This is a genomic window from Myroides sp. LJL119, assembly GCF_054871605.1.
In genome coordinates, this window is sequence record NZ_JBTXLO010000004.1 from 1 (window position 1) to 57671 (window position 57671).

The 57671-nt window shown below is 34.0% G+C and carries 42 protein-coding genes and 4 tRNA genes (1 of these 46 running past the window's edge); 21 read left to right on the forward strand and 25 right to left on the reverse strand.

The features are described from left to right. Positions 1 to 141: 141 nt before the first annotated feature. On the reverse strand, positions 142 to 1284 hold the full coding sequence (locus ACYSNV_RS06400) for an acyl-CoA dehydrogenase family protein (protein ID WP_461761742.1): 1143 nt from the start codon (positions 1282 to 1284) through the stop codon (positions 142 to 144). Positions 1285 to 1458: 174 nt separating this feature from the next. Further along, complete coding sequence (locus ACYSNV_RS06405) at positions 1459 to 1680, reverse strand: PspC domain-containing protein (RefSeq protein ID WP_461761743.1); 222 nt, start codon at positions 1678 to 1680, stop codon at positions 1459 to 1461. A 73-nt stretch (positions 1681 to 1753) separates the two neighbouring features. Between ACYSNV_RS06405 and ACYSNV_RS06410 the strand changes: the two genes are divergently transcribed. Further along, the gene (locus ACYSNV_RS06410) at positions 1754 to 3436 is read left to right on the forward strand and encodes a GLPGLI family protein (protein ID WP_461761744.1); all 1683 of its coding nucleotides are present in this window, start codon (positions 1754 to 1756) and stop codon (positions 3434 to 3436) included. 36 nt (positions 3437 to 3472) lie between these two features. Here the strand turns inward: ACYSNV_RS06410 and ACYSNV_RS06415 are convergent, their stop codons facing one another. The 5 genes from ACYSNV_RS06415 to ACYSNV_RS06435 form a co-directional block, all read right to left on the reverse strand. Beyond that, on the reverse strand, positions 3473 to 5449 hold the full coding sequence (locus ACYSNV_RS06415) for a putative porin (protein WP_461761745.1): 1977 nt from the start codon (positions 5447 to 5449) through the stop codon (positions 3473 to 3475). A 206-nt stretch (positions 5450 to 5655) separates the two neighbouring features. Next, positions 5656 to 7128: a SusD/RagB family nutrient-binding outer membrane lipoprotein gene (locus ACYSNV_RS06420; protein WP_461761746.1), complete on the reverse strand. Its 1473-nt coding sequence runs from the start codon at positions 7126 to 7128 to the stop codon at positions 5656 to 5658. A gap of 14 nt (positions 7129 to 7142) precedes the next feature. Beyond that, entirely contained in the window at positions 7143 to 10337 is a 3195-nt protein-coding gene (locus ACYSNV_RS06425; protein ID WP_461761747.1) for a SusC/RagA family TonB-linked outer membrane protein, read from the reverse strand. Positions 10338 to 10789: 452 nt separating this feature from the next. Then, positions 10790 to 12514, reverse strand: coding sequence for a SusD/RagB family nutrient-binding outer membrane lipoprotein (locus tag ACYSNV_RS06430; RefSeq protein WP_461761748.1), 1725 nt, complete (start codon positions 12512 to 12514; stop codon positions 10790 to 10792). A 5-nt stretch (positions 12515 to 12519) separates the two neighbouring features. Further along, the gene (locus tag ACYSNV_RS06435) at positions 12520 to 15645 is read right to left on the reverse strand and encodes a SusC/RagA family TonB-linked outer membrane protein (RefSeq protein ID WP_461761749.1); all 3126 of its coding nucleotides are present in this window, start codon (positions 15643 to 15645) and stop codon (positions 12520 to 12522) included. Between the two features lie 453 nt (positions 15646 to 16098). Between ACYSNV_RS06435 and ACYSNV_RS06440 the strand changes: the two genes are divergently transcribed. Continuing rightward, a complete protein-coding gene (locus ACYSNV_RS06440) occupies positions 16099 to 16698 on the forward strand; it encodes a ribonuclease HII (RefSeq protein WP_461761750.1) in 600 nt (199 codons plus the stop codon). Positions 16699 to 16780: 82 nt separating this feature from the next. On the opposite strand, the gene hemL is transcribed toward ACYSNV_RS06440, so the two are convergent. From hemL to ACYSNV_RS06455, 3 genes are read right to left on the reverse strand one after another with little or no spacing between them, the layout of a single operon-like run. Continuing rightward, positions 16781 to 18076 carry a glutamate-1-semialdehyde 2,1-aminomutase gene (hemL, locus tag ACYSNV_RS06445; protein WP_461761751.1) on the reverse strand — a complete coding sequence of 432 codons (1296 nt, stop codon included), beginning with the start codon at positions 18074 to 18076 and terminating at the stop codon, positions 16781 to 16783. Between the two features lie 2 nt (positions 18077 to 18078). Continuing rightward, positions 18079 to 19029: a glucosaminidase domain-containing protein gene (locus tag ACYSNV_RS06450; protein WP_461761752.1), complete on the reverse strand. Its 951-nt coding sequence runs from the start codon at positions 19027 to 19029 to the stop codon at positions 18079 to 18081. 3 nt (positions 19030 to 19032) lie between these two features. Continuing rightward, positions 19033 to 19917, reverse strand: coding sequence for a 1-aminocyclopropane-1-carboxylate deaminase/D-cysteine desulfhydrase (locus tag ACYSNV_RS06455; RefSeq protein ID WP_461761958.1), 885 nt, complete (start codon positions 19915 to 19917; stop codon positions 19033 to 19035). 228 nt (positions 19918 to 20145) lie between these two features. Between ACYSNV_RS06455 and ACYSNV_RS06460 the strand changes: the two genes are divergently transcribed. The 3 genes from ACYSNV_RS06460 (at position 20146) to ACYSNV_RS06470 (ending at position 24585) form a co-directional block, all read left to right on the forward strand. After that, positions 20146 to 22134, forward strand: a complete 1989-nt coding sequence (locus ACYSNV_RS06460) for a urocanate hydratase (RefSeq protein ID WP_461761753.1) — start codon at positions 20146 to 20148, stop codon at positions 22132 to 22134. Positions 22135 to 22149: 15 nt separating this feature from the next. Continuing rightward, on the forward strand, positions 22150 to 22710 hold the full coding sequence (locus ACYSNV_RS06465; RefSeq protein ID WP_461761754.1) for a DUF4136 domain-containing protein: 561 nt from the start codon (positions 22150 to 22152) through the stop codon (positions 22708 to 22710). A 123-nt stretch (positions 22711 to 22833) separates the two neighbouring features. Next, positions 22834 to 24585, forward strand: coding sequence for an aromatic amino acid hydroxylase (locus tag ACYSNV_RS06470; protein ID WP_461761755.1), 1752 nt, complete (start codon positions 22834 to 22836; stop codon positions 24583 to 24585). On the opposite strand, the gene ACYSNV_RS06475 is transcribed toward ACYSNV_RS06470, so the two are convergent. The 3 genes from ACYSNV_RS06475 to alaS are packed head-to-tail and all read right to left on the reverse strand — an operon-like array spanning position 24582 to position 28848. Then, positions 24582 to 25214, reverse strand: a complete 633-nt coding sequence (locus ACYSNV_RS06475; RefSeq protein ID WP_461761756.1) for a DUF4230 domain-containing protein — start codon at positions 25212 to 25214, stop codon at positions 24582 to 24584. The genes ACYSNV_RS06470 and ACYSNV_RS06475 overlap by 4 nt on opposite strands. Positions 25215 to 25217: 3 nt before the next feature. Further along, positions 25218 to 26174, reverse strand: coding sequence for a GSCFA domain-containing protein (locus ACYSNV_RS06480; protein ID WP_461761757.1), 957 nt, complete (start codon positions 26172 to 26174; stop codon positions 25218 to 25220). Between the two features lie 46 nt (positions 26175 to 26220). Continuing rightward, on the reverse strand, positions 26221 to 28848 hold the full coding sequence (alaS, locus tag ACYSNV_RS06485; protein ID WP_461761758.1) for an alanine--tRNA ligase: 2628 nt from the start codon (positions 28846 to 28848) through the stop codon (positions 26221 to 26223). 221 nt (positions 28849 to 29069) lie between these two features. On the opposite strand from alaS, the gene ACYSNV_RS06490 reads away from it, so the two are divergent. From ACYSNV_RS06490 to ACYSNV_RS06510, 5 genes are read left to right on the forward strand one after another with little or no spacing between them, the layout of a single operon-like run. Then, positions 29070 to 30047 (forward strand): M23 family metallopeptidase, encoded by a 978-nt coding sequence (locus tag ACYSNV_RS06490; protein WP_461761759.1) that lies wholly within the window; start codon positions 29070 to 29072, stop codon positions 30045 to 30047. Continuing rightward, the gene (locus ACYSNV_RS06495; RefSeq protein WP_461761760.1) at positions 30047 to 30376 is read left to right on the forward strand and encodes a MerR family transcriptional regulator; all 330 of its coding nucleotides are present in this window, start codon (positions 30047 to 30049) and stop codon (positions 30374 to 30376) included. Before ACYSNV_RS06490 ends, ACYSNV_RS06495 begins: the two co-directional genes overlap by 1 nt. Positions 30377 to 30410: 34 nt before the next feature. Beyond that, positions 30411 to 31007 (forward strand): LemA family protein, encoded by a 597-nt coding sequence (locus ACYSNV_RS06500; RefSeq protein WP_461761761.1) that lies wholly within the window; start codon positions 30411 to 30413, stop codon positions 31005 to 31007. Between the two features lie 2 nt (positions 31008 to 31009). Then, positions 31010 to 31450, forward strand: coding sequence for a TPM domain-containing protein (locus ACYSNV_RS06505; protein ID WP_461761762.1), 441 nt, complete (start codon positions 31010 to 31012; stop codon positions 31448 to 31450). A 5-nt stretch (positions 31451 to 31455) separates the two neighbouring features. Beyond that, the gene (locus tag ACYSNV_RS06510; RefSeq protein WP_461761763.1) at positions 31456 to 32301 is read left to right on the forward strand and encodes a TPM domain-containing protein; all 846 of its coding nucleotides are present in this window, start codon (positions 31456 to 31458) and stop codon (positions 32299 to 32301) included. Between the two features lie 94 nt (positions 32302 to 32395). On the opposite strand, the gene ACYSNV_RS06515 is transcribed toward ACYSNV_RS06510, so the two are convergent. From ACYSNV_RS06515 to era, 3 genes are all read right to left on the reverse strand, one after another. Next, complete coding sequence (locus tag ACYSNV_RS06515) at positions 32396 to 35131, reverse strand: TonB-dependent receptor domain-containing protein (protein ID WP_461761764.1); 2736 nt, start codon at positions 35129 to 35131, stop codon at positions 32396 to 32398. A gap of 55 nt (positions 35132 to 35186) precedes the next feature. Next, entirely contained in the window at positions 35187 to 36497 is a 1311-nt protein-coding gene (gene der / locus ACYSNV_RS06520; protein WP_461761765.1) for a ribosome biogenesis GTPase Der, read from the reverse strand. A gap of 65 nt (positions 36498 to 36562) precedes the next feature. Then, complete coding sequence (gene era, locus ACYSNV_RS06525; RefSeq protein WP_461761766.1) at positions 36563 to 37453, reverse strand: GTPase Era; 891 nt, start codon at positions 37451 to 37453, stop codon at positions 36563 to 36565. 417 nt (positions 37454 to 37870) lie between these two features. Here era and ACYSNV_RS06530 point away from each other — a divergent pair. The 4 genes from ACYSNV_RS06530 (at position 37871) to ACYSNV_RS06545 (ending at position 38644) form a co-directional block, all read left to right on the forward strand. Beyond that, positions 37871 to 37943 (forward strand) — tRNA-Met (locus ACYSNV_RS06530). 160 nt (positions 37944 to 38103) lie between these two features. After that, positions 38104 to 38176: transfer RNA gene (locus ACYSNV_RS06535), tRNA-Met, on the forward strand. Positions 38177 to 38335: 159 nt separating this feature from the next. Then, positions 38336 to 38408, forward strand: a tRNA-Met gene (locus ACYSNV_RS06540). Positions 38409 to 38571: 163 nt separating this feature from the next. Beyond that, a tRNA-Met gene (locus tag ACYSNV_RS06545) sits at positions 38572 to 38644 on the forward strand. Positions 38645 to 39037: 393 nt separating this feature from the next. Here the strand turns inward: ACYSNV_RS06545 and ACYSNV_RS06550 are convergent. The 9 genes from ACYSNV_RS06550 to topA all read right to left on the reverse strand — a co-directional run bounded on the left by ACYSNV_RS06550 (position 39038) and on the right by topA (position 52244). Next, complete coding sequence (locus tag ACYSNV_RS06550) at positions 39038 to 40351, reverse strand: erythromycin esterase family protein (RefSeq protein ID WP_461761767.1); 1314 nt, start codon at positions 40349 to 40351, stop codon at positions 39038 to 39040. 390 nt (positions 40352 to 40741) lie between these two features. Further along, entirely contained in the window at positions 40742 to 42667 is a 1926-nt protein-coding gene (locus ACYSNV_RS06555; RefSeq protein WP_461761768.1) for an ABC-F family ATP-binding cassette domain-containing protein, read from the reverse strand. Between the two features lie 20 nt (positions 42668 to 42687). Beyond that, positions 42688 to 43743, reverse strand: coding sequence for an NAD(P)/FAD-dependent oxidoreductase (locus ACYSNV_RS06560; protein ID WP_461761769.1), 1056 nt, complete (start codon positions 43741 to 43743; stop codon positions 42688 to 42690). Positions 43744 to 43812: 69 nt separating this feature from the next. Then, on the reverse strand, positions 43813 to 44703 hold the full coding sequence (gene porN / locus ACYSNV_RS06565) for a type IX secretion system ring subunit PorN/GldN (protein WP_461761770.1): 891 nt from the start codon (positions 44701 to 44703) through the stop codon (positions 43813 to 43815). A gap of 25 nt (positions 44704 to 44728) precedes the next feature. Continuing rightward, positions 44729 to 46288 carry a type IX secretion system motor protein PorM/GldM gene (gene porM / locus ACYSNV_RS06570; RefSeq protein WP_461761771.1) on the reverse strand — a complete coding sequence of 520 codons (1560 nt, stop codon included), beginning with the start codon at positions 46286 to 46288 and terminating at the stop codon, positions 44729 to 44731. A 27-nt stretch (positions 46289 to 46315) separates the two neighbouring features. Continuing rightward, on the reverse strand, positions 46316 to 46990 hold the full coding sequence (porL, locus tag ACYSNV_RS06575) for a type IX secretion system motor protein PorL/GldL (RefSeq protein WP_461761772.1): 675 nt from the start codon (positions 46988 to 46990) through the stop codon (positions 46316 to 46318). Between the two features lie 49 nt (positions 46991 to 47039). After that, a complete protein-coding gene (gene porK / locus ACYSNV_RS06580) occupies positions 47040 to 48446 on the reverse strand; it encodes a T9SS ring complex lipoprotein PorK/GldK (protein ID WP_461761773.1) in 1407 nt (468 codons plus the stop codon). Positions 48447 to 48573: 127 nt separating this feature from the next. Continuing rightward, positions 48574 to 49719, reverse strand: a complete 1146-nt coding sequence (locus tag ACYSNV_RS06585; RefSeq protein ID WP_461761774.1) for a formimidoylglutamase — start codon at positions 49717 to 49719, stop codon at positions 48574 to 48576. 2 nt (positions 49720 to 49721) lie between these two features. Beyond that, the gene (topA, locus tag ACYSNV_RS06590) at positions 49722 to 52244 is read right to left on the reverse strand and encodes a type I DNA topoisomerase (protein WP_461761775.1); all 2523 of its coding nucleotides are present in this window, start codon (positions 52242 to 52244) and stop codon (positions 49722 to 49724) included. A gap of 330 nt (positions 52245 to 52574) precedes the next feature. Between topA and miaB the strand changes: the two genes are divergently transcribed. From miaB to groL, 7 genes are all read left to right on the forward strand, one after another. Next, positions 52575 to 54020, forward strand: coding sequence for a tRNA (N6-isopentenyl adenosine(37)-C2)-methylthiotransferase MiaB (miaB, locus tag ACYSNV_RS06595; protein ID WP_461761776.1), 1446 nt, complete (start codon positions 52575 to 52577; stop codon positions 54018 to 54020). Between the two features lie 41 nt (positions 54021 to 54061). Then, the gene (locus tag ACYSNV_RS06600) at positions 54062 to 55381 is read left to right on the forward strand and encodes a sigma-54 interaction domain-containing protein (RefSeq protein WP_461761777.1); all 1320 of its coding nucleotides are present in this window, start codon (positions 54062 to 54064) and stop codon (positions 55379 to 55381) included. Next, on the forward strand, positions 55381 to 55887 hold the full coding sequence (locus ACYSNV_RS06605) for an LptE family protein (RefSeq protein WP_461761778.1): 507 nt from the start codon (positions 55381 to 55383) through the stop codon (positions 55885 to 55887). The genes ACYSNV_RS06600 and ACYSNV_RS06605 overlap by 1 nt, the downstream gene beginning before the upstream one ends. A gap of 147 nt (positions 55888 to 56034) precedes the next feature. Continuing rightward, on the forward strand, positions 56035 to 56721 hold the full coding sequence (locus tag ACYSNV_RS06610; protein WP_461761779.1) for a tetratricopeptide repeat protein: 687 nt from the start codon (positions 56035 to 56037) through the stop codon (positions 56719 to 56721). A gap of 5 nt (positions 56722 to 56726) precedes the next feature. Further along, positions 56727 to 57089 carry a preprotein translocase subunit SecG gene (gene secG / locus ACYSNV_RS06615; protein WP_461761780.1) on the forward strand — a complete coding sequence of 121 codons (363 nt, stop codon included), beginning with the start codon at positions 56727 to 56729 and terminating at the stop codon, positions 57087 to 57089. A 137-nt stretch (positions 57090 to 57226) separates the two neighbouring features. Next, positions 57227 to 57502, forward strand: a complete 276-nt coding sequence (locus ACYSNV_RS06620; RefSeq protein ID WP_461761781.1) for a co-chaperone GroES — start codon at positions 57227 to 57229, stop codon at positions 57500 to 57502. Between the two features lie 28 nt (positions 57503 to 57530). Then, on the forward strand, positions 57531 to 57671 hold the 5' end (the start) of the coding sequence (gene groL / locus ACYSNV_RS06625; protein ID WP_461761782.1) for a chaperonin GroEL. The gene runs 1488 nt beyond the window's last position; only the first 141 of its 1629 coding nucleotides appear in the window; it begins with the start codon at positions 57531 to 57533; its stop codon lies beyond the right edge, outside the window.

Below are 57671 nucleotides of genomic sequence, written 5' to 3' on the forward strand. Positions count from 1 at the left end.
TCAAATGTTTGTTACGAAAAATCGGGTATTTAAAGGGTATAAAAAAATAGTAGCAAACTAAAGTCTACTACTATTTTTTATGTAATTTTATAATATTAATCCTGTATCGTTATTTCAGGACTAGACAAACCTTAGGAAAATCTATTCCTTCAAAATATTTCTAGAAATAACAAGTTTTTGAATTTCTGTAGTTCCCTCACCAATGGTACATAATTTAGAATCTCTGTAAAATTTCTCTACAGGAAAATCTTTAGTATACCCGTAACCGCCATGGATTTGAATAGCCTCTGTCGAAACCTTCACACAAACCTCCGAGGCGTACATTTTAGCCATAGCTCCTAGTTTTGTAACAGGCTTATTATTATTTTTCAAATAAGCGGCCTTATGTAGTAGTAATTCTGAAGCTTCTATTTCTGTTGCCATGTCAGCTAGTTTAAAGCCTATAGCTTGGAAATCACATATAGGCTTTCCAAATTGAACACGTTCTTTTGAGTATTTTAAAGCCGCTTGATAGGCTCCTTTAGATATACCTAAAGATAATGCGCCAATAGAAATACGCCCTCCATCTAAAACTTTCATAGCCTGAATAAAACCTTCTCCTACTTTTCCTAAACGATTCTCATCAGATACACGACAGTTATCGAAAATTAATTCAGCAGTTTCCGAAGCTCGCATTCCTAACTTATTCTCTTTTTTACCACTTGTAAATCCAGGGGTTCCTTTTTCAACTACAAATGCCGTCATCCCATGGGAATCGCCCTTTTCTCCGGTACGCACAATTACTACTGCTACATCTCCTGAAATAGCATGAGTGATAAAATTCTTAGCTCCATTTAAAATCCAAGAATCCCCATCCTTAACAGCTGTAGTATTCATACCCCCAGCATCAGATCCTGTATTGTGTTCTGTTAAACCCCAAGCTCCAATCCATTGTCCTGTTGCCAACTTAGGTAACCAACGCTTTTTTTGTTGGTCATTTGCAAATTCTAATATATGATTTGTACATAAAGAGTTGTGAGCTGCAACGGAGAGACCTATTGAGGAATCAACCTTAGAAATCTCTTCTATTATAGTAATATATTCATGATAACCTAATTCACTCCCTCCATACTCTTGTGGCACCAAAACACCCATATATCCCATTTCTCCAAGTCTTTTAAATAACTCAACTGGAAAAATCTGAGCTTCATCCCATTCCATAATATAAGGACGGATATGTTGCTCTGCAAAAGTGCGAATAGATTGGGCAATCATCGATTGGGTTTCATTGTATTCAAAATTCATAAGTACAAGTTTTAAATTCGTTTAATTCAAATATAAACTAATTAAATTAAATATATTCCACAATTAAAGTAACGTGAAGCAAATTAGCAGAGAAATTAAACACCTTGTTTACTCTATACATACTAAAATCCTATCCTATTTAAGCTGGAATTATAAGTAATATTTCTATAGATTCTATAAATCAAAAACGGAGGATCTCTTTGTATAAATCAAGTCTTTTATTTTTGCTAAAAAAGCTAAAGTAAGATACAAAGCAAAAGCTAATCCTAAAGTAAAAAAGGACAGATAAATAAAAAACAAGCGAATACGTGTAGCTTTAATACCTAAACGCTCGCCTACACGTGAAGAAACTTTAAAGCCATATTTCTCAAAAAAATAGCGAAGATTATTAATCATTTCATACTGTATATTCCTTACGAAAATACAAATAATAATTAATATATTACTGTCCTAAGTAATCAAACTAAATATGAAATTTAAACAACCTTTACTTTGTCTGCTCTTATTTGTAACCATGTGTTATAGCTCAAGCAAACAACAAAATTCTACACTACTGGTAGAGTATCTAACCTATAATAACAATCAACTTAATTTAGAACAAAATCCTATTGTATTACTCTCGGATCCCAGCTCCTTTTACATATTAACAAAAGGCCAATTGCAAAAACAAGATAGTAGCTATCCGTTTTTACAGACTTTAGTAAACTGGAAAGAAAATGAAATATTAAGCCTAGCATTTCTAAATAAACAACAAACCATTTCTACCAGTTTAGATAATCCTTACAGCGATTACCAATTACACCCACAAACAAAACAAATCCAAGGTTATACCTGTAAAAAAGCAACAATCTCTGTGAATTCAAATACATATACCATTTGGTATACTACTCAAACACAATTTAAAGGTGGACCAAATCTTATAGGTGCCAATTTAGGTCTTGTTTTAGAGTTAGATCGAAATGGAACACAAACCATTATAGCTAACACAATCTCTCAATCCCCAAAAAATGACATCCCATCCTTAATAGATTTCAACCAAATAACCAATGTTTCCAAAAATGAATTTGACAGAAAACTACACAATAGTAGATTTACACGAATTGAATTATTTGAAAATCAAATAATCAACTTTGATCCTGACTTGCAACAAGATCAAAAAGTTATTCGATTAGCACATGGAACAGTTGTGGTTAAAAAAGTAAGTTTCCCTGAAATCAAACCAGGTAGCCAAATATTTCTGAACGTTGAACAAACATCTAATGGAGATGCTTATGATCGCACAGGAAGTGTTTTTATAATCCCAACCAAAAAAGAGATCAATATTCTGGATGTTCTTCAAAATCAAGAACTTTCTAATTTACCACTTTATAAAGACAAAAATAATAAAAACTACCAAGGAATGATCCTTACCTCAAGGTATGAACCGATAGTTGAACTAATGCGCTTTTTTACACCTTTTGGAATAAAACATTACAATAAAATAGAATTCTTGGAAAACCAATGGCAAGAAAAGGCCACTTACAAACAAGACATCACTGAATACGCAACCTTACTTTCAAACCAAGAGCAGTACATAGCCATTTTTATAGGTAATTATGATAAAGGAGGACATAAGGTTTCAGCCAATATTGATATTCACCCCTCGATGGTTAATACAACAATATTCAATACCATAATACCACTTTTCAACACTACAAATGTACTAGAAATGGCAGGACAAGCATATCCTACAATGTTTGCAGACCCCGAAGGTCTACAAGTAGAGTTTGAATTAGATAAAGACTTAGAAAATGCGCAATTACGATTCACAACAACCGGACATGGTGGTTGGGCAAATGGCGATGAATTCAATCCTAAAATCAACAGTATCTACTTAAACAATGTTAATCTAATCAATTACTTTCCTTGGAGGGCAGATTGCGCCAGTTATCGTTCTTATAATCCTGTTTCGGGAAATTTCGCTAATGGTCTTTCTTCCTCAGATTTAAGTAGATCTAATTGGTGTCCGGGCACAATAACTACGCCTATTTGGATACCTATTGGCGATCTAAAAAAAGGAAAACACAAGATTACTTTAAAAATACCTATGGGATTACCGGAGGGAAATAGTCAGAGCTTCTGGTGTACATCAGCTGTGCTATTTGGCTCATAAGTATGATAACAAAAACAGGCCTTATGGCCTGTTTTACTATGTGAAAAAATTCCAAGATATTCCAAAACGCAATGTAAAATCCCTATATGGGTAATTCGGCGCGCTATAATAATTATAACCTGTAAAGCTAGAATTGAAATGCTCTAAAATCAAAAATATTTTAGCAGTACGTATTTTCATATCTATAAAAAAGTCAAAAACCGGGTAATCCCCAATCTCTACTCTATCTTGAACAAAGAAAGATCCTAATAAAGGATTGTAATCATTGGCCTTGTACTTAGAAAAATACTTAAAGCTAATTCCTGTTTGAAACTTTAAGGCTTTATCAAAAAAGGCATCGGTATAATATAAAGTATTTCGCGTGGTAAATGCAGGGACATTTACAATGTAATCCGCTTGCTTAACATTTTGATATAAAATAGTATTATCTAAGCCAAATTTACCAAATTTCAAATCTTTAGCTATCTGAAAGGATAAGTAATCTATGGACTTGTCATACTGCTTTGGTGTAGTGATTAACTGCTGGGCAATACCAAACTCGTTATAAATTGGATTATCGTTTGAAAAATATAACTTATCGTCTAAACGTTGATACATACCCGTTAAAATAAAATAAGGGGTTTTAAGAGTCGCTTCTAAGCCGGTTAATTTTTCATTTTTAAAATCATTATTCCAATTATAACTTACGTAATCACTTTGAAATAAATAAAAGCTCAAATCCCCCAAACGATTAACTCTATTAAAAGAGGCATCTACAGACCAATTCTCCATAAAATTATAAGTTACTCCTACTTGCAGACTACTAGTTTTATCGTTTGTCAAAGATCCACTTATCATTGCATAAGCCTTCAGGTTATTTTTCTTATAAGCGTATTTTCCTCCAAATAAAGTAATATCTCTTTGTAAATTATCTGGAATAATACTCTGGCCTATATGAGTAATACTTTTGTAGTGATACTTGTGGTGGTGAAAATCAGCAAAAACTTCAACTCTACCAAACTCTGCTGAGTTAAAAGCGGCTCCAATTTTATTAAAAAACTTATTATACCTTGTTTTGTTATTTATAGTGCTTTGAAAAGCATTACCAAAACGATAGGTATCATCATATGCACTATTAATATCGGCTTGATTAAACTCGAAAAATTTAGACTCATAAACAAACTCATGGGTTAATAGCAATCCATTAGCAAACGAGTTATTTAACTGGTATTGATGATTTAAAAAAACTCTATTACCTTTCAGGACTGTTTCCACATCGCGAAAATATACATTTAAACGTTCTCTCTTATTATATGGTTTTTCGCTGGTCTTAAATAAATCCAGATCAACAATACCACCGTTTTGACCATTTGTAAAGTCCTGTGCTGTAAAATGAGCACGCAGTAAATACTTTTTATTTGGACTCTGATAACTTGAGCCAAATCGAAAGTTACCTGTGGAACTGAGTTCATTAATATAGCGTCCCACGGAACGAAGTCCCTTATAACCTATCGAGAAGTTGAAATTTTCGCTAGTGTTCATCGTAATAAATGCATCAAGATTCTGACCTTGCTTCATTACTGATTTGTAATACAAATCTGTATAGGGTGTTGGAACATGATAATACTTTATATCCTCTATTTGCATATAACCAAACTGCTTACCTCTAAAACCAAAGTCGGGAAATAATTCTTTTATATGAGGATTAAACTTTAATGTATTGTAGGTCTGTCCTACGTTATTAAAAGCTAGCAATCCAAAATTGTCTTTACGAAGATAATTATAAGTATAAAACTTATTAATACTTAAGGCTGTATCAACAACAATTGTGTCATTATTGATCGATATAATTTTGTAATCTTTAATCGGTGCAATCGAATCCCTTTTTCTAACATTACGAAGACTCTTATGCTCTCTCTCTTTCTTGGGCTCTTGTTCTCCATTTTCAAATAATTGTCCGTTTACACTCTGACTTATTTGTCCTTGAACACCAAAACAAAACAACATAGCTATTATTGCCAGATACTTATGCATATAAAAATAAATTTCCACAAAGTTAAATCTATTTTTTAATAAAAGTAATATATCCGACACTCTATATTAGAAAACCTAGAAAAACCTTATATCACCGCTACACGTAACGGCGTGTTTTTGTAAGGGTCTCAAAGTTACGCCCATAAAAAAAGGCCATACAAATTGTATGACCTTTTTTATTAAATTATATAATGATACAAATAGAACTATCTAGTTCCACCTGCCCACCAAACATTTTCAGAATAAACATAAGTTCCATCTCCGAAAGCTGCTTTTACAAATGAGTTACTCACCACGTCATCTTGACCATAAGTCAAACGCAATGGGAACTTATTTACATCTGGATAGCGTAATGGAATAAACTCATCTCCCATAGCTTTCCAACGACGAATGTCGTTATAAGCCTCTATTGCTTCAACTTCGTTAAATGCAATATATTTAGCTTGAGCAATTTTCTTCAACAAGTCCTTTCCTGTCAGGGACTCGTCTACTGGATATGTATAACTTGGATAAGTTAATGTTTGTCTTTTGTTAAGCGCAAGTTGTATACCTTCTTTTAATGAATTAATAGCCTCAACTTGGTTTGACATACGTGCATAAGCTTCAGCCTCTAAGAATTTTAATTCATGTAGGCTTAGCATATAGATCGCATTACTAGCATTATTTACATTAGCTGTATTAGAAACTCCAAATGGAGAATATGCTCCTGTACTTTGAGTAATATCTTTAGATGCATCTAATAATACTACTTCTGAGCTAATTATATTACCATCTTTATCTTTCTCCACTAGTGGAACAAAATAATCTTTGATACGTGGATCGTCAGGATTATTCTCAACCATTACGTTATAATATGTTTGAGATGAATACAATCCTTTACGTTGTACTGCAAAAGTATAAAATGGATAAGGTACTTTAGGATCTTGCATCATAAACTCATCTGAAGTACTATTAAAAGACTTCTGTACATTCTCTAACACTCCCGCATAATCAGGTTGTACGTGAGACAAACGCATCATATAACGAGCTTTTAAACCATAAGCAACCTTAGTCCATTTGGAAACATTTCCAGCATAAATTACATCCTGTCCTCCTAAAGAAGGATATACAGTACTTTTTCCTAAGTTCTCAATTGCTTGATCTAATAAGCTAAATATTTCAGCATAAATTGCTTCTTGCTTATCTAAAGGAGCTTCTGAATTATTAACATCCAAAGCCTCTGAATAAGGAACATCACCAAATAAGTCAGTTAAAACAGCTAAATTGTAAGCCTTTAAAACTTGCCCCATACCAAGTGTATGATAATTTCCTTCTTCAGCTCCACCTGTGCTACATTTTTCAATAACCTGGTTAAGGTTTCTTAAATTAGCATAAATAGTTCGCCATGAGTTATTGTAAGTTGAAGCCAAAACAGGCTCTCCTTCTCTAACTTGTGCATTATACATTTGAGCCCACGCTCCACCTAACAATTCAGTATAAATTGAAGTGTAGAAAGCCAAATCAGAACCAGTTACAGAAAAGGCTGATTTTACCATCATGTCTGTGATGATATATTTTGCTTCTACATATTGCGGATTGTTATGATCTTTATTAATGTCATCCATTTTGTCCTCTGAACAAGATTGGAAAACAAAAGCGGATGCAACAAGTCCTAATAATAAATATTTTACTCTTTTCATCTTTCCTTTCTTAATTAAAATGTTACGTTAACAGAGAAACCTATACTCTTAGCTTGAGGAATTGAATAGTGCTCAAAACCACCACTCATATTGTTGTTTCCTTGTGTAGCCTCTGGGTCTAAATTAGGTAATTTTGACCATAACAGTATATTACGAGCAAAAGCAGATAATCTTAAATTTATTTTATCATTCCAAATCTCTTCAAAAGTATACCCTAAACTTAAATCTCTTAACTTCACAAAACTCGCATCGTAAACTACATTTTCCGTAATATTACTTAATCTGTTTTCTAAAGCTTGTCTATTACTTCCATCAATAACAACTGTATTTTTTTCAAAACTACCGTCTGCTAATTGTTGAACTCCGTCAAACACAAACGCTGTCTCTCTATCAGCTGTACTTGAATCTGTACCATAAAGCATCATACCCATGTTAGATCCACTGTACATTTTTCCTCCATTTTTCCACTCAACTGTAGCACTTAAGTTCCAGTTTTTATAAGAAACACTTGTAGAACCACCTAAGATAAACTTAGGAGAAACTTCCCCTAAAGCCTTAGTTTCACCAATCACTGGTAAACCATTCTCGTCTACTATAATGTTTCCATTTGGATCTCTTTTAAAACTTTCTCCGTAGATAACAGGGAAACGATCACCAATACTAGCTCTAATTTGAGGAGTAACAAATCCTCCTAACATAATATTACTAACACCCTCTTTTAACTCGTCCACATAAGAATCTGTTTTAGCAAAATTCACGTTAACAGTCCAGTTCCAATCTGCTGTGCTAACAGGGTTAGCAAATGCAGTAATTTCATGCGAATTTGTATGGATCTTACCACCATTTGTAATCATTTGAGAAGCACCAGTTGAAGCAGCTAATGGCACTGCAAAAATCTGATCTTTAACATCTTGTCTAGCAAAAGTATAATCAATTCCGTAACGATTATTAAAGAAACGGAAATCTCCACCAAACTCAAATGATTTAGTATTCTGAGGTTTTAAATTAGGGTCATAAATAGTGCTACTAGCAATATATGACATTGATCCACCTACAGGATATAACACTGGAGAGTTACTCCAGAATCCACCACCGTAAGAAGGCTTAACATAGTAATCTAAGTAATAATCTCCTGCTTGTCCAACTTCAGCATAAGAAGCACGAAGTTTACCAAAGCTTAAAATTGAATTATTTTTTAACCCTTCTAATTCCGTAAATACGAAACCTAAAGATACAGATGGATAAGTAAAGGTTCTATTATTTCGTGGCATAGATGACACTACATCACGACGAACAGTTGCATTTAAAAACAACATGTCTTTGTATGTTAATCCCATATTAGAGAAAAAACCTACAGTTCTCTTACGACGACGCGATTCCTCAGAAGTTACATCAACAGCATTTGCTATTGTTGGCCAACCACCAAAGTTAAGGTTTCCACCGTAATCATTATATCCCTTTGAATCATTCTCATTAAACTCATTACCAACCATGATATCAAATCTAAGATCATCTCCTAGATACATATCGTAGTTAACCGTTAATAAAGTATTCCAAACTGAATGTGTTATTCCGTAAAGGTTAACATTAGAAGTTGATCCATCTAAAACACCTGCATTAGCTAATCCAGAACCATACTCATAAATATCGCGGTAATGTGTAGTGTAATTATCTAAACCACCTTGAAAACGAACAGTCAAATTCTTAGAACCATCAGCACTAATCTCTGGCGCGTAAGCCACGTTAGCACTACCAAAGAAACGATTTGTATTTTCGCTAAATTCATTATTTTCTGCAGCCCAATATGGGTTATTGAACGATCCAGCTCTAAAATGTGTTTGTTGGTAAGGACTTATAGTTGTATGAAATGGAATCCCAGCTTGATCGTAACTTACTGGTGCTCCATACACCCCTGGAAGTACTGAATTATTCGCTGAAGACGCTTTATTAATATCACTAGATACGAAATTTCCACTAAAACCAGTTGTCCACTGATCACTTAATTTAGTCTCTGCCGCTAACTTAACATTGGTACGTTTCATATCAGTACCTGGCATGATCCCCTCTTGTGTAGAGTTACCAATACCAAAAGAATATGTAGTTTTACCAGTGTTTTGACTAATACTAAAGTTATTGTTCACTGTATGACCAGTTTTAAAATAAGCATCGATATTGTCATAAATTCCAGGTTTAACCCATGGATCTAATCCAGCTTGAGCTCTTTGAGGTACATAGTAGTACCCTTCTCTTAAAACACCACCGTTTAAATCATTAGCTACATTCCCTCCATATTTTGGATCATTTGGTAAATCTGAAATTTTTGGTCCCCAAGACATAGAACCAAAAGGATCAAATTTACCACCAGTTCCCTGAGCATAAATGTTTTGCGTAGATGGTTTTTTAGAAATAGTTTCAAAACTAGTACTGTTTGTAAAAGAAATTACAGGCTTACCCTCTGCCATTCCCTTTCCACTACGTGTAGTAATAACAACAACACCATTAGATGCACGAATCCCGTATAGTGCAGATGCTGCCTGTCCTTTTAACACGTTGATTGTTAAGATATCACTTGGATCAATATCTACACCACGGTTAGCAATATCAGCACCACTCACACTATTTCCAGTAGAAAAAGGTGCAGTTGATTCAATTGGCATTCCGTCAACAACGTATAAAGGTGTATTGTTCCCTGTGAAAGATCTCGCGCCACGAATTACGATTTGCGAAGATGCTCCAGGTGCTCCTGAAGATGGAGTAATCTGAACACCAGCTAATTTACCTTGTAATGCACCAGATAAACTACTGTTGTTAGTTTTGTTAATATCGTCTGCTTTTAACTCCTGCGTTGCGTATCCAAGCGCTTTAGCACTACGCTTAATACCCATTGCAGTAACTACAACCTCATCAAGTTGCGTTAAATCAGCTGACATAGTAACGTCTAAAGTAGTGTTAGCACCTACTTTACGTTTCTCTTCTTTTAATCCTATAAAGCTGAAAACTAGAGTATCTCCAGTTTTTACTTTGATAGAATAATTACCGTCAAGATCGGTTTGAGTACCTTCATTTGTACCCTCGATCATCACGGTTACCCCAGGAAGTGGGAAGCCATCTTCCTGTACAACTCCCGTAAGAACTCTTTCTTGAGCGAAGGCCACTTGCACGAACAATGCAAGCACAAGGCTCAAGAACCAATTGTACTTTGATCTCATGTAAAATTTTTGATTAGTTATTTTAACAAAAGTACCATTTTATTCTAAACAAAATCAAAAATCTCAGTGTACCCGGGGCTTCTAAGGTTTTCTTAACATATTTTATATGCAGTAAAAAGATCCATTAACTATCCATTTACAAAATAATAACGTTAATAATTAAATAATCAGATAAAAATTTAAAAAGAAAATCAAAATACAAATAATAATCTTAATATTAAAATTTTCACTAATAAAAGTAAAAAAATAACATATTATAAAGCCAAAATAGGTCAAAATCATCCCTCAAAAAAATGAATAAACGCTAAAAATCTATTCTTGAACCACTACATTACTAAAAAAATCTGCCCATTAATAGATTATAAGCACTACCGCTGAAATATAAAACAACGAAGCCTAGCTTTATAAAAAAAGCTAGGCTAGTTGTTATGTAAAAAGTAGTAAACTATTTACTATTTTTTTGTAAAAATAAGTGGACTATCCATTGTATCCCCATCTTCAAGTTTAGAAATAGCTTTTTCTAAGTTATCCTTGTTTAATGATTGTAGGTCTGTTGGATAATTCATCCTTTGCGGGATTCCCTTAATTACGATGGCTGGTTTGAAAACATAATCTACAGAAGGCGTTTGCGCAGTTCCGATTGTTTTTCCAGTTTGTCCAGGTAAAATTAAAGTGTTCGGATATCCTGTACGACGGTATTCTGCCCAAGCCTCTTCTGGTTGTAAAAACAAACTAATGTACTTTTGACTTATTACCGTCTCCTGATTCGCTGCTGGAAGCGTATTAATATATGCATCTATCTTAGCACTTTCAATTCCGAATTTTTCCATGGAAGCTCTAACACCATTTTTATAGTGACTATCGTCCCATCCTTTATTCTCAGATAATAAAAACTCTACCTCTGCATACTCCATCATTATCTCAGTATAATTAGCCTTATAAATATAAGATCCAAATTGAGAAGCTAAACTACCTTGAACTTGAGAGTCAGCAGAACCAATACCATAAGGTGCTCCTCTGTAAAGATATAAACTATCAACAGAGTAATAGTTATCGTAATCGGCTGCTTGAATAGTACGCAACGCAACTTTTTGTGCTGTTCCATCAGGGTTCAAAATAACCTTCCCATTATCATCAACTTTATCAGCCATACCACCGGTATAAAAAGCTACAGGTTGACTAATAGGAATTTTTTTGTTTTCTGTATAATACAACACATTAGTATAAGGAGCCGCAAAAACATATAGTCTTGGATCCACACCAAAAGGTCCTGTCTCACCCTTAACTAAATTCAAGAAGGTATCTGCAGGAGAGAAATCATTTCTATTTCCTACAAAGGCATCTTTGTACCAAGGAGCTGGATTAATTGAATTATTTTCGTAAGTTAATCCAACGTTATCATCATTACTCTGCATTACACCACTTGCAATAGCGTCATCAATATGAGCTTGTGCCTCTGGTATAACATGCTTAACACGGTTTGCTATACGTAAACGTAAAGAGTTAGCAAAACGTTGCATTTTTTCTGGAGTACCGAAAATATGATCTCCTTCCATAACCTTAGAATCCGCTAAGTTAATTTGTTCAGCAGCTTCTTTTAACTCCTTCATTAAATCTTTATAGATTTTATCTTGAGGAGCAAATACCGGAGTAGAATATTCAATATCGTCCCCTTTTGATTGTCCTTGAAAATCTGGATCATCAGAACCATAAGAATAATAAGAAACATCTCCATAAGTACCTACTAATTGCAATTGAGCATAAGCAATCATGATACGAGCGGCGGCAATCTGATTTTGTATATCACCATATACACCAGCCCATTTACCAGATAATTCTGGGTCCTCACAAACCTCAATGATTGACTTATATCTTCTTACTGCTAATTGAACAGCATTATAGTAGTTATTATTTGTTCCTACACGAATTGCATAACGCTCCTCTTCATTATATTCACGTTGAGAAGACATCTGTGCAAAAGGAAGTAACATACGTCCCGAAGGAAATCCCCCTCTTGTATTATCTACAAAATATTTATTTGCAGAGTTAAACAAACCTGAGGTAGGAACGTTTACGGGATTATTTGGATCAACATTGATCTCTTCTAAATCTTTATCACAGCTTGTCATTACCGAAAGGAATGAAACTATTGCTAAAGAATATATTAATTTTTTCATTTTTCTTAGAATTTAAATTTAACATTCATTCCGTAAGATCTTGTAGAAGGGTTTGAACCTCCTTCAATAGCTTGAATGTTTCCACTTCCATAAGAAGCCATCTCTGGATCCATACCTTTCCAATCTAATCCCCAAGTAAATAAGTTTCTAGCATATAAAGAAATAGAAATCTCAGAGAAAAATGAACCAAGCGCCTTCTTAGGTAAGTCGTAACCAATAGTTACATCTCTTAATTTAATGTAGTCAGCATCAAAAACGTTTTGCGCATCTACAGTTGTTTGGTGAGCTTTAGCCCAAGCTGTTGCACTAACAACAGTAGTATTTTTCTGACCATCTTCTGTAACACCATCTAAAACAATTCCCGTTTCACGAATATTGTTATCTGTAGTATTTGTCAATAATCCTGAATATGTTCCAAACATATGAGAAGTAGAGAAATACTTACCACCTTTTTGAATATCAATTAATGCACTTAAACGGAAGTTTTTGTATTTAAAGCTGTTTCTAATACCCATGTTGTAATCTGGTAAATAAGAACCTAAACCTTTAACTTCTGAAGCTTTATATAATCCATTAGCATCAATAACTTTATTTCCATTATCGTCATATACGAAATCTTTACCATAAATCTGTCCATATGGCTCACCTACTCTGGCTTCTAAAGCTACGTTAAAAGGAGCTGTTACAATAGTAACTGCACTTACCCCTTCCGCTAAACGATTCAATTCGTTTTTATTCTTTGCAAAGTTCCAAGTAATATCCCATGAAAAATCTTCTGTCAAAATTGGTTTCAAAACAACAGTTGCTTCAATACCTTTATTTGTCATATCTCCAGCATTTTTCCACTCATACTGGTAACCAGTTCCCGCGTCATACTTAACACGAGTAATTAAGTCAGTTGTTTTAATTTGGTAATAAGAAGTTTCAAAAGCAATTCTATTGTTTAAAAACGCTGCCTCTAATCCTATTTCTTTTGTTGTCATTAACTCAGGACGTAAATTAGGATTGTTTCTAGTAGAAGTAATATAATATCTAGGATCGCTTAAAAAAGGCGTATCTACAGCGTAATAATCAGAAGTTCTATAAGCATCTGTATCATTACCTACTTGAGCCCATCCTAATCTTAACTTACCAAAACTTAACCAATCTAAATCAGGTAATAAATGAGAGAAAAGGAAAGTTCCTGTAACCGATGGATATGTAACAGATTTTTTTACGGTAGAGAACCAATCTGTACGTACAGTTCCTTCTAAAAATAAATACTCTTGGTAGTTAATTCCAACTGACCCAAAAATACTATTTGTTCTAGAATGTGTCATCTGATTAGACGCCTTTGCATTCTCAACACTATTTGAAAGGTTATAAAAATCAGGTAATCTTAAACCTCCAACAGTCTCACCGTATAAATAATCACGGCGTTTTTCACTTCTATTGATACCAACAAATGCGTTAACCCCAAAATCACCAAAGTGATCATCAAAATGCACACGTCCCTCGTAGTTATACTCAGAAACATTACGCTTTTGAATAGAGTAACTAGGCATTGCTTGAGATCCTATGGCTACTCTATCTTCGATAGTCAAGCTATAGCTATCTCCATAAACCGTTCCAACTGCATATAAATTATCTGCAAAATTATAAGTTAGTTTCACATTACCATAAGTACGTGTTCTAACATCTTGAGACGTATTTTGATGAGCTGTCCAATAAGGGTTATCAGAATATTTAGGAGTTGGATTATTCCATGAAGTTCTATTCCAAGTTCTTTGCTCTCCTGTCTCAGGATTGATGTATGATTTAAGAGCATTATAATCTAATTGTCTTTGTGACCATTGAAAAAACTGCTTCCCAAATGAATTATCTCCATATCCTGTATCAGGTCTATTAAAACCTTTTGTATGCACATAAGCAATATTAGCATCAGCTCTAAACTTTTCTGTTAATTGAGTTGAAGCATTTAAATTTAACGTATTACGTTGTAATTTTGAATTTGGTGTAACTCCCTCAGTAGTATTATTACCAAATGACATTCTAATGTTTGAATCTTTAAAAGATTTACCAACAGCAGCAGAGATATTAGAAGTAACTCCTGTATTGTAGAAATCTTTAACATCATGCTTGGATTTCTCCCAAGCTATTTCTTTCATATAATCATCTGCAAAATAAGGATCAAAAGCATTCCATGGTAAATACATTGTACCATCAAATTTTGGTCCCCAGCTTTCATCAGCAGCATATGCAGGAATATTATATATTTTTCCACCAATATTTTGAGTAGCCCAAGTAGTTGAAGACCCTCCACCATATTCGTTTTGTAATTTCGGCATGATATACACACTCTCAAGGGTAATACCAGTGTTCACCTCAATATCAGTACGTCCGTTCTTAGCAGATTTTGTGGTATAAAGAATTACCCCATTACCTCCACGGTTTCCATATAAAGCTGAAGCAGTACCTCCTTTTAAAACCGTTACTGATTCGATGTCATCTGGGTTGATATCACCAGCACTATCTCCGTAATCTCTACCACCGCCACCACGTTGGGTACCTTCACTATTAAAGTTAGAGTTATCTAATGGAACACCATCCACTACGATAAGCGGGCGGTTATTTCCTGTAACGGATTTCACTCCACGTAATACTACACGTGAAGAACCACCCATTGAAGAAGGAGCTGTTACTTGCAATCCAGCTACATTTCCAGATAATGCACTTAGAGCATTTGTCTGTCCTGCATCTGATAGCTCATCTCCTTTAACTTCTTGAGATGCATATCCCAATTTGCGTTTTTCACGCTTAATACCCAAAGCAGTTACTACAACTTCTTCTAAAAGTTGATCTGTACTGCTCATAGCTACGTTATGTACATTAGCAGCACCAACTGTATAAAGTACATCCGTAAATCCCATAAATGAAAACTGAAGTACATCGCCTTCTTTAACATTTATAGAATAGTTTCCATCATAATCACTCATTGTTCCTTCTGATGTACCTACCAGTAAAATAGAAACGCCTGGCAAAGGCAATCCCCCTTCTGTTACGGTTCCAGTTAATGTTTTACCTTGAGCAAAACCAAGCTGGGTACATAGTGTAAGGAATAATAAAATAATCCACTTAAACTTTGATTCCATTATAAAAATTATTGATTAGTTATGTAACAAATCTAATTAAAATATTAGGTTAATTTTAACTAAAGATTAAGTTATTTTAAATTTAAATGAATTTCACATATAAATATATCTAATAAAACACCGTATAAGCATCGTTATTTTCTAACAAATAACAATACAATAGACATATAATCAATAATTAGCTAATTTTTTGACAAATTAAAAATATTGTTAAATTTTAAATTAATTTTTATACAAAACAACTAGAGTACTGAATTACAAAATCTTACATAAAACCTACATACTTGTTAATAAAGCATATTAATATAAACTAGTATTGGCTATATGTATAGAATATAAAAATATTCGCTTTGCCCCATTAATCATATTTCAAAAAACTAGTGGTAAAAGATTCAATTATAATTCTACACTTAAGTTTTTTTTATTTATAACTTTGTTTAAAATTTAGATTTAATGCTACTAAAAACCTATTCAGGACTAGCCCTTGAGGCAGGAACTGACGAAGCTGGCCGAGGATGTATTGCAGGCCCGGTAACTGCCGCAGCAGTTATCTTACCCCTAGACTTTGAAAACGAATTTATAAACGACTCCAAGAAAATAACCTCTAAACTACGTTATGAGCTACGAGAAATTATAACACAAAAGGCCTTAACCTATCAAGTAACACATATTAATGAGCAAACAATAGAGAAGATTAATATTCTACATGCCTCAATTAAAGCAATGACTCAATCTGTGTTAAAACTAAATCCATCCCCTGAGTTTTTAATCGTTGATGGAAATAAATTTACTGCCATTGAAAACTTAGCGCATCAATGCATTGTAAAAGGAGATATGAAATATTTATCTTTAGCGGCAGCTTCCATTTTGGCAAAAACAACTAGAGATGATTATATGGATTTGATCCATGAAGAGTTTCCAATGTATAATTGGAAAAAAAATAAAGGCTACCCCACAAAAGAACATCGAGAGGCAATAGCGAAATATGGCCCTTGTAAATATCATCGAAAAAACTTTCGATTACTACCAGACCAATTAACTTTAGAATTATAAAAAAAACCCTAATTTAGTACAGCTATATAAAAATTTATCACTTACTATAAATTAGGGTTTTCCAAATTTTCCTACTTGAGGCTTATTTATTTTGATAATCCTTAAAGAAATCTTCTACGGCGTGAATTGTTTGATCTAAGTCTTGGTAAGACAAAGCATCGGTAATAAACCAAGTTTCATAGGAAGAAGGAGCAATGTAAATTCCACGATTTAATAAGCCATGGAAAAAATCCTTGAAAACTTGATTATCTCCTAAGCTTGCAGTGGCAAAATCCACAACCGGCTTATTAGTAAAAAACACACTCATCATAGAACCTACCTGATTAATTGTGTATTGAACTTTGTACTTATCTAAAACCTGGGAGATACCTTGTTTTAAATAATTGGTCTTTTCTAATAATCTATCAAATAAATCTGGATCTTTTTTTATTTCTTGCAACATTGTTAGACCTGCTGCCATGGCAAGAGGATTTCCCGATAAAGTTCCCGCTTGGTATACTGGCCCCATAGGCGCTAGATAGTCCATAATAGCTGTTGATCCAGCAAAAGCACCTACGGGTAACCCACCACCAATTACTTTACCAAAAGTAACCAAATCTGCTTTGACATTAAATAACTCTTGAGCCCCACCTTTGGCCAATCGAAATCCAGTCATCACCTCATCAAAGATTAAAAGAGCACCATACTTATCACATAAATCACGTAATCCTTGTAAAAATCCTTCATTAGGCACCACACAGCCCATATTACCTGCCACAGGTTCGACGATAATAGCTGCTATCTGATTTTGATTTGCTAAAAACAACTGCTCTACACTACTTAGATCATTATAATCAGCCAAAAGCGTATCTTTAGCAGTCCCTTGGGTAACACCTGGACTATTTGGCGCTCCGAAAGTTACAGCTCCACTACCGGCTTGAATTAAGAACGAATCTGAGTGACCATGATAACACCCTTTAAATTTGATAATTTTATCGCGTTTAGTATAGCCTCTAGCTAAACGAATCGCACTCATACAAGCTTCGGTTCCCGAATTTACAAAACGTATTTTATCGATATTCGGCACCATTGAAACGGCAAGCTCTGCAATTTTAGTTTCTATTTCAGTAGGCATTCCAAAAGAAGTACCTAGTTTTGCTTTATTAATCACTGCCTGTACAACAGGTTCATAGGCATGTCCTAATATCATCGGCCCCCATGAATTGATATAATCTATCAATTTATTTCCATCCGAATCATATAAATAAGCACCCTTTGCACTTTCTACAAAAATAGGGGTACCCCCGACTGAATTAAAGGCGCGAACCGGTGAATTGACTCCGCCGGGTATGACCTGTTGGGCTTGCTTAAATAGCTGACTACTTCTTTGATACAACATAATTATTTTATTTTTAATACCTGCCCAATTGAGAGCATAGAACCATTTAAATTATTGTTTTTTTGAACTTGAGAAACACTTGTATTGTATTTCTTAGATATAGAGTATAATGTATCCCCCTTTTTTACAATGTGAACAATAGCATTAGAACTTGTCTGACCTGGATTACTTGAGCTAACTTTTTGTGAATTACCTAGCTCTTTACCCAAACTAGTTAAAAGCTCCTTATCATACTGATATAAAGAATAACGTTCTATTAAACTAATTAATTTTTCGGCGTACTTTGGATCGGTGGCATAACCAGCCTTTTTTAATCCATGTGCCCATGCTTGATAATCATCTTTAGGTAGGTCAAACAAAGAATTATAACGACTCCTACTAGTTAAAAATAAGGAATGATCCCTATATGATTCAGCAGGAGAGTCATATTTTCTAAAACATTCATCCGGAGCATCATCAGTATGTCTAACAGATGGGCCATCCCATTCCTTATGGCACTTTATGCCAAAATGGTTATTAGCATTTCTTGACAGAGTCCCTTGTCCAGATCCTGACTCTAACACCCCTTGCGCTAGTGTAATACTTGCGGGAATACCATGCTGTTCCATATTTTGTTTTGCTACTTCTTTATATGTATTTATATAATCAGCTATCAAGTCAGTTGTTACCTTGACTTGTGAGGTTGCAGTTAAAACTTCCGTTTTATCTGACGTTTTATTACTTTTTACAGATTCCTTGCCAGCGGCCTTTTCCTGACTATTATTCTTATTTGCAAGTTCTTGTTGCGCATATTGATAACGCTCTTGTTCTTTCTTCTTTAGTTCCTCTCTATAGGCTTTTTTAGAAATAAGCCGCTGTGATTTCACTTTTTGTCCCGTTAATCCATTTTTATTAGAGCCGCAACTACTAAGAAGTGCTAAACAAAAAACAAAGAATATTACTCTTTTTACCATTATTTATTGTATACCTTTAATATTATCATTCCAACCTTGCAATCCCCCAGTGTGAATTGCTAGTATCTTACTATTGTCTTTAAAAAAACCATTTTCAATTCCTTTCATAATCCCGTAAAGCATTTTACCTGTATATATTGGGTCTAATAAAACGTCGTTCTTTTTTTGAAAAGAGTCAATAAAAAAAAGCAACTCCTTACTAACTTTAGCATAACCTCCAAAATGATAATCCTGAACTAAATCCCAATTATCCTTAGTAGTAAAACGTCTTATCTGTTCATATAAAAAGTCTCCTTTTAAGGCAGGATAACCTAAAACCTTTTGATTAGATCCACTTGAGTTTATTAATCCAGCTAATGTTCCTCCGGTACCCACCGCACAGCAAATATAATTAAACTCTAGATCACATGGCTTTAAAATTTCTTGTGCCCCTTGAACAGCTAATTCATTACTTCCCCCCTCAGGTATTAAATAAAACTCGCCAAACTTATCTCTTAATCGTTCTAAAAAAAACTTTTCTGCTTTCAATCTATAATCAGACCTGGTAACAAACTCAAAGTGCATTCCATCCAGTGATGCTTTATGCAAAGTGGGGTTTTGTTTATAAACACCTGAAAGTTCTTGCCCACGTATTACTCCAATGGATTTAAGCCCTAATATTCTACAACTCGCTGCTGTAGCGGCAATATGATTCGAATAGGCTCCCCCAAAGGTTAAAACTGTATTGATTCCTTGGGCTTTTGCCTCTAATAAATTATATTTTAATTTTCGAAACTTATTACCGGAAATTTCTTGATGTAATAAGTCCTCCCTTTTAACTACCAACTCTACTCCATTACTCAAACCTAAATTGAGTTTTTGATTAATGACCTTATCGTTTTCAAATATTTCCATTGTTTTTTTGGGTAGTTTTGTGTATTAACTATATTATTATATATTTTTACAACTATTTGGGTAAGTACATTTTTAGTTCTACTAAATTGTAAATACTTAAATAATTACTATATTTCCTTACTCTAATAACTATAGAATATTCGGCTAGTAGCAAAATTAAGTAAAACTAGACATATTTAGTTAACTACACGAAAGAATTAAGCCAATTAAATACAAAACATTATGACTTTTAAGCAATACATCATTCAAGGAATACCAAATGAGTTACCAGAAAAAAAACCTTATGACCCTAATGTTAATCATGCACCTAAGCGAAAAGACATCCTTAGCGACCAAGAAAAAGAATTAGCACTTAAAAATGCACTTCGATATTTTGACTCTGAATTTCATAGTATATTACTCCCAGAGTTTAAACAAGAACTAGAGAAATATGGAAGAATCTACATGTATAGATTCAAACCTGATTACCAAATATACGCTAGAGATATTAAAGAGTATCCTGGTAACTCACAACAGGCTAAAGCGATTATGTTAATGATTCAAAATAATCTCGATCCTCGCGTTGCACAGCACCCAGATGAATTAATAACATATGGCGGCAATGGGGCTGTTTTTTCAAATTGGGCTCAGTATCTTTTAACTATGCAATATCTTGCCCAAATGACTGATGAGCAAACATTGGTCATGTACTCAGGTCATCCTATGGGGTTATTTCCCTCTTCCCCCAATGCTCCCAGAGTAGTTGTCACCAATGGAATGATGATTCCAAATTACTCTAAGCCAGATGACTGGGAAAAATTCAATGCCCTTGGAGTAACACAATATGGCCAAATGACAGCTGGTAGTTATATGTACATAGGCCCACAGGGCATCGTGCATGGAACAACAATTACAGTTTTAAACGCGGGACGAAAAATTGCCAAGAACCAAGAAGATTTAAGTGGTAAAATTTTTCTTACATCTGGATTAGGAGGAATGAGTGGTGCTCAACCAAAAGCTGGTAACATCGCAGGCTGCATTACTGTATGCGCAGAGGTTAATCCAAAGGCCGTACAAACACGTCATTCTCAGGGATGGGTAGATTTGGTTATTGACAACCTAGATGAGTTAGTAAAACGTGTAAATCAAGCTCAAAAAAACAAGGAAGTAATATCTATTGCTTTCCTTGGAAATATTGTGGATGTTTGGGAAAGATTTGACAAAGAAAACATATTTGTAGATCTTGGATCAGATCAAACATCTTTACATAATCCTTGGGCAGGTGGGTATTATCCTGTTGGGCTAAGCTTCGATCAGGCTAACGTTCTAATGGCAGAAAATCCACAAGAATTTAAAAAATATGTACAAAAATCCTTAGTAAAACAAACTGACGCTATTAACAAACACACGGCAAAGGGAACTTACTTTTTTGATTATGGAAATGCATTTTTACTAGAAGCCTCTCGAGCAGGAGCTAACATAATGAGTGAAAATGGAATAGATTTCAAGTATCCTAGCTATGTGCAAGATATTATGGGCCCAATGTGCTTTGATTATGGCTTTGGTCCATTTAGATGGGTTTGTGCTTCATCAAACCCGGAAGATCTAATTAAAACTGACAAGATTGCATGCCAGGTCCTAGAACAAATTAGTAAACAAGCGCCAGAGCAAATTCAACAGCAAATGCAAGATAACATCCGATGGATAAAAGGTGCTCAACAAAACAAACTGGTAGTCGGTTCACAAGCTAGAATTCTATATGCAGATGCACAAGGACGTATCGAAATTGCCAAAGCTTTCAATAAAGCAATCGCGAATCGCGAAATAGGACCTGTCATTTTAGGTAGAGACCATCATGACGTGTCAGGTACCGATTCACCTTATCGTGAAACTTCAAATATATATGATGGATCTAAATACACGGCTGACATGGCAATACACAATGTTATTGGAGATGCTTTTCGAGGAGCAACCTGGGTGTCAATACACAATGGCGGTGGAGTTGGATGGGGAGAGGTTATAAATGGAGGTTTTGGTATGCTTCTTGATGGAACTAAGGAAGCTGACAAGCGCCTGGAATCAATGCTATTCTGGGATGTTAACAACGGGATAGCTCGAAGAAGTTGGGCTAGAAATCCAGAAGCTATTTTTGCTATTCAAAGAGCAATGGAACAACAACCGTTATTAAAAGTTACCCTACCTAATATTGTAGATGAAAATTTATTTAAATAATAAACTGGAATTAATATGAAAAAAGCAATTAAACTACTACCCTTAGCCTTTGTGTTGCTTTTCATAGCAGCTTGCAGCTCTGTAAAGGTAACAACTGATTATGATAAATCGGTTAATTTTACACAATTCAAAACATACGCTTTTTTAAAAGAGGGTGTTGATAATTTAAAAATAAACGACATAGATAAAAAACGTATTTTAACAGCCATTGAACAGCAACTAGCTGAAAAAGGTTTTGTAAAATCATCATCTAATCCAGATTTATTAATTAACCTTTTTACTAAATCAAAAGAGCAAGTGAATATCACTACTGCAAATAACTTCTATTCTCCTTGGGGCTATTATCGCCCAGGGTGGGGGCCCTATTGGGGTCCAAATTATACCACAGTATCTACTGAAGTTCAAGGAACTTTATTTGTAGATATTTTGGATACAAAATCGAAGATGCTTGTTTGGCAAGGGATTGGTACAGGAGTTATTACAAACACTAACAACGTTAAGAAAAAAGAAGAAAGAATTCAAAAATTCGTTCAAGATATTCTTAGTAATTTTCCTCCAGGAACACATACTAAATAATAGTACAAACACAAACAAACGGGCATTTCAATTAATGAGATGCCCGTTTTTGCATATAAAAAAGAAAGCATTAATAAAATAAAATAAGATTACTAATTTAATCTCCTAAAAAACTTTATAATTATGACCTCAAAAGAATATGAAAGTAATGAACTAATAGACAGATTACCTAAACACCTTAAACAGTTTATTAAACCGCAGGATTACAAAGATTACACTCCTATCAATCAAGCAGTTTGGAGATATGTAATGCGTAAAAACGTAGATTATCTTTCTAAGGTAGCTCATGAATCATATCTTGAGGGATTACACAAAACGGGAATTTCAATAGAAAACATACCAAGTATGTATGGTATGAATAGAATTTTAAAAGAAATAGGTTGGGCAGCTGTTGCGGTAGATGGCTTTATCCCCCCAAACGCATTTATGGAATTTCAAGCTTATAAAGTACTAGTAATCGCTTCTGATATTCGTCAGCTTGAAAACATTGAATATACACCCGCTCCTGATATTATACATGAAGGAGCTGGTCATGCCCCAATTATAGCTAATCCAGAATACGCGGAATACCTTAGACGTTTTGGAGAAATTGGCTGTAAAGCCATCTCATCTTCAAGAGATTATGAAATTTATGAAGCCATTCGCCTTCTTTCAATATTAAAAGAAGCAGAAGGAGTAGATCCGATAGAAATTGAAAAAGCAGAACAACAAGTAGATTACCTACAAAAAAATGCAGGGGAACCCTCTGAAATGGCTTTAATTAGAAATTTACACTGGTGGACAGTTGAATATGGATTAATTGGAAGGCCAGAAAATCCTAAAATATACGGAGCGGGACTTCTATCTTCCATAGGAGAAAGCGCTTGGTGTATGACAGACAATGTAAAGAAGATTCCTTACTCGTTACAAGCCGCGCAACAAGGATTTGACATAACCAAACCTCAGCCACAGCTCTACGTCACTCCTGATTTCGCTTACTTAAGTGAAGTACTGGAAGAGTTTGCTAATAAAATGGCAATTAGAAAAGGCGGATTAACAGGCGTTAGAAAATTAATTGACTCGAATGCTCTAGGAACAATTGAACTGAATACGGGCTTACAGATATCTGGAAATTTCACCCGTGTAATTGAAAATGAGGGAAAACCAGCCTACATACAAACCACGGGAAAAACGGCACTAGCCTACCGTGAAAAAGAACTAGTAGGTCATGGAGTTGATACACACCCTGATGGCTTTGGTACGGCCCTAGGTAGATTGAAAGGGATTAATTTAGCTATTGAAGATATGAGTCCAAGAGACTTAAAAGCTTATAACCTATATGAAAATAAACCTGTAACATTAGAATTTGAAGGAGATATTATAGTATCAGGGACCAACATTACAGGAATGCGTAATATTCATGGGAAAATTATACTAATTAGCTTTAAAGACTGTACCGTAACTTATAAAGATGAAGTTTTATTTAGACCTGAATGGGGTACTTATGACATGGCTGTAGGAGCGGAAGTCATCTCTGCTTTCTCTGGCCCGGCAGATTACAATAGTTTTGATCTAATTAATCATATTCCTTCATCAAAAACTATTAAGGCAAAAAGAGATCAGAAAAAACTGCACCTCGAGAAACTATATGCTTTGGTTAGCGACACAAGAAATAACAAAATATCCTGTGATTTACAGGGTATATTATCTGAATTAATTCAAAACTATCCTACGGACTGGTTATTAAGCGTGGAGATCTTAGAGTTAGCTAAAAAACAAAAAAAACAAGACCTTTTTCAAGCCACTTCCAATCACCTAAATAAGATAGCTGAAAAACGTCCTGAAGTTGCCCACTTAATAAAAGATGGAATTGCAATTATTAACCAAGAAAACTAGAGCTTTAAATCATAAATAAGCTCTTGCTCATTATCGATTATATTTCCTTGGTATTCTAATTTCCACCCAAGAGTATTGGTTAAAATTAATATTTTAGAAAGTTCACTTATAAGACGATTCTCTGCATTTGTCTTTAAAGTGGACTTTTCTATTTTTTTGCTAATATCATTCTTGATTATTTGATTAATCTTGTTGTAGTCCTCGCCAACAAAGGGATTAAAAGCACTTTGTTCCACATCATAAATCTTAAATTCTGGATATATAGCTATCTCCGGTTTGGGAATATAGATCAATTGTACGACTTTATTTTTACTATCTATTTGATATTTCAACGCACTTAAATCATAAGACACAGTCGCTTTTGCACTTACCACAACAAGAGCCTTTTTGTTGAATGTAAGCAGATTCATAAAATACTTTTGTTGATCTTTATAAGACATAACTTGTGAGAATTGTGCCTCGGTAACAACAAGCTTACTGACATTTTTTAATTGCTCTTGAATCAATTCCGAATTAGAACTTATTTCAGAAGTTATCCCTTTAGAAATAGAGTTATAAATAACCACTCCCAAGAACATAAAAAATATTGCTATAAAAACCAAAAAAAGAGTTTTAAAAATCTGTCTCATAATTTATCTAAAATTCATAAATGGATACTGATCTAGTAAATCATCGATTTTTTGGATTAGAGAATCTAAAAAATCTAAGTGTGCTTTAGCCATAGGGTTAAATGGAACATGTCTTAATCCCTTTTGAACCTGTTCTACTTTACTCATGGTACTTAACATATTCTCACTAATACAGCCTTGAATGAACTTTTGCCAAATAAAATCAATAGCCATCTGATTTGGATGTATTAGATCGGATTTAAAAAAACGATAGTCCCTTAACTCATCCATCATGATTTCATATGCAGGAAAATAACAATTTAATTTGCAGTTCTCTTGCTCTAATAAATCTTGTATACAGCCATGCAATAATGATTTACTGCGCTGATTCTCTACAATACCGTCTTTGATATGCCTAACTGGCGACAAAGTAAAAATAACTTGCAAGTCTTTATTATAATATCTAACTAATTTAATGATTTTTTGTAAACTAGTAAAAATATCCGAGTAGCTTAATAGTTGCTTTTCAAATAACTTGTTAGGTACTTTATGACAGTTGGCCACAACCTGACCGCTTTCTATAAACTTATAAACCCAGGCCGTTCCTAGAGTAATAATACAGTAAGAGGACTGCTTTAAACTCTTTTTTAAAGTTTGCGTCTTTTCATTTAACACATCAACTAAAGCAGAAGCTTCTAGTTGATTTAAATCACTATGAGTGAAAAAACAACTCCACACTTCATTGTGACAAAAAACATCTTTTTCCGTAAATTCTTTACCTTCCACAGCCATTTCCAGCATTTTCTGAATTGCTAAGGGGTGGAAAAGAATCCCAAAAGGATTTGTTGTAACTTGAAATTGATATTCACGTAATTTTCCGCTTATATTTACAGCAAAACAAGACCCGATCGCTAATATCTTATCGTTGTAGGTAATTGGTTTATTAATTCCTTGAATTGGAACTGGAGTAGTAAATCTCATATTACAATAAAAAAGATTCTCCTAAGAGAATCTTTCTAGTTATTAATTATTTTATAAAATCTTTTGCGTGCTCAATTACTTGAGGAATTCCATTAACATCTTTTCCTCCTGCGGTGGCAAAGAATGCCTGGCCTCCACCTCCACCTTGAATATACTTCCCAAGGTTGCGAACTATATTACCAGCGTTTAAATCCTTACTTTCTACAATAGCTTTAGACACATAGCAACTAAGCATAGGTTTATCTTGGTTAACAGTAGCCAAAACTGCATATAAATTAGGAAATTCTTTACCTAAATCAAATAACAAATCTTTAATACTAGTGGCATCTAAATCCACCTCAACGGCTAAAAACTCTACATCTTTAACCAAAGTAATTTGCGATTTCAATTCCTCCTTTAAATGTCTTGCTTTTTCCTTTAACAGAGCCTCTACTTGCTTTTTAAGCTTTGCATTTTCTTCTTGTAAAGAAACAACCGCTTTTAACGTATCTTGCGGATTTTTTAAAGCTTTTTTCACTCTATCTAAAGAAGCCTCTTGCTCATTATAGTAATTACGCGCCTGTAAATTAGTTATTGCTTCTATACGGCGGATACCAGCAGCTACTGCTGCTTCACTAATTATTTTAAATTGCCAAATATCTGCGGTATTTTCAACGTGAGTTCCTCCACACAATTCAATGCTCTTGCCAAATCCGATGGTTCTTACCGAATCACCATATTTTTCACCAAACAAAGCCATTGCGCCTTGATTAACTGCTTGATCAAAAGAAATACTTCGCTGTTCTACCAAAGGTAATTGATCATGAATACGATCATTCACAAAATTCTCTACAGCTTGTAGTTCTTGCTCCGTTAACTTTGAAAAATGAGAGAAATCGAAGCGGAGATGGCTTGGAGAAACTAATGATCCTTTTTGTTGCACATGCGTTCCTAAAACACTGCGCAAAGCTTGATGCAATAAATGGGTAGCTGAGTGGTTTGCCATCGATTGCTTTCTGGCCTCAACGTTAACCTGGGCTACTAACTCACTTTGTAAATTGATTGGTAATTCCTTAACCATATGAAGAATTAAATTATTCTCCTTTTTGGTATCTAACACTTCGATTACTTGATTACTACCAATTAGACAGCCAATATCTCCAACTTGTCCACCACCTTCCGGATAAAATGGAGTTGCGTCCAAAACTAACTGAAACAACATACCATCCTTTTTACTATCTACCTTGCGGTAGCGAGTAATTCGTACTTCATTCTCTAAAGTGTCATATCCTACGAACTGTTCTACATTACCCGGTATTAAAATACTCCAATCATCAGTAGATACCTCGGAAGCTGCTCTTGACCTAGCCTTTTGCTGCTCCATGGCTTGTTGAAAACCTTTCTCATCCAGCTCTAATCCTTTTTCACGTAAAATCAATGCTGTAAGATCAATTGGGAAACCAAAAGTGTCATAAAGTTCAAAAGCTTTGGCACCAGAGATTACCTTTGAACTACTTTGCAAGATCACATTATCCAATAAATGCAATCCTTGTTCTAAAGTACGTAAAAATGAAACTTCCTCTTCTTTGATAACGTTCATCACTAGACTCTTTTGACTACTAATCTCAGGAAAAAATGCTCCCATTTGTTGACTTAAAACCTCAACTAATTCATAAATAAACGCCTGCTTTTTATCTAAAAAAGTAAATGCATAACGAATAGCCCTACGCAAAATACGTCTTATTACGTAACCTGCTCCATTGTTAGAAGGTAATTGTCCATCAGCAATAGCAAAAGCAACAGCTCTAACGTGGTCTACAATCACACGTATAGCAATATTCACTTTTTCTTGTTCTTGATTTTCAGCGACAACTGTATATTTACTTCCTGTTAATTGTTCCACTTTATGTATCAATGGTGTAAAGACATCTGTATCGTAATTTGACTGAACTCCTTGCAAAACCATGCAAAGACGCTCAAAACCCATCCCGGTATCAACATGTTGAGCTGGAAGTTTCTCTAAAGACCCATCGGCTTTACGATTAAATTCCATAAATACATTATTCCAAATTTCAACAACTTGTGGGTGATCCTTATTTACTAAATCTCTACCATTGATCTTCGATTTTTCCTCAGCGCTACGAATGTCCACATGAATTTCACTACAAGGTCCACAAGGTCCTTGCTCTCCCATTTCCCAGAAATTATCATTTTTATTACCCAATAAAATACGATCCTCTGAAATTAATTCCTTCCAAATATCATATGCTTCCTGATCAAAAGGAACATTCTCTTGCTGACTTCCCTCAAAAACAGTAACATACAAAATATCCTCCGGAATTTTATATACTTGCGTTAATAACTCCCAAGCCCAGTGTATCGCATCTTTTTTAAAGTAATCACCAAAACTCCAATTCCCCAGCATCTCAAACATAGTATGATGATAGGTATCAATTCCAACTTCCTCTAAATCGTTATGTTTTCCTGAAACGCGTAAACATTTCTGAGTATCAGCAATACGGTTACTCTTAGGAGTAGCGTTTCCTAAGAAATACTCCTTGAATTGGGCCATTCCCGAGTTATTAAACATTAAAGTTGGATCGTCTTTCAAAACGATCGGCGCAGATGGCACAATTAAATGTCCTTTCTGTTCAAAAAAGCTTAAAAACTTCTGACGAACTTCTTGTGATTTCATATCTTTTGGAAACTAAATTTATTTTTTAATATTATCATTAACAATTGCCTGAACATGTTAAATTAACGCTAAATTAACGCTTTACGTTATTTTTCATGTCTTAAAACTGAACAAATAACCTCAAATAACAAAAACATTTTATATTTTTGTTTGCTTGCAAGTTTTTGTCAATCTTTAAAAAGCATGCAAAAATTTAATGCAAAAATAGTGTTTTTTAAAATATGGCTAAGGTAAAATATTATTACGACCCTGAAAAATTAGCGTTCTTAAAAATACGACCAAAAAAATTTAGATATCTTGGTAGTATTTTTCTATTCTTATGCAGTTCTGCAATCTTTGGAGTACTCACTTTATTTGTTTTAATTAATACAGATATTTTAGAAACTCCTAGAGAGAAAATACAAGAAAGAGAATTAGCGGAATTCAAAACAAATTATGTACTTTTAAATAAAAAACTGGATCTCTTGGCTGAAGTATTAGATCAGTTAGAAACAAGAGATAATGATATTTATAGGGCGTATTTTAATACAGCGGCAATACCTGAAGAACAACGCAAATCTGGCTTAGGGGGCTTTAATAGATATAGAGAATTTATTGGGCTATCTAATGAAAAGATATTAGTTTCTACTAACAAGAAAATAGATCAACTTGCAAAACAAATTGCAATTCAATCCGAGTCATTAGATGATATAATTGAATTGGCCAAAGGTAAAGAACAATTTCTATCTTCAATACCTGCAATACAACCAATAAAAAACGAAGATTTAAAAAGAATGGCCTCTGGTTATGGTTACCGTAGCGACCCTTTTACAAAAATTAGAAAGTTTCACAATGGTATGGATTTTTCTGCAGAGATAGGCACCCCGATATATGCAACTGGTGATGGGAAAATTACCAGAGCTAATAATCAACTCTCAGGTTACGGAAATTTAATTGAAGTAGATCATGGATATGGTTATAAAACAAGATATGGTCATTTAAGTAAATACAACGTAAAACAAGGCCAAGTAGTAAAACGAGGAGATATCATTGGCTATGTAGGAAGTTCTGGGAGAAGCTCAGGTCCTCATTTACACTATGAAGTATACTATCAAAATAATATAGTTAACCCTATAAATTATTACTACGCAGATATTTCTGCCAAAGAATTTGAATTATTATCTCAAGAAGCGAACCAAGAAAATCAATCCTTAGACTAATGAAATTAGATTTACCTCCTAAACGATATTATAGCATAGGCGAATTAGCAACTGCATTTGGCTTGAATGCTTCGACACTTCGTTTTTGGGAAAAAGAATTTGATATTATAAATCCAAAAAAAAATGCTAAAGGTAATCGCATGTTTTCTCAACAAGATGTAGAGAATTTAGAACTGCTTTATCACCTATTAAAAGAAAGGGGATTCACTCTAGATGGTGCCAAAGAGTATATCAAAAATAAGCCAAAGCAAAACATGGATAGCTTTGAAATTATTAAACGTTTAGAGTTTATAAAAAAAACTCTAATTAGTATAAAGAATGAACTTTAATAAAAAAGACAATAAATAAATACATAAAAACAAGATGAAAAAAGCATTAGTTCCAATCATTGCATTAGTAGTAATTTTCGGGGGATTATTCACCTATGGTGTATCAATTAACAATACAGCATTAACCTTAAGTCAAGATGAACAACAACAATGGTCAAACGTTGAAACTGCTTATCAAAGAAGAAATGACTTAATTGGAAACCTAGTAAATACAGTTGCTGGATCTGCTAATTTTGAAAAAAGTACACTTGAAAGTGTGGTTAATGCAAGAGCGAAGGCTACAAGTATTACCATTGACCCTTCCAATATGACAGCAGAGAATTTAGAACAGTATAATCAAGCTCAAAGCCAACTATCCTCCTCACTTTCAAGATTATTAGTAGCAAGTGAGAATTATCCCGATTTAAAAGCTAGTGCACAATTTATGAAATTACAGGATGAACTTGCAAGTACAGAGAATACCATACAAACACAACGAATTCGCTTTAATGATAAAGTTAGAGACTACAACAACTATGTATTAAAATTCCCTAATAATGTTTTTGCAGGGATGTTTGGATATAAAGAAAAACCATATTTTAAATCTGTTGAAGCTGCTAGCAAACCAGTAGAAGTAGAATTTAATTTCTAACCATGGATAATATACATGACTTTCTAACCAAGCAAGACGAGCTCCAGATTGTGCAAGCAATTACTAATGCGGAGATAAATACTACTGGAGAAATTCGCATTCACCTTGAGAACAAAAGTTCCATTGATAGCTTTGAAAGAGCTACTGAAGTTTTCCAAGAACTAAACATGGCTAATACTAAAAATAGAAATGCTGTGTTATTCTATATATGTGCTGAGCCCAGAGGTTTTGTCATATTAGGAGATCAAGGAATCAATGACTTAGTAAAATCAGAAGATTTTTGGGAATCAACTAAGCAACTTGTTATCAATCAATTTAAAATTGGGAATTACAAACAAGGTCTCATAGATGGGGTTACAAAAGCTGGGAAAAAACTTCAAGAATTATTCCCCTCAGATCAGACCAATACAAATGAAATTTCAAACGAAATTTCAAAGAGCTAATTACAATGAGAGAAAAACTTTACACTTTCTTATATCCCGTATTTTGCATTCTATTTCTATTTATAGGCCAGTTTGCATATGGGCAATTTGACGTACCGCCAAAACCTAAAATTCAAACCTCTTTGTATGATTATGCTAAGGTGTTAACTCCCACCCAAGCCAAGTACATTGAAGATAAATTAATTAAGTATTCTGACTCAACATCCACTCAGATTGTACTTATAACCATTACGTCTTTAAAGGGAGATAACATTGATTTATTAGGTCCCAAATGGGGGCATCAATGGCAAATTGGACAAAAGGATAAAGATAATGGAGTTGTTATATTATTTGCTCTACAAGACCGAAAAATAGGGATTTACCCAGGTTATGGAGCAGAAACACAAATAACTGCTGGTCAAGGAGGCGAATTGATCCGAAACAGGGTTATTCCAGAGTTTAAAAAAGGGGACTACTTTCAGGGTTTTAATCAAGCAATCGATGGAGTAACACAATTACTAACAGGTTCATACAAGGCTACAAAAGCAAACAAAAGCTCGGAATCAGATAACACATTAGGACTTATTTTTTTAGGAGTTATTGTAATTGTCATCATCTCAGTTATAGCCAAAAACAAAGATAATAATGATCCAAAAGGCCCACGGGGTGGAAAAAGAAAAAGAGGGTTTGCTTCAGATTTAGCTGACATCATAATTCTTAGTAATCTAGGAAGAAGTTCTGGCTCTGGATGGGGCTCGGGCTCTGGATGGGGTTCCGGCTCTGGATGGGGTTCCGGTTCAGGCGGAGGAGGCTTTGATGGCGGATTTGGCGGAGGAGGATTCTCTGGAGGAGGCTCAAGTGGAAGTTGGTAAATGAGTCACAATAAATAAATAGATATAATATTTAAAATTCTTATAATAAGCGAACCCTAATAGGATTCGCTTATTTTTTATAATCTCCTTATAATTAACGAATTCGCATTGCTTTTTGAGAACTACGTAATGCCGATTTTGTTTGCTTAGATCCAAATTCATTTAAATTATAAACCAAAGAAAACATAATATATTGCTTTAAAACCAAAGTTTCAGAATCTACAATTTGCATTGGATCAATTGTACGTCTTGAGCTAGTATTCTGATTTAACAAATCATAGACCTTAACTTTTGCTCTGAGTTTTGATTGATAAAAGTCATAAGCCAAACTAATATTCCACATATAAAAATCTTTTCTAAACCCAGAGGCTATCTGTGAATTATAATTATAAGAAATGTCGTTACCAAATACAATGTTCTTAGGCCAATAAGTAGTGGTTTGTAGACTTACATTATGTATAAAGCTACTAGCTTTGTCAACTTGAAAATTAGAGTAATTAGTTGCATTATAACTGTAATTATAAGAAGGCTTTATAATTAGTAAGTCACCGTATTCATAATTCAGATAAATCCTAGGGGTTAAAACGTGAGAATAAGCACTGTATTGTAATCCGTCTATAAATCCCTTCTGCAAAGCATTTCTATAACGTAATCCTACTCCATATCTTAAACTATGTTCTTGCCATTTCTGGCTTTTAAACCATTCACTTGAGAGTCCAATTTGATAATTTCCAGATATATTTTTAAAAGTTGAAATGCTTCTTCTATCCGCATCATACTCAATAGAATTAACAATACTATTTTGATAAAATGAACTATTTATCGACAAACTATATCCACTTCTTGTTTGAAAGTCATAAGAGCGAAAACCTAAATTAAAATTATGCTGACCTGAAGGCTTTAAATCAGGATTACCAACAATACTATGCAAAGGATTCGATAAATCAGTAATGGCTAATAATTGAGATGCACTTTGATAAGTCATTGCATAACTATATCTAAAATTAACTGATTCGTTCTTATTAAATCTATATCTAAATATAGTAGTTATATCGGGGTTAACATAGTTTCTATCAGCAGTGTAATCCTTTGCGTTATAAAATCCCTTTGCCGAATTCTTTACTATACTAGTATTTAAGTCTGCTAAAAAAGAGAACTTACTTTTATTCCAATTTAAACTAACATAGGGAGCGACTTTATTTTGAGTTGATTTATATGCATTGGTTTGCAATACATTTAAATTCGAATAAGAATCTGTAATAGGGTCGTAATCATATACATTTAATTTAGAAGAATCTTGGTTAAATTCAAAACGCGAACCTATAACCAAACTCAGTGAATCATTTATTGGCTGATTAAAACTTACCGAAGCATTATAAGAGTCATTAATATTCTTACTATGCTGAATCTGCTTACGATCATCCTTGGGTTTATCACTTTGAAAAAAATCGGTACTCGATTCATAAAACATATCACTAGTATTAGATCCATTGGCATTACTAAAATCAAGACTGAAATACTGTCCTTTATCATTCAAATTATAAATATAACGTATCGTATTTCCAAAGTTCCGATTTGCTCCTGTACTTTGTGATTTACTCTCACTTGTATTCACAATACTCTGATCCTGATCTTTAGATAGTTCGAAGCCCTCTCTTTGGCTCCATGTATGATTTAAATTAAAACTAGGAGTTATATACAAGGCACTTTTATTTGAAATGTAATCAATAGAGATATTCCCACTATGCCCTTCTGTGGTATTATCTGACTCATTACTAGACTCACTTGTAAATTCAGAATCTGGCAAGAACTTAGTTACACTTTTTTTCTCTTGATTTTTAGTATCAGCATAGTTATAATTATAACTTCCGTTAACATTCAGCTTCTTATTTACATGTTCTACTACATTAATTCCCAATAGTCTGGATTGGGTTATTCCTCCCTTACTCTTACCAGTACTCATATTATCAAATACCTCATTCATCGAAAAGCCAGTTGCATTGATATTATTTGCACTACCAATTACACTAACCTTTCTATTTTCATTAAAACTATTCAAAAACAAAGCACTTTCGTAACGATCTGCAGATCCGTACCCGCCAGATATTCTACCAAAATATCCTTTATTATTCTCCTTTGCAATAGTTATGTTAATGCTAGCATCATCCGAACGCGCTTGCTGCTTAGTAAAGCGTTCTAACTTTGTCTTCTTATCACTCACTTGCACTTTACTAATAATCTCAGCTGGTAAATTCTCTAGTGCAACTTTACCATCTTCACTAAAAAATGGTTTCCCATTAACCAAGATCTCAGTAACTGCCTTACCATTAACTGTAATATTTTGTTCCTCGTCGATTTGTACCCCTGGTAACTCCTTTAATAATTGCTGTAAATTAGCATCAGGTCTAACTTTAAAAGAACTAGCATTAAACTCTAATGTATCGTTAACAATTCGAATTGGAGGTGCCTGTGCAATGATAACTACCTCATCTAAATCTTGTACCGTTTCTTGTAAAATAATACTTCCCAAATCTAAGTTGTCAAAAACTCCGTTTTTAAAACTTTTATTAAATTCTTTATAACCAAACAAACTAGTTCGCAATACAACAGGCACCTGGGTTTGCTTGACCTTGAAATCAAATTCTCCCTGCGAGTTGGACAAAGAGTATTGTACTAACGTAGAATCCTTCACACTTGACAAAAATACAGTAACCCCCGGTATAGGAAGGTCTAATGAATCTTTAAGGCTACCCTTTATAGAAAAAGTATTTTGTGCATTAAGAGTGAAATAAAAAATAAAAAAAAACGAAAGTACAATAAGCTTATTCATAAAAAAACGGTCTTTGTTAATATACAAAGACCGCTTAAATTTAATCGCAAACAGATTATTTTTGACGGAAGTAAATATCGATAGGAACTCCTTCAAAATTATAAATATCACGTAATTTATTCTCAATAAAACGCTTATAAGGATCTTTAATATATTGTGGCAAGTTAGCAAAAAATACGAATTGAGGCGTAGGTGTTGGCAATTGCATACAATATTTTATCTTAATATACTTACCTTTTATAGCTGGAGGTGGTGTGTGCTCAACAATTGGCAACATAGCTTCGTTGAACTTTGAAGTAGAAATTCTTTGTTTTCTATTCTCAAAAACTTCCACTGCAGTCTCTAAAGCCTTTAATAAACGTTGTTTAGTAATTGTAGAAGTAAAAATGATTGGCACATCGGTAAAAGGTGCGATCTGCTCACGAATAGACTCTTCAAATTGCTTTGAGGTCATAGTTGTTTTATCAATCAAATCCCATTTATTTACAAGAATAACGATACCCTTTCTATTTTTTTCAGCTAACCAAAAAATATTTTGATCCTGTCCTTCAAAACCTCTTGTCGCATCAACCATTAAAATACACACGTCAGCGTGCTCAATGGCACGAATGGAACGCATTACAGAATAAAATTCTAGATCTTCCTTCACCTTGCTCTTTCTGCGGATTCCGGCAGTGTCTACCAAGTTAAAGTCAAATCCAAATTGAGTAAACCTTGTATCAATAGCATCGCGAGTGGTCCCGGCAATATCAGTAACAATATAGCGATCCTCTCCTATTAATGCATTAATAAAACTACTTTTACCTGCATTGGGTCTACCCACAACTGCAAAGCGAGGAATATCTTCCTGTTCCTCTTGATTGTTATTTTCCTCTGGTAGAGCCGCAACAACTGCATCTAGAAGGTCACCAGTTCCACTTCCGCTCATTCCTGCTATAGGGAAAATCTCACCCAACCCTAGATTATAAAACTCAAAGGTATCATCCATACGCTTTGAACTATCCACTTTATTTACAGCTACAAAGATTGGTTTGGTTTCTTTTCTTAGCAATCTTGCAACCTCGGCATCCATCGGAGTAATTCCCTCCTCCACGTCAACCACAAATATAATAACATCCGCCTCTTCGATTGCTAAATCTACTTGACGTCGGATCTCTCCCTCGAAAATATCATCAGAACCTTTTATATAACCTCCGGTATCAATTACAGAAAATTCACGGCCATTCCACTCTGCCTTTCCATAATTTCTATCACGCGTTACCCCACTAACTGAATCTACAATAGCGTCTCTTCTTTGAATCAATCTATTAAAAAAAGTCGATTTCCCGACATTCGGTCTCCCAACAATAGCAACTATACTACTCATATGTTCATATATAAATCTTCCGCAAAGTTAGTATATCCCCACGAAATTTTTTAATTAAAATTATTTTACTGTTTTTTTTGGTTATAACCAAAGCGCTTTAATTGGTATTCACTCGATCGCCAATCCTTATTCACTTTTACAAACATCTCTAAATGTACTTTTTTCATAAAGAATTTTTCCATTTCTTCTCTAGCTGCAATACCAACTTTTTTTAAAGCTGAACCTTTATGCCCAATAATAATTCCCTTTTGCGTATCTCGTTCAACCATTATTACAGCTTTAATACGAATAATTTGCTCCTCTTCTAAAAACTCTTCTGTTTCAACCTCTACCGCATAAGGAATTTCTTTATCGTAATTCAGAAGAATTTTTTCTCTAATAATTTCATTTACAAAAAAGCGTTCCGATTTATCGGTCAAACTATCCTTGGGATAGTAAGCTGGACTCTCAGGCAACAACTCCACTATACGATTCATTACTGCTTGGGTATTAAAATGCTCTAAAGCAGATACCGGAAATATTTCGGCATTTGGCAGTTTTTCATGCCATAATTCCATTTGTTGCTCTAATTGCACCTGATTGGAGCGATCTATTTTATTAATTACTAGTAAAACCGGAACCTTGCTATTGATTATTCTATTAAAGAAAGCTTCATCCTTTAAGTCCTTCTCCCCTACCTCTACCATATATACCAATATGTCCGCATCCTCAAAAGCTGTTTTAACAAAATCCATCATAGATTCTTGCAACTCATAAGCTGGTTTGATAATACCTGGTGTATCTGAGAATACAATCTGGTAATCTTCTGTGTTCACGATACCTAAAATGCGGTGGCGAGTTGTTTGAGCCTTTGAAGTGATAATAGACAGCCGCTCCCCTACCAAGGCATTCATTAGGGTAGATTTTCCAACATTTGGATTACCTATAATATTTACAAAACCTGCTTTATGTTCCATATTTCTTGTCAATTAATTATACAAAGGTAAGTTATATACCTGACATTTTTCTCTATAAAAAACAAATGTTTTCAATAAAAGCTAATTTAATAATACAATATAAGATTTTATCACCAATATACGCAAAACTAATCACTAATTTAACAAACAAAATGAATTCCACGCAACTCCACTCCTTATTTTTAAAAAGATGTCTTTGTAATTTCAAGTAATTAAATTACCTGTAGTGTTAATCATTCGAAATACAAATAAACGTTAAAAAAATTCTAAAAATAAAACCTTAAAAAAGTACCTAGTCCGTTAATTGAATGCATATTAAAAACAAAAAATCATTATTGCAATTAGATTTTAAAAACACTAATAAGTGTTAACTATTTGTTTTGTCCAAATATTGGTTGTACTCTTGCACTACAATATCGCGGGATAGAGCAGTAGGCAGCTCGTCGGGCTCATAACCCGAAGGTCACAGGTTCGAGTCCTGTTCCCGCTACAAGGTAAAGCTACTTCTTTTAAAAGAAGTAGCTTTTTTGTTTTTTAACTATAGATAATCGCTCTTCAAACCTTCAAACAAACTACAGTAACTTGTTTAAATAATAAAAATAATTTATTTGCTTATTTTAAATTATCTTTCTATATTTGCACCACAATATCGCGGGATAGAGCAGTAGGCAGCTCGTCGGGCTCATAACCCGAAGGTCACAGGTTCGAGTCCTGTTCCCGCTACAAGTAAAGCTATTTCTTTTAAAAAAGAAGTAGCTTTTTTTATATCCTTCAGAAAAATTCTCCTTCACCTTCTAATATAAGTCACAATAATATTATTTAATTATAAATAAAAAGTATTTGTTTATTTATAATTATCTTTCTATATTTGCACCACAATATCGCGGGATAGAGCAGTAGGCAGCTCGTCGGGCTCATAACCCGAAGGTCACAGGTTCGAGTCCTGTTCCCGCTACAAGTAAAGCTACTTCTTTTTAAAGGAAGTAGCTTTTTTTATTTTACAACTATAGAGAGTCGCTCTTTTAAACCTATAAACAACCTACAGCAACCTGTTATTAATTATAAATAGAATTTATTTGTTTATTTTAAATTATTTCTCTACATTTGCACCACAATATCGCGGGATAGAGCAGTAGGCAGCTCGTCGGGCTCATAACCCGAAGGTCACAGGTTCGAGTCCTGTTCCCGCTACAAGTAAAGGCAAAAATTTTTTTTTGCCTTTTTTTATGCAATAAATTCGTTCCTTAAACTGTACCATATTTACAGAATATGGATCTCAATAAAAATGTATTTGCTATTTTACTTTCTTTTTACATTTACTCAGGCTCTAAAATAAACGATTCAATCCATCAAAGAAGTCTTAACTAATACCCTTGGAATAACCACTATTCAATATTGCAAAAAGAATTACTAAACAATAAACACGTGTTAGTAATAATTTTAAGAATCTAAGGTGAAATTTATTAAAGGCATAACCGCATTTTTGCACACACGTACTTTGACTCACTGTGTACTTTAAGTTTCTAAAATTAGTTTTTCATAAAAGCTAAAAAGAATTATTACTAAATCTAAAAAATATATTGATTAATTCCCGTTAAGATCCACTGTACTCTCCAGATATATAATGCCATGAAAAGAAGACGTATAATCCATCTTTGCTTCATAGCCTAGATCTAACAACCGAGCAGAAAACCAAGGGTAACCACTTGGTTTACCTTGTGCCTTAGGCAAAGCAATAAACCTATTCTCACTTTTTTTGTCTTGTAAATAGTGTTCTAATGACCCCTTATTCGACATTAGAACCTTTGCTGTTTTGCTAAAATCGGCATGAAAATAATCACTCCCAAAAAAAGCCGGCGAATAATTTCCCTGACTCGAAGTGATTGCTAAAGAGTAAACCCTCTGCCCAAACTCACGGAAAATATCACTCCCAAAATAAGTAAAACCTTGATAAGTATTTTCTTGATGCCAATTTTTCGAGAAATCAGGGTTAAAAGATGCATACATATTTACATCTAAAGCATTGTGATTATTATGAGACCAAACCATAATTTTTTTATCAGGAAAAATATATTTAGATAAAAAAACAAAATTCTCCGCCATCATAATATCTCGATTTTTACCTAATATTAGATATTCAAAGAGGTTCTTTATATTATTAATCTCTATTAATAATAAATTTCTCTGATCTACAGGTAAATTATTAAAAGAAATGGCCTGCTTAATCTTATTAACCATATCCATGAAATTCCTAGCATCCACTTGCTCCTGTTTACTGCCAAATTCATTTTCCAAAAGATAATTTAGATCTTGTTTAAACTGAAGATAATCTTGACTAGAAACGTTAAAATCAATAGATTCTAAAACCCTATCTAAATGTCCTACAAGTCTTGTCTTTGAAAAAGCACCCGCATGACGAACATCCATTGCTGCCAGAGTTAAAGGATTATCCGTTTCTAATTGCGCTAGATAATAATTCCAAAGTTCTTGACTAACTTGACTTTCTGTCCAACAAGTGTAAATATTCTGTCTCACTAAAGACATAACTTCTTGTGTATCTCTAGCTTGAGCAACCCCAAATAGAACTGCGTAGAAATCCGCCTCAAATAACAATACATCGAAGCCTTTTTGCTCATGCAGGTACTTCACTAATCTAGTCTTCATCTGAATAGCTCCACCATCTCCATGACTGGGTTCTCCTAGTAATACAATACTAGCATCTGCTATTGATCTACCTATGGGGTCTAGATCTTGAAAATTTACATCCATCGGGTTATAAGACCCAATACTAGTACTAGATTCATAAAGATCATCTAAAAATAACTTTGAAAAGTCTGTTGTTGACTGCCCAAAGGTTAATTGGGCTAGAAAAATCAAAATAAAGCTAATGAATCGCATAAATCTTTAATTAAAGACCAACAAACATAAACAATTGTCTTAATAACCCCAAAAAACAAGTGAAACTTTTTAGGACAAGCAAAAACACAAGTCATAAAAAACTATGCTAACATTGATCAATACAACTCTAAGTCTTAATCTATATATTACTTTTCTTGCAATACTTAATATCTATCAAAATCCTATTAAATAAATCCAATCTTGACACATCCTAAACTAAACTTAAAATAAACACTAACCACAACAAGACAACAAATAACAGTAAAATTAAATTTATCATATAATAAAAAAAGCCTCAAACTATGAGGCTTAATCATTGCTTTTAAAAAGCTAATTTTTTATATCCAAACCTAGTACATTGCGCTACATAATACTAATTACCATATTGAACTACATTAACTGCTCATGAATTTGTTCCCACTCGAGCATTAACTCCTCTACTTGCTTTTTGTTCTTCTCATACTTAGTAAAAAACTTCGTATCTTCACTCAACTTTTGATAATCTTTTGCTAATGCTTTGTCATCTAGGGCAATCTGTTTTTCTAGTCTAGAAATTTCACTTTCGATCTTACTTATTCTATTTTGAAATACTTTCTGTTGTTTTTGCTGCTCATATGAAAGTGGAGATTCTTTGGCTTTCATATCACCATTCTTACTAGGTGTACCTTTAGATGGAACTTCTTGTTTTCTCTCAATCTCACGCATATTTTGAACATTACGCTGTTCCAAGAAGTAATTTATATCACCTAAATATTCTTTAATTTTCTGATCTTTGAACTCGTACACAAACTCAGTTAGGCCCTGTAAGAAGTCACGATCATGGGAAACTAAAACCAAAGTTCCTTTGAAGTTAGCTAAAGCACTCTTTAAAACATTCTTACTTTTAATATCCAAGTGATTGGTAGGCTCATCCATTAAAAGAACATTAATAGGAGATAATAACATCTTACATAACGCTAAGCGATTTCGCTCCCCTCCTGAGAGCACTTTAACTTTCTTCTCCACGTCATCACCCCTAAATAAAAAAGACCCCAACATATCGCGTACTTTTACACGATTACTATCATTGGCAGATTCTAACATAGTATCAAGAAGGGTTTTTTCACCATCTAAATAATCAGCTTGATTTTGAGCAAAATACCCTATTTGAACGTTATGACCTTTTTTAATTACTCCATCATACTCGAACTCATCCACAATTGCTTTTATAAGCGTTGACTTACCTTGGCCGTTTTGTCCTACGAAGGCAATTTTACTTCCCCGCTCGACTAATAAGTTAATATCTTTGAATATAACTTTATCATCAAACCTCTTGGTTACATCTAGGATTTCCAATACAACACGTCCTGGATCAATACTAACTGGAAAAGAAATATTCATTACTGCATTGTCATCTTGATCAACTTCTATTCGCTCGACCTTATCTAAACGCTTTATTAATGATTGAGCCATAGAAGCTTTACTCGCCTTATATCTAAAACGCTCAATTAATTTCTCGGTTTCTTCGATTTTCTTGGCCTGGTTTTTTTGCGAAGCCAATTGAATTTCCCTTAACTCTTCTCTTAGAACAAGATATTGGGTATATGGTTTATTAAAGTCATAAATTTTACCTAAAGATATTTCTATAGTACGATTTGTGACATTATCTAAAAACATTTTGTCGTGAGAAATAATCACAACCGCACCAGGATAATTCTTTAAAAATGTTTCTAACCAAATAATACTTTCAATATCCAAATGGTTAGTAGGTTCATCTAATAATAAAACATCATTATCTTGTAATAAAAGTTTAGCCAATTCAATACGCATTCTCCATCCTCCTGAAAAAGTATCAGTTAAGTTATCAAAATCCTCTCTTTTAAATCCAAGACCCAACAAAACACGTTCGGTATTACCAACATAATTATACCCTCCGATTATTTCAAATCGATGTGTCAAATCACTTAACTTTTCAATTAACAAGCTATAAGATTCTGACTCATAATCGGTTCTTTGTGTAAGTTCCAAGTTAACTTGATCAAGTTGTTTTTCTACCAACTTAATCTCTTCAAAAGCTTGATAGGCCTCTTGCAAAACAGTTCTACCAGGAGTAAATTCTATATCCTGCTTAAGAAAACCAATCTTAAGATCTTTTTCAAAGGCAATTCCTCCAGTATCTGGCTGCATTTCTCCAGACATCAACTTTAACATAGTTGATTTTCCAGCACCATTTTTGCCTACTAAACCAATTCTATCCCCAGCACCTATACGGAAAGTAACACTTTCAAATAAATATTCGCCCGAAAAAGAAACTGATAAATTATGTATATTTAACATATGTTATTTTTTCTAATTTTTTACTTTTTAATTCTAAATTTCTTATATCTATGAATTGATATATTTTCATCTAACTCCTGTCCATATTCAATATGGTTGAATAATTCCTTTGCCAAAAAAGGACCTAGTAAAACACCCCTGGTACCTAACCCATTTAATACAAAGATTCTATCGGACTCTAAACTTCTTCCTAAAAGTGGACGTCGATCTTTAACTGTAGGTCTAACCCCTGCAACATGTGATAATACCTCAAAATCTAAATCAATAATTTCCTTTAACCCCGCAATAAGCTCCTTTCGAGCATCACTAGTAGGTAAATCTGACTTATCTTGCCAATTATAGGTAGCGCCCACTTTAAATAAATCATTACCCAATGGAATCACAAAGACATTCCCCTTTAACATAAAATCGATATCTAAATTTGGTATTCGAACCACTAACAACTCTCCTTTTGTACCATCTAAAGGTAAATCTTTAAAAAAAGGATTTTCCTGCAATCCTATACCTTGTGCAAAAATAATATTTTTAGCCTTTATATCTCTATAAGCAATACCCTCAGATGTATAACTCAACAAATTGTAATTAAACTCCTCACATAGATACATCTGCTTTGACAATAAGTACTTACGATAAAACTCAATAAGTTCATTAGTTTCCAAAAATCCCGTATCCTTCACAATACCAAAGCCAAATTTAGAGTCAACACCTGTTACTTTCACACGAGACAACTTAGGCTCCAAATAACGCTGCAAGCTAGGCTTATCACAAGCCACAAACCAATTATTTTGTTCTTCTGTATTATAGATACGACGATAAAGAGCAGTAGGATACCAGAACTTAATACCTAATTTTTTTTCTAAATTTGGATAAAATTGCTTTGCAACTTCTAATTGCTTTTCCACTTTCCAAACCTCTGTAAAGCGCTTTAGAACAACAGGATTAAACATACCCCCGGCGACCAAAGAAGATGAACGCTTGTGTGAATCAATTACTATAAAGCTCTTATTGTTTTGCTCTAAAGTCTCTGCCATAGATATACCTGCTATCCCACTTCCTACTATAATATAATCATACATAATATCTATATTAAAAAAGCTCTTACCTAATTTAATAGATAAGAGCTTAGTAAATTAGTAATTACAAAATTAGTAATTCCATAAGTCATCTTCAAGGTCTCTGATAAATTCCTTTATTCTTTCTCCTTCAAATAATTCTTGTAATGGATTAGAGGTAATATACTCTTCAATTGCACGTCCACCATATTGATTATCAGCCTTATAAATAATAGAACTAAATCTTCTAGAATTTAACAAGTGATCAAAATTAATAGGATTCTGTGGATTTTTTGGATTAAATGCGTAATTCTGATACAAAGTCTCTCTCGCATCTGGAAAGAATATCCAAAATAACTCTACATAATTCTCCACACCACTATTCAAAGAATATAAATCCGCCACAACAGGTGCAATACCAAGTAATCTATATTTTAATTGACCTTCGTTTCTATCAAAATACCACATCCCCATAATATGATAGGCACTTACATCAGCAGCACGTAATTCTGTTTTTTGAATAAACTCTGCTGGCACTTCTTCTCCTGCATTATAATATTCTATACCAGCATCAGTGGTATCGATTTTTACAAATGAAGATTCTATATCGCTTAGTAATCGCTGATTCTTAAAGTCACTATCGTCGTAAATTTCTGTAATAGCCCCAGATTTGATACCATCCATTATCACCTGAAACAAAGGCTTTAAGTCTCCCTCACTCGTTACTTCGTTAATAGGAAAGTAATACGCTTCATTGGCCTGTTCATCTAAAGAAATATTTTCCCAAACTTTTATACCAAATAAGATATCTTTTTCATTAATATTTCCATATGGAAGAGGACCATCAGCTTTTGTTAGTATCTCCTCTAATGATTTCATTCCTATTTCACTAGCTGACTTGGCATTTAATATATTTACCTGTGCAAAGGCACCCATTGTAAATAAACAAAATGCACCTAATACTGAGAATTTTTTCCAGTTCATATTTTTCAAATTTACTTTCTTTTAATTACCTAATTTCATAAGTAGCAGGGCTAGTTCGTTTTAATTGATAGTTTCCTGCCCCATCCAAACGAGTTTTGATATCTGAAATTACAACCACATCTCCAATTCTTGCACGTCTAATGGCCGCTTTAGCACGATCACTCATTTTATTGCCTTGAACAACAACACTTGGCTGACCTGGCACTTGTAAAACAAAACCAGTTACTGTTAAATTAACTTCAAAATCAAAATCTTCTAATTTAGCTCCAACAGTAGCCAATTCTAAATTTGCCTTTGGCCCCTTGTCTGCTGCCTCACCGCGAACTGTACCGCGTGGTGAAGGTATATCTTTAATACGAAATACTTGACTATCACTAACAACTTTTCCTCCTGGAAGTGTTCCCGTTACTTTAATGGTCACTTCACGTCCAGCTTGAGGATTCATAAAATACTGCCCTGGCTTGCTACCTTTAGTAAGTCCTGGAGCAGAAGCCACAACTTTATCAGCAGGAACACCGGCAAAAGAAATAGTCATAGGATTAGAAATACCACGATACACAACATTCATTTTATCTGCTGAAATTGTAGCGGAGTTAGGTGAAGAAACCACCACATAACTACCATCTATATCTAAAGGCACTAACTCTCCATTTTCCTTAAATACGAACTTTCCTTTAATGTCGTGTTCTCCAACGTTACCAACAGGAAAAGAAATATTTACCTCCCCATTTTTTAAAGCAGTTTTCAAATCAATTTCACGATTATTTACAACAACTTCGGTTGGAACCGTAGAATCGTCATAACGACCCAAAACTACTTTTCCACTAAACATTTCACCTGCAAAATAAGTATTCTTGTCCGAAATTACAAGAGGCTTATATTTACGCATGGACGCCGCTTCGATTAATGTGTTACCCAGCAACAAATTATAGATATCACTCTCAATCATCCGTGCATCGTTTTGCATAGCACTAAGTTTTGTTAAAGAGGCAATTGCTGGAAAACCATAGAAATTATAAAACAAATATGGTCTAGAGTTACCCTCTCTATTAACAACGGGCGCTAAACTAAAATTCTCATTAATCTCTTGCTTTAAGTTATTATAAGAAACATCCACTCCTAAAACTCCTAAAATAGATTCCTTATATTGCTCAATAGATTTTAAAAACTCCTCACCCTTTGGTGATACATTATCACCAATGAACCATTCTTTATCTATCACGGAACTTTGATCCATACTCTCAAAGGGCAAGGTTCCATCTTGTTCCTTATATGTATCGGTAATCAAATCCTTTGATAATTCCAATTCACTAACAAAACGATCGGTGATATCTTTAGTTTTTAATGCTATTTCGTAAGCTTCCTTATATCTAGTTGGATCGTCTTCCGCTCGCATTTTTAATTGCGCTAACGAAACGTTTTTATTATTATTTTCGATGGTGGCCGTAGCCTGCTCAAATTTAGAGTTTACCATCCCAAAAGCCGATAAAACCTCACGCGACATCTGAAGTGCCATCATTGCGATGAACACCAAATACATCAGGTTAATCATTTTTTGTCTAGGCGTAAGTTTTTGTTTTGCCATTATTCTATAATGTCTTTAAATTATAAATTAATTAGCATTTTTATTTCCTCCACCCATAGCAGATAACATTCCGCCATATACGTTGTTTAAAGACGCTAAATTTGTAGTTAATGCTTGCATTTGCAAATTCAGTTTTTGATTATTCTCCGCTACGGCTTTGTTAATATCCGCATTAGCTGTCGCACTCTCCAATTGAATTGTATACATTTTATTTAATGACTCTAATTGCTGAGCAGCTAAAGACATCTCCGAAGCATATTTATGTGTAGAAGCAACTGAATCAATCGTAGAACCAATTCCTTTTGAGGCAGCTTCAAAATTGCGAATGCTATTTCCTAAACTGTTCATTAGCTCAGCATCCACCTTAGCATCTTTCAATAGTTGATCTAATTTTTTTGACAACATACCCTCTGGGTCACTATCGCTTACAGCAAGTTCAGTTTTCATTTTATCCTTGCGTTTATCAGAAGCAACACCATCTTTTAATTCCGGATAAACTTTTGCCCAATCTAAATCCTCATCAACAGGCTCAAATGCGGATAAAGCAAAAATAAATGCTTCTACCAATAACCCTGCGATTAACATATTATTACCGTTAAAAACACCAAACTCCATATGGGTGATTTTAAACATTGCCCCAAGAATAACAACTGAAGCTCCCATTCCATAACAGAAGTTCATTACTTTTTTAGATAACACCATAGCTATAATATCTTTATTTTCTTATATATCTTTATTTTCTTATATATTTTTAACGAGCCATTCTACTTTCGTTTACACGAGATAAAGAACCAGAGACAGATTGCACAGTTCTAAAACCGATATAACTGCGTGCTGAATCAGCATATTCAGAATCACGAACTGCAACTTGCAGAAAATAAGCAGGATCTCTCCATGAACCACCTCTGACAACTTTTAAAGGATTATCAGTTGGTCTATTTCTAGGTTTTAAAGTAGACATAAAATCATAAGACGACACTTCGTAAGCAGAACTAGTCCACTCAGATACGTTTCCGGCCATATTATATAAGTTATATCCATTTGGAACATAAGATCTCACATCAGCAGTATAAAGAGCACCATCAGCCGCGTAATCAAAACGTGTAGGTTTAAAGTTAGCTAAAAAACAACCTCTTTCATCCGTAGTATAAGGTCCTCCCCATGGGTACATCGCTCCATCTAAACCACCTCTAGCAGCGTATTCCCACTCGCTTTCCATTGGCAAACGGTATTCGTGCACTTCTTGCATTTGTTTACTATTTCTTAAATGGTCATTTTTATACATTGTACGCCAAGCAGCAAAAGCTTTTGCTTGATGCCAGTTAACACCAACAACAGGATAGTTTCCAAAAGCTTCATGCCAGAAATAATCATTGTGCATTGGCTCATTATAAGAATACTGAAACTCTTTAATCCATCTAGTTGTATCTGGATAAATTAGCAATGTTTCGGTCTTCAAATGTCGTTGACGCTTTCCTCTTGGATCCGTGCCTTGATCCTTAGTAGCTCCTTCAACATCAACATAAGAATATCTAAACTTTAATTGAGATGCATCGAAACTTGTCATTCCATTATATGTTTCATTAGCTGGAATATATAAAGAATCCATTACCTCAACATAATATTCATCTGGAAAACGCTTTTGATCGGTAATCAATGGAACCTTCTTATTTAAACGTCTACCAGCGTAAATATCATCACTCATTTGCAGGCTATAGTAATTATCATACATATAGCGCTCATAAGGAGACATTCTATCTAAATCTTCTTCGCTGTCTAAAAACGCATAAGCTCCAATTCCTCCAGCATCTTTACCCATTCCCATATCATCGGCCGCTATTGCAAGTTTTGTACGAGTTATAGAATCCTTTACCCAGTCAACAAATTTTCTATATTGATTATTGCTAATCTCGGTTTCATCTATATAGAAAGAACCAATAGTTACCGTTTTCAGTGGCGCATCTTGAGCTCCTAAAAAGTCCTCATTTGACTGCCCCATTGTGAAGGTACCCCCAGGAATAAGTGACATTCCATGTGGTTTAGGGTTACGCCAATTCTTTCCTGGATTACCATCTAGCAATTCACCTCTATCATATCCTCCAGTACCACAACTGAACAACAAGGTAGCAACAGCTCCTAACGTAAGTATCTTTTTCATGAAATTTTATGTTTTTATATACTATCCTCTATCCTAAAATAGGAGTTAACTTTAATGTTAAATTTATCAAACAAATCTAAAAATTAATTTACACTTAATCTCAGAATTTTATTTTTTTTTCAACTCTTTATAATAAACTTCTTTTTACTAATCTCCACCATCTCTCGGGTATATCTTGTTGTAGAGTTTGTTGATAATCTTCATAACTACATGAGATAACAAAATCTATACCTTTTTGGGCATCACCGAACATTTTTGATTCAACCCACCATCTTGCTGAGATATTACTTTTATAAAAAATAAATTCATCTATCCCTTCTACTGGTACAATGTATTTTGTATAACTTTCCCTTCTTTGAAAGGGATACTCATTAGTTCTGTAATTGAAACCTTCAATAAAATACCAAATGATTTGTGCAATTAATAACGCTTCATTTTCATTATTATTATAATTAAATATTCCAAAAACACTAACTCGATCACTTAATCCACTATAACGTGCCAAAGAACAAATTTCACGTGCATCAAATCCATTGGGAGTAAACCTATCAAAATTCCCAGAATCGGAAGATTTTATACTAGTCAAATCCAAACTAACAATATCAGCCTCTCTTAAAACTGGCTCACTAATTTGAATATTATTTATAAGCTCGCCTAAGCGATAGCCCTCAAAATAAAGACTATGCATCAAATCTATTTCCTCTTGAGAATTAAAATAGGTCTGATAACCTAGGTTACAAAAATTCAATAACTTAACAGGCTCCTGCATTATAATTCTGGAAATAACCCCTTCAGATAAGCAAGTAAAATCCTCCTTTATATCAAGTTTAGAATCAATATTTACAATATTTATTGATTTGTTCAAGGCCTCTAAGCCTTTATATAAAGGATAAGTTAAATCTTGAGCGCCCCCTATAACAACAGGTAAGACACCATTTTTTACCAAATCTTTAATTAAAGATTCTAATAAAAAATAAGTGTCTTCTAGTTTATTTCCAGGTGAAATATCACCAAAATCTATAAGAGTTGTGCTCCAATTTCCAGGACAAAGGCGATAAAAAGCCTTACGTACTGATTCCATACTAGTAGCTTCAGATTGTTTATTAAATCCTCGATTTTCCCCCACTCCAATAATAGCAATAGAAAAATCGGCATAATTCACAAAAGCACCACCTTTAAAAAAAGTAGTACGTTTTCCAAGACTTTGTGTGGGTAATTCCTCTACAAACTGCAGAAAACTCGATGGAACTGGATTTAATAATTCATACACCATACCTACTTTTTAGCTTTTGAAGTACTTGATTTTTTTGTCGTTGCTTTTTTTGCTGGAGCTTTTTTCACTGGAGCTTTTTTCACTGGAGTCTTCTCTTTTATTAAAGCTTGTACCTGCTCAAGAGTTAAAGCTGCAGCATCCACATCTTTGCTTAATTCAATTTTAATTTTCCCTTGTATTATATTCGATCTTCCCCATCTAGCCTTCTCCACACGTATACCCTGCTCTTCCCAGTTATGTATAACTTTTTCTTTTTCTTTTTGAATCTTATCACCTATTAACTCGTTAATGTCGTCTTCAGATAAGTTATCAAAATTATACTTTTTATTTACATTAATAAATATTCCATTCCACTTTAAATATGGTCCAAAACGTCCGACACCTTTTTGAACTGGCAGACCTTGATAAGAAGCAATAGGAGCATCGGCTTGCTGCTTTTCCTTAATAAGCTCAATGGCTCGTTCTAAAGTTACGTCAAGTGGGTCCTCTGCTTTAGGTAAAGAAATAAATATTTTTCCAAATCTCACATAAGGCCCAAATCGACCATTGTTAACTTCCACTTCTTCATCTTGATATACTCCTAAATTCTTAGGAAGTAAAAATAGGTTCAAAGCTTGTTCTAAAGTAATGGTTCCTATATTCTGATCAGGCTTTAAACTAGCAAACTGCTTTTGTTCATCTTCGGCATCGCCAATTTGAGCCATTGGTCCAAATTTACCTAAGCGAACAAGAACAGGTTTCCCCGTGTTAGGGTCTGTTCCTAGTATACGCTCTCCAGATTCGCGCTCAGCATGTTGTTCAACATCCTTTACATTGGGGTGAAAGTGATCATAAAACTCACGCATCATCTTAGCCCAATCTTCATTGCCTTCAGCAATTGCATCGAAATCCTGTTCTACTTTGGCAGTGAAATTATAATCTAATATTGTTTTGAAGTTTTTAACTAAAAAATCATTTACAACTATCCCAATATCAGTAGGCACTAACTTACCTTTATCAGAACCTGTTTTTTCAGTTAGTTTATTCTCGATAATATTTTGATTTTCTAGGCTTAAAAGATAATAGTTGCGTTCTTTACCTTCATTATTTCCCTTCTCTACATAAGTACGGGCAATAATTGTCGAAATTGTAGGAGCATAAGTAGATGGTCTACCAATTCCTAATTCTTCTAGCTTTTTCACCAAAGATGCTTCTGTATAACGAGCCCCTGGTTTAGAAAATCGTTCGGTTGCTGTTAATGTTTTACGATTCAACTGTTCACCAATTCGTAAGTTTGGTAAAATTCCCTCTACTTCTTCATCTTCATCATCGTGTCCCTCTAAGTAAACTTTTAAGAATCCATCAAAAAGCAGAACCTCTCCCGAAGCAGCAAAAAGCTCAGCAAAATTATTACAAGCAATCTTCACATTAGTACGCTCTAACTTAGCATCACTCATTTGAGAGGCCAAAGTACGTTTCCATATTAAATCGTATAACCTAGCTTGATCCCTATCAACAGGTGCACTATGTAAAGCCATATTAGTCGGGCGGATTGCCTCGTGCGCCTCTTGTGCGCCTTTACTCTTAGTAGTATAATTACGTGGATTAGAATACTCCTTTCCATAAGATTTTGTAATCTCTTGCGCGGCCGCATCCATAGCGTCTTTTGATAAATTCACACTATCAGTTCTCATATATGTTATGAGCCCACTTTCATATAAGCGTTGTGCAAGAGTCATTGTTTGCCCAACGGAGTAATATAGTTTTCTAGCAGCCTCTTGTTGTAAAGTAGAGGTAGTAAACGGTGCTGCAGGCGACTTCTTCGCCGGCTTGGTTTCTAAATCACTAACTTTGTATAGAGCATCAATATTGGCAGATAAAAACTCTCGAGCCTGATTTTGCGAAGAAAAACTCTTAGGAAGTTTTGCTTTCACTACCTTGCCCTGACCAGTTATAAATTCAGCAGCAATAGTATAAGACGACTCTATTTTAAATTCATTTATCTCCTTCTCTCTTTCAACTATTAATCTTACCGCAACTGATTGTACACGTCCAGCAGATAATCCTCCCTTTACCTTCTTCCATAAAACGGGAGATAATTCATATCCCACCAACCTATCTAATATACGACGAGCTTGTTGTGCGTTTACTAAATTGTAATCGATTTGACGTGGATTCTCAATAGCTTTTAATATCGCACTTTTTGTAATTTCATGGAAAACAATACGTTTTGTTTTATCCTTACTTAAATTTAGTTCTTCTGCTAAATGCCATGCAATAGCCTCTCCTTCACGGTCTTCATCGGAAGCTAACCAAACCATATCGGCTTTTTTGGCTAAATCTCTAAGTTTCTTAACCACAGCTTTTTTATCAGCAGACACCTCGTATTTAGGTTTAAAGTCATGATTAACATCTACTCCAATTTCCTTCGAGGGTAAATCTGCAATATGTCCGTAACTAGATTCAACTTGATAATCTTGTCCCAAAAATTTCTCTATAGTTTTTGCCTTCGCAGGTGACTCAACAATCACTAAATTCTTTGCCATACTTCATTTTATTTGAAAGCAAAAATATAGGATTTTTTTCAATATATCCTTATCTGTTATTATTTATACGTGTTTTTAAGAGATATATCCCAGTTTTTTGCAGTATAAATACAGGTAAAAATAACAAACTTATCCTATATACATTCATTATAGAGAAACAAATCAATAACTTATCCCAATACTAAGGGTTTAGTATAAAAATATTGCCCCAATAAGTACCATAATACTAACCCCTACACAAATTACTCTTAAATTACGTATGCCATCTTGTCAGTTATTTAAAAAAAAGTATCTTTGCCCTATAAAATAAAACACCCTTTTAACAAACTTATGGAAAAGGTAATTGACGAAAACAAACAAGGAACAAGCTTACAGTTAGAGAATAAAGCTGATAATACAAAAAAACTTTTCATTGAAAGTTATGGTTGTCAAATGAATTTCTCGGATAGTGAAATTGTGGCCTCTATATTATCCCAAGAAGGATATAATACAACTACTAATTTAGAAGAAGCTGACTTAGTACTAGTAAACACATGCTCTATTCGAGATAAAGCCGAACAAACTGTACGCAAACGCTTAGACCAATACAACCAGATTAAAAAGAAAAACCCATCAATGAAAGTTGGTGTTTTAGGTTGTATGGCCGAACGCTTAAAAAGCAAATTCTTAGAGGAAGAGAAAATTGTTGACATGGTGGTTGGTCCTGATGCATATAAAGACTTACCCAATTTACTTAAAGAAGTAGACGAAGGAAGAGATGCAATTAATGTGATCCTTTCCAAGGATGAAACCTATGGAGATATATCCCCTGTTAGATTACAAAGCAATGGAGTCACTGCCTTTGTATCCATTACAAGAGGATGTGATAATATGTGTACCTTCTGTGTAGTTCCATTTACAAGAGGTAGAGAAAGAAGCCGAGACCCACATAGTATTCTTGAAGAAATAAAAGACTTACATGAAAAAGGGTTTAAAGAAATTACTTTACTAGGGCAAAACGTGGATAGCTACCTGTGGTATGGAGGAGGTCTTAAGAAGGATTTTGATAAAGCTACGGATATGCAAAAAGCCACAGCAGTTGATTTTGCTCAACTCTTAGAGCAATGTGCACAGAGCTTTCCTAAAATGAGATTTCGTTTTTCGACCTCTAATCCACAAGATATGCACTTAGAAGTAATCCAAGTTATAGCCAAATACGATAACGTGTGTAAATACATTCATTTACCAGTTCAATCAGGAAGTACTCGCATTTTAAAGGAAATGAATCGCCAACATACCAGAGAAGAGTATATGTCTTTAGTCGATTCTATTTATGAATTAGTACCAGAAATATCTTTATCTCAGGATATGATCACAGGGTTTCCGACAGAAACAGAACAAGATCATCTAGAAACATTGAGTTTAATGGAATATGCTCGCTATGATTTTGGTTACATGTTTGCATACTCAGAACGACCAGGTACTCTTGCTGCTAGAAAGCTTCAAGATGACGTACCTGAAGAAGTTAAAAAACGCCGTTTAACAGAAGTAATTGAGACACAACGTAGAATTGGATTAGAAAGGATCCAACGCTTCCTAGGAAAAACCGTTGAAGTTCTTATAGAAAAAGAATCTAAACGTTCAAACGATGAATGGGCAGGGCGCAATTCACAAAATACAACAGTTGTTTTCCCAAAAGAAAATTATAAGGTTGGTGACTTTGTACTTGTAGAAGTTCAAGACTGTACATCTGCTACATTAATTGGAAAAGCAGTTGGATATTCTACTATGCAATAAAAGAAAAATTCTCTACATTTAAGTTTTGATAAAATAAATCTATGGAAAATGTTCAGGCAATTAAACAACGCTTTGAAATAATAGGAAATGACCCCAAATTAAATCGCGCAATCCAGAAAGCGATTCAAGTTGCGCCTACAGATATTTCCGTGCTTGTCACTGGAGAGAGTGGTGTGGGTAAAGAAAGCATCCCTAAAATTATACACTCTTTGTCCCACAGAAAACATGGCAAATATATAGCCGTAAATTGTGGTGCAATTCCTGAAGGAACAATAGACAGCGAATTATTTGGCCACGAAAAAGGAGCTTTTACCGGTGCAGTTAGCACTCGTGAAGGATATTTTGAAGAGGCCAACGGGGGGACTATTTTCTTAGATGAAGTTGGAGAACTACCTCTAACAACGCAAGTACGTCTACTTCGCGTTTTAGAAAATGGAGAATATATTAAAGTAGGTTCTTCTAAAGTTCAAAAAACAGATATACGTATCATAGCTGCAACTAATGTGAATATGATACAAGCCATAGAGAAAGGTAAATTTAGAGAAGATTTATTTTATAGACTAAGTACAGTAGATATTACCCTACCGCCTTTACGAGATAGAGGGGAAGATATTCATCTTCTTTTTCGAAAATTCGCATCGGACTTTGCTCATAAGTATAAAATGCCGCCAGTGCGTTTAGAACCTGAGGCTGTTAACTTTTTGATGCGATATAGATGGGATGGAAACATTCGTCAATTAAGAAACGTAGCCGAACAAATATCTGTTTTAGAAACAGATAGACTAATTAGTCTAAAGACTCTTCAGTCATATTTACCAAATTGGGATAGACAAGTGCCATCGGTTGTTAACAATAAAAAAATAGAAGCAGACTTCTCTTCTGAAAGAGAGATACTCTATAAGATACTTTTTGATATGAAAAGTGATTTAACAGATCTAAAAAAACTTACTTTAGATTTATTAAAACATGATAACAAACAAGTTCAAGAGTCCAATCAAGTGTTGATACAAAGAATATATGGTCAAAAAAATAATGAAAATAGTGATCTATCACCTACTACAACAGATAACGATTTTGACTTAGTTCCCTTTGAAGAAAGTACGCAAGCACAAGTGTCCACTTCTTTCCATCAACCACTACAAAATATTACCTCTACGGAACAAATCGATGATCAAGATGATGAAGACTCCTATCTTCTTGCTGAAACCATCGAAGAGTCTCCCTTGAACTTGGAAGAACAAGAAGTTGAGTTAATAAAAAGAGCCCTTGAACGTAATAAAGGTAAGAGAAAATCAGCCGCAGATGAATTAGGCATCTCGGAAAGAACACTTTACCGTAAAATAAAACAATACAATCTATAATGATAAAATTAAAAAACACTATCTTACTTTTAATCTTTGCCTTAAGTCTTTATGGTTGTAAATACTATAATTTTACAGGTACTGGTAAGATTGACGCCAATACTTTTCAAGTCAACTACTTCCAAAACAATGCGGCTTTGGTTGAACCAGGAATTGAAAGAACTTTTACTACTTCCTTGCAAGACCTTATTCAAAATCAAACCAGCTTAAGTCTAACCAATGAAGGAGGAGACCTTGTATACGAAGGAGAAATTGTAGATTATCGCATTAGTCCAATAACAGCAACTGCCGATCAAAGAGCAGCGCAAAACAGACTTTACATAGCAATCAATGTTCGTTTTATAAATCGCAACAAACCAGAGGATGATTTCGAAAAAAGATTTTCTTTTTACTATGACTATGGAGCAAATGAAATATTAATGGGAGCTTCCCTATCACAAGCATTAGATGTGATTTATGAACGAATAACCCAAGATATCTTTAATGAATCGCTAGCAAAATGGTAGCCAAAAACTATTAAATTGAGTACACAAGAGCTAATAATACTATTACAAAATCCTAAAACTGTCAATACAAGTCACAAAGTAGATTTTGAGCTTATACTGAGCAAATACCCATACTTGCAATCGGTACGAAGCTTATATTTAAAAACTTTGTATTTACAAAAAAGTAAAGCATATAGTAAAGAATTAAAGAAAACAGCTTGTCATACTTTAGATCGAGATATATTATTTGATTTTATAACTTCAAACGAATTCATTACCTATAACGAACTAATTGAGCAACATAAAGAGAGTCTTATACAAGATTCATTAAAAGTACTTCAGCGTAAGCCTACCAGTACAATAGATGACCTGATTCAAAGCTTTGATAAATTAAGTCAAAATGTTAGAACAGCCAAAACAGTCACTATCCTAGATGAATCAACACAAGATTCAACAAGTAGTATTACAAATGATCTACAGAGTGAACAAGCATGGTTAAATTTAACCCAAAATAGCCTTGATAATAGTGAATCAGAATCATTTTTAGATGACAATCAAAAAAAAATAAAGCAAGAAAAACAAAAAAAACTGCATTTAATTGATAAGTTCATAGAAACCAATCCAAAGATAACTCCTAGTAAAAAAAGTTTCTCAACTACCATAAACATTGAGGATTCGCTGCAAGACAACAATAGTTTAATGACCGAAACTTTAGCTAAAATTTACCTAGAGCAAAAAAAATATCAAAAAGCAATACAAGCTTATGAAATTTTAATTTTGAAATATCCAGAAAAAAGTAGTTTCTTTGCAGACCAAATATCAGATATTAAAGCGTTACAACAACATAATAGTTAATAATTATGAACACAGAATTTACAATATTTCTAGTATTAATAGCAATCGTTTGCTTTTTACTAATTGTAGTAATAATGGTACAAAACCCTAAAGGAGGAGGATTAGATTCTTCATTTGGTGGTTCTACTGTGGCAGGAGGTGTTAAAAATACAAATGACTTCCTTGATAAAAGTACATGGGTACTAGGGGGTATTCTAATTGTTTTAATCTTAATGTCTAGCTTAAGCTTCAGTGGTTCTGCTAGCGGTGACTCTAAACTTTTAGATCCTAATGCACAACCATTACCAACAATGACTTTACCAACTTCTTCTGAAGAAACACAACCAGCAGCTTCAACAGAAACTAGCTCTGAGCAAGAAGTTAATTAATATTTATACAAATCAAATAAAATGCCAGCTGTCAAGCTGGCATTTTTTGTTTACATCTCTGACATTTTTATGATTTGGCACACTTTATGCCTTAATTAAATCAAATAAAAATTAATTCAATTTAATAACTATATAATATGGCACTAAATATTAGACCACTAGCAGACAGAGTTCTTATTGAACCTTTACCAGCAGAAACTAAGACAGCTTCAGGAATTTTCATTCCAGATACTGCAAAAGAAAAACCACAAAGAGGAACAGTGGTTGCTGTAGGAAACGGAAGTAAAGACCATCAAATGACTGTTTCAGTTGGAGATGTTGTTTTATACGGTAAATACGCAGGTACAGAACTAAAGTTCGAAGGAAAAGATTACCTAATTATGCGTGAAGAAGACATTCTAGCTATCGTTTAATAATTGAATACTAAAAAACAAAATAAAAATGGCAAAAGATATTAAATTCGACATTGAAGCTCGCGAAGGTTTAAGACGCGGTGTAGACGCATTAGCAAATGCAGTTAAAGTAACATTAGGACCAAAAGGTAGAAATGTAATCATCGGAAAATCTTTCGGTGCTCCTACG

Coding starts and splice junctions, on each gene's coding strand:
- ACYSNV_RS06400 (WP_461761742.1), bottom strand. CDS start 1,284: ATGAATTTTGAATACAATGAAACCCAATCGATGATTGCCCAATCTATT.
- ACYSNV_RS06405 (WP_461761743.1), bottom strand. CDS start 1,680: ATGATTAATAATCTTCGCTATTTTTTTGAGAAATATGGCTTTAAAGTT.
- ACYSNV_RS06410 (WP_461761744.1), top strand. CDS start 1,754: ATGAAATTTAAACAACCTTTACTTTGTCTGCTCTTATTTGTAACCATG.
- ACYSNV_RS06415 (WP_461761745.1), bottom strand. CDS start 5,449: ATGCATAAGTATCTGGCAATAATAGCTATGTTGTTTTGTTTTGGTGTT.
- ACYSNV_RS06420 (WP_461761746.1), bottom strand. CDS start 7,128: ATGAAAAGAGTAAAATATTTATTATTAGGACTTGTTGCATCCGCTTTT.
- ACYSNV_RS06425 (WP_461761747.1), bottom strand. CDS start 10,337: ATGAGATCAAAGTACAATTGGTTCTTGAGCCTTGTGCTTGCATTGTTC.
- ACYSNV_RS06430 (WP_461761748.1), bottom strand. CDS start 12,514: ATGAAAAAATTAATATATTCTTTAGCAATAGTTTCATTCCTTTCGGTA.
- ACYSNV_RS06435 (WP_461761749.1), bottom strand. CDS start 15,645: ATGGAATCAAAGTTTAAGTGGATTATTTTATTATTCCTTACACTATGT.
- ACYSNV_RS06440 (WP_461761750.1), top strand. CDS start 16,099: ATGCTACTAAAAACCTATTCAGGACTAGCCCTTGAGGCAGGAACTGAC.
- hemL (WP_461761751.1), bottom strand. CDS start 18,076: ATGTTGTATCAAAGAAGTAGTCAGCTATTTAAGCAAGCCCAACAGGTC.
- ACYSNV_RS06450 (WP_461761752.1), bottom strand. CDS start 19,029: ATGGTAAAAAGAGTAATATTCTTTGTTTTTTGTTTAGCACTTCTTAGT.
- ACYSNV_RS06460 (WP_461761753.1), top strand. CDS start 20,146: ATGACTTTTAAGCAATACATCATTCAAGGAATACCAAATGAGTTACCA.
- ACYSNV_RS06465 (WP_461761754.1), top strand. CDS start 22,150: ATGAAAAAAGCAATTAAACTACTACCCTTAGCCTTTGTGTTGCTTTTC.
- ACYSNV_RS06470 (WP_461761755.1), top strand. CDS start 22,834: ATGACCTCAAAAGAATATGAAAGTAATGAACTAATAGACAGATTACCT.
- ACYSNV_RS06475 (WP_461761756.1), bottom strand. CDS start 25,214: ATGAGACAGATTTTTAAAACTCTTTTTTTGGTTTTTATAGCAATATTT.
- ACYSNV_RS06480 (WP_461761757.1), bottom strand. CDS start 26,174: ATGAGATTTACTACTCCAGTTCCAATTCAAGGAATTAATAAACCAATT.
- alaS (WP_461761758.1), bottom strand. CDS start 28,848: ATGAAATCACAAGAAGTTCGTCAGAAGTTTTTAAGCTTTTTTGAACAG.
- ACYSNV_RS06490 (WP_461761759.1), top strand. CDS start 29,070: ATGGCTAAGGTAAAATATTATTACGACCCTGAAAAATTAGCGTTCTTA.
- ACYSNV_RS06495 (WP_461761760.1), top strand. CDS start 30,047: ATGAAATTAGATTTACCTCCTAAACGATATTATAGCATAGGCGAATTA.
- ACYSNV_RS06500 (WP_461761761.1), top strand. CDS start 30,411: ATGAAAAAAGCATTAGTTCCAATCATTGCATTAGTAGTAATTTTCGGG.
- ACYSNV_RS06505 (WP_461761762.1), top strand. CDS start 31,010: ATGGATAATATACATGACTTTCTAACCAAGCAAGACGAGCTCCAGATT.
- ACYSNV_RS06510 (WP_461761763.1), top strand. CDS start 31,456: ATGAGAGAAAAACTTTACACTTTCTTATATCCCGTATTTTGCATTCTA.
- ACYSNV_RS06515 (WP_461761764.1), bottom strand. CDS start 35,131: ATGAATAAGCTTATTGTACTTTCGTTTTTTTTTATTTTTTATTTCACT.
- der (WP_461761765.1), bottom strand. CDS start 36,497: ATGAGTAGTATAGTTGCTATTGTTGGGAGACCGAATGTCGGGAAATCG.
- era (WP_461761766.1), bottom strand. CDS start 37,453: ATGGAACATAAAGCAGGTTTTGTAAATATTATAGGTAATCCAAATGTT.
- ACYSNV_RS06550 (WP_461761767.1), bottom strand. CDS start 40,351: ATGCGATTCATTAGCTTTATTTTGATTTTTCTAGCCCAATTAACCTTT.
- ACYSNV_RS06555 (WP_461761768.1), bottom strand. CDS start 42,667: ATGTTAAATATACATAATTTATCAGTTTCTTTTTCGGGCGAATATTTA.
- ACYSNV_RS06560 (WP_461761769.1), bottom strand. CDS start 43,743: ATGTATGATTATATTATAGTAGGAAGTGGGATAGCAGGTATATCTATG.
- porN (WP_461761770.1), bottom strand. CDS start 44,703: ATGAACTGGAAAAAATTCTCAGTATTAGGTGCATTTTGTTTATTTACA.
- porM (WP_461761771.1), bottom strand. CDS start 46,288: ATGGCAAAACAAAAACTTACGCCTAGACAAAAAATGATTAACCTGATG.
- porL (WP_461761772.1), bottom strand. CDS start 46,990: ATGGTGTTATCTAAAAAAGTAATGAACTTCTGTTATGGAATGGGAGCT.
- porK (WP_461761773.1), bottom strand. CDS start 48,446: ATGAAAAAGATACTTACGTTAGGAGCTGTTGCTACCTTGTTGTTCAGT.
- ACYSNV_RS06585 (WP_461761774.1), bottom strand. CDS start 49,719: ATGGTGTATGAATTATTAAATCCAGTTCCATCGAGTTTTCTGCAGTTT.
- topA (WP_461761775.1), bottom strand. CDS start 52,244: ATGGCAAAGAATTTAGTGATTGTTGAGTCACCTGCGAAGGCAAAAACT.
- miaB (WP_461761776.1), top strand. CDS start 52,575: ATGGAAAAGGTAATTGACGAAAACAAACAAGGAACAAGCTTACAGTTA.
- ACYSNV_RS06600 (WP_461761777.1), top strand. CDS start 54,062: ATGGAAAATGTTCAGGCAATTAAACAACGCTTTGAAATAATAGGAAAT.
- ACYSNV_RS06605 (WP_461761778.1), top strand. CDS start 55,381: ATGATAAAATTAAAAAACACTATCTTACTTTTAATCTTTGCCTTAAGT.
- secG (WP_461761780.1), top strand. CDS start 56,727: ATGAACACAGAATTTACAATATTTCTAGTATTAATAGCAATCGTTTGC.
- ACYSNV_RS06620 (WP_461761781.1), top strand. CDS start 57,227: ATGGCACTAAATATTAGACCACTAGCAGACAGAGTTCTTATTGAACCT.